The organism is Streptomyces sp. NPDC057253, from assembly GCF_042669125.1.
In the GTDB taxonomy this organism is placed as follows: Bacteria; Actinomycetota; Actinomycetes; order Streptomycetales; family Streptomycetaceae; genus Streptomyces.
Genome location: NZ_JBHUXV010000045.1, coordinates 1 through 56081 on the forward strand (window position 1 = coordinate 1; position 56081 = coordinate 56081).

Genomic DNA, 56081 nt, shown 5'->3' on the forward strand with positions numbered 1-56081 from the left:
GCATCGGTGCCGGGCCCCTTCGGGCGGCGGGTCAGCGTCGCTGTCGCAACCCTACATGAAAATGGTTCCCATTTGCCAGCGGGAGTCCGTCAGAGCGCCAGCCCCGTCAGCACCAGCACCCGCTCGTACGTGTAGTCGTCCATCGCGAACTTCACGCCCTCGCGGCCCACACCGGACTGCTTGGCACCGCCGTACGGCATCTGGTCGGCCCGGTAGGAGGGGACGTCACCGATCACGACGCCGCCGACCTCGAGCGCCCGGTGGGCACGGAAGGCGGCCTGGAGGTCGTGGGTGAACACGCCCGCCTGGAGGCCGTACTTGGAGGCGTTGACGGCCGCGAAGGCCGCGTCCTCGCCGTCCACCTTCTGCACGGTGAGGACCGGTCCGAAGACCTCCTCGCAGGAGATCGTGGTGTCGGCCGGGACGTCGGTGAGGACCGTCGGCGCGTAGGAGGCGCCGTCGCGGTCGCCGCCCGTGAGCAGGGTGGCGCCGGCCTCGACGGCCTCCTTGACCCACGACTCGACGCGCTTGGCGGCGTCCTCGCTGACCAGCGGGCCGACGTCGGTCTTGTCGTCGGAGGGGTCACCGGTCACCTGGGCCTCGACGGCGGCGACGATCCGCGGCAGCAGCCGGTCGTACACCGACGCGTCGGCGATGACCCGCTGCACCGAGATGCAGGACTGGCCGCCCTGGTAGTTGGAGAAGGTCGCGATGCGGGTCGCGGCCCAGTCCAGGTCCTCGTCGGAGGCGTAGTCGCCGAGCACGACCGCGGCGCCGTTGCCGCCCAGCTCCAGCGTGCAGTGCTTGCGCGGCACCGAGTCCATGATCGCGTAACCGACCTTCTCGGAACCGGTGAAGGAGATCACCGGCAGGCGCTCGTCCTGGACAAGGGCGGCCATCCGGTCGTTCGGGACCGGGAGGATGCTCCAGGAACCGGCGGGCAGCTCGGTCTCGGCCAGCAGTTCGCCGATGACGAGGCCCGAGAGCGGGGTGGCCGGGGCGGGCTTCAGGATGATCGGCACTCCGGCCGCGATCGCGGGGGCGATCTTGTGGGCGCAGAGGTTGAGCGGGAAGTTGAAGGGCGCGATCCCGAGCACGACCCCCTTCGGGAAGCGCCGGGTCAGCGCGAGGCGGCCCTGACCACCGAGGTCGGTGTCGAGGCGCTGCGCCTCACCGCCGTTGAAGCGCCGGGCCTCCTCGGCCGCGAACCGGAACACCGACACCGCGCGGCCTACCTCGCCGCGGGCCCACTTGACCGGCTTGCCGTTCTCGGCGGAGATCAGCCGCGCGATCTCCTCGGTGCGCTCGACGAGCCGACGGCTCACATGGTCCAGGGCGGCGGCGCGCACGTGCGCGGGGGTGGCGGCGAACGTGTCCCGTACGGCGTACGCGGCGGCCACGGCCTCCTCGGTCTGCGCGTCGGTCGGCAGGGCGGCCCGGCCGACGAGCCGGCCGTCCCACGGGGAGGTGACGTCGAAGGTGTCCTCGCCGGTGACCTGGCGGCCGGCGAGCCAGAAGGCGTGGGTGGAAGTCATGCCCCCCACGGTAGGTGCGGGAGGCCGGGATCGAATTTGTCCGGGGTGTAGCAGTCCGGTGAACCGGCACTCCAGCCCGGCCAACGGCTACGGCCGACGGCTATTCCGTCGCGGTCGCCTTCAGGGCCAGCCACAGCTCCATCCGTACGTCCGGATCGTCCAGGGAGCGGCCCAGGATCTCCTCGACCCGGCGCATCCGGTAGCGCAGGGTGTGCCGGTGGACGCCGAGGTCGGCGGCGGCCGCGTCCCACTGGCCGTGCCGGGAGAGCCAGGCCCGCAGGGAGGCGACCAGGTCGCCGCGGCCGGTCGCGTCGTGTTCGTACAGGGGCCGCAGCAGGCTGTCCGCGAACGCCTTGACCGCGTCGTCGGAGAGCAGCGGCAGCACGGACCCGGAGGCCAGCTGTTCGTGCTCGCAGTACAGCCGGCCCCGGCGCCGGGCGACCGACAGGGACTGCTCGGCCTGCTTGTATCCCGCCGCGGCGGCGATCGGCCCGACCGGGGCGGAGACCCCGATCACCAGCTCGTCCTCCTCGTGCACCGCGACCGGCCGCCCCTGGGGCCCCGCACCGTTGCGCGATGTCGCCTCGCGTGCGGCGCCGGCCCGCGAGGCCTCCAGTGCCGTCGCGTGGTCCGCGCACGCGGCCACCGCGGCCCCGCCGTCCGCGGCCAGCACCACCAGCCGCTGCCCCTCCCCGTCCCCCTCGGGCACGACCAGCACGGCCTCCCCGGCCCGCGCGGCGGCCGACTCGACGATCTCGGTGAGCGCGGCGAGCGGATCGCCGGGCCCGCCGACGGCCGCGGGGCCCGCCGTGGCGGCCTTCGCGTCCAGGTGCGCGTGCGAGTCGACGGACATCCGCACCGCCGCCGGTTCGGCGACGATCAGCCGGAAGGGCGCGTCCAGGAGCCCGCCGTAGAGGTCGCCCGCGACCGTGCGCGCGTGCTCCGGCTCCCCGGCCAGCAGCATCTTCAGTACGGCGGCGCCGATCCGCTGCTCCGCGGCGTGCAGGGAGCGCGAGCGCTCGGTGGTCAGGGTGAGCAGCGCGATCGCCGAGTGCACCGCGTACCGCTCGGCGGTGCCGAGGGCGGCGGCCGTGCCGACCGCGAGCGCGGCGCGCGGCCGGCGTCCGGTGCCCAGGCTGTGCAGTTCGACCCGGTCGTCGTCCTCGGGGCCCCCGACCACCGAGGAGGCGGGTGCGGGCCGCTCCCGCAGCCGTTCCACGTCGGCGGTGATCCGCGCCGCCCGGCGGCCGGCCCACTCCGGGGCGGTGGCGACGACGGCGCCCGAGGCGTCGTAGAGCGCCGTCCAGCCGTCCACCTGGGAGGCGAGCGCGGCGAGCAGCCCCTCCGGGCCGTCGGTCAGGGCCTGTCGGGTGAGCTCGCGCTGGGCGGCGAAGCCCGCGGTGACGGAACGGTACTGGTCGGCCGCGATCGCCGCGGAGACCGCCTTGCTGATGGCGAGGAAGGGGGTGCGGCGCGGCACTTCGAGCAGCGGCAGCCCCTCGTCGCGGGCGGCGTCGACGAGGGCCGCGGGGATGTCCTCGTAGTTCACGCCGACGGCGAACCCGAGCCCGACGACCCCCGCCCCGGCCAGCCGCTTCACATACCGCCGCATGGCCTCGGGGTCCTCCGCGTCCAGCTTCAGCGCGGTGATCAGCAGCAGCTCGCCGCCCTCCATGTAGGGCACGGGATCGGCGAGTTCGCTGACGTGCGCCCAGCGGACGGGGACGTCCAGCCGGTCCTCGCCCGCGCGCACGGTCAGCTTGAGCGCGGAGTGGTGGACGAGCGAGGCGAGGGTGGGAGGCATGGGGCCTGGGACCTTCGGAGAGGTGGATCTCGGGTGCTCGGGTGCTCGTGCTCGGATGTGAGCGGTGTGATCTTTTGGCCGCCGTGTATGAACGGCCTGTGAGGATTCTGCCTCACTGTACGGTCCTCAGGTCACCTCAACCCCGCAGATCCACCAGCAGCGGCGGCGCGTGCTCCCCCTTCACGCTGGTCAGGGACAGCACCGCGTGCCCCGGCGGCACCCCGTGCGCGAGCTCGGAGGCGGACCAGCGCTCCCGCTCGACCTGCCGCACGGTCACCGCCCGGGCGGTCGGCGCCTTGCCGGTGATGACCTGGCGCACGGCGTGCAGCACCTTGCCGGCCGGGGTCTCCGCGATGATCTGCCGGTCGGTGACGTCCCGGGCCTCGATCCACTCCTTGCCCCACACCTCGGCGAAGTCCTGCCCGTCCCACGGGGTGAGCCCCGACAGCGCCATCCGGCAGCCGGTGGCGCCGAGGAGGGGTCCGCGCAGGGGCCTGGGCACGTCGTCCAGGGTCCGCAGGGTCAGCACGACGCCGGCGTTGCCGGACCGCAGCCGCTGGATGCCCCGCACGGCCTCCGGTGTCACGACCCCCGTGGCGTCGTCGAGGACCAGGCAGGCGAACAGCGACCGGTCCTCGCGCACCGCGACACTCGCCGTGAACTGCGCGAGCACCAGCCGCGCCAGCATCCGGGAGGCGTCGGCGTGCCCGCGCTGGGGCAGGTCGATGCGCACCCGCACCGGATGGTCGAGGGCCTTCAGCGAGAACGGCCGGGACTGCCCGGACGTGTCGAAGAACCCGGCAAAGGCGGGCCGGTCGAGCAGCGCGACCCGGTCCGCGAGGATGCCCCCCACGTCTCCCGGATTCCCCATCTGCCGCTCCCGCGCGTCGAGTTCGCGCAGCAGTGCGTCCTGCCCGGAGTCCTCCAGGCCCTTGCGCAGCGCGGCCAGCGGCGCGGGCGCGCCGTCGAGCAGCTGCCGCAGCTCCGGTACGGAGGGGAAGCGGCCGTGCACCGACCGGAACGGTCCGAGCAGCTGGGCGAGCACGGTGGTGGAGCGCCGGGTGTCGCCCCCCTGGTGCGGCTCGGCGAGATCCCCGACGAGCGCCTCCGCGAGCACGGCGGCGGCCTCGTCGGGGTCGGTGGTGCCGCCGTAGAGGTCGAGGTCGTACACCGACTCCGGATTCCCGATCTGTACGACGACGTCGTAGGCGTCGGCCGGTCCGAGCCCCGCGCCCGCCGCGCCGACCACCACGACGGCGGCCCGGCCGGCGAGGGCGTGCAGGCACAGGGACTCGGCGAGCGGCCTGACGACGGTCCCGGTCTTCCCGGACCCGGCCGGTCCGACGGCGAGCAGCGAGGTCCCGAGCAGTTCGGGGGCGAGCCCCAGCCCGGTGCCCCGGTAGGCGTACGGATTGCGGGCGTCGTCGGCGGTGGTGCCGAGCCGCACCTGCCCGGTCACCAGGTCGTGCCGGGCGAGCCGGCCGGGGAGGTCGCGGGCGCCGGAGGGGTGCAGACAGGCGGCGGCGCCGTCCTTCAGGACGGTGCTGGTGAACGTGGCGAGACTGAACCGCCCACTGCGCACGCCCTGCCACGCCCGGAGGATCCGAGCATGATCCACATCCCGCATCACCCCGGCCCTGACCTCCCCGGCAAGCCGCTCCGCGGCCTCGACGGCACCGGCGGCGCGGAGCTGGGGGTACTCGGCGGGGTCCTCGGCCGGAGCGGGGGCGGGCTGGTGCTGCGGTGGCCTGCGGTGCAGGCGGGGAGTGACGAAGCGGCGCCACACCTCGCCCCAGCGCCCGAGCTTGCCCACCGCGGCCATGATGACCAGGGCGACCAGCAGCTCGTATCCCTTGTAGACGACGAAATTCCAGGTCTCGTCGCTGGTGTAGCGCCAGGAGTCGGGCACCAGCAGCTTGAACGGCAGCGCCCACCAGCCTCCCAGATAGCCGTTCTGGAGAAGCGACCACACGAGCCAGCCGACCAGGAACGCGATCAGTGCTCCGCTCAGCAGCTGCCGGCTGGGCACCTGGTCGGGCTCCTCGGCCGGGCGGGGCCGGTACCCGAAGCGCCACACCCCCGGCACCGCCTCCGGCCGGGGCGTCCGCAGCCAGGTCAGGAAGGCGGAGCCGTCCGGCGGCGGCACCGAGGGCGCCTCCGTGGGCCTCGGTGGCACGGCGGAGCGTGCTCGTGGCACAGGATTCGCATGCGTACCCCGCGCGTCCTGCGTCCCGTCGCTGTCCATCGCCTCTGCTCCCTGACCAGCCGTTCCGTCCACCGTCAGCGGTCAATCTAACGCGCCCGCAAGGGGAGTTCACCGATTGCGCGGCCGAGGCGTCACACCGCCGCGGAAACCGGCTATGTCCACCACGGACAACCGGCCGCTCGGACAACGCCCACATGGAGCATGCCCACCCCACCCGCCCCGTCCTAGCCTGCGAGAAAAGACTGGACAGAGTCCGCGAAATCTCCGCCCGCAACACCCCAGGAGCCCCTCATGACCGCACTTCCGCAGGAGCGCCGCCTCGTCACCCCCATCCCCGGCCCCAAGTCGCAGGAGCTCCAGGCCCGCCGCCTCGCCGCGGTCGCGCAGGGTGTGGGGTCCGTGCTGCCCGTGTTCACGGCGCGCGCGGGCGGCGGGATCATCGAGGACGTCGACGGGAACCGGCTCATCGACTTCGGTTCGGGCATCGCCGTGACCTCCGTCGGCGCCTCCGCCGAGGCCGTCGTACGCCGGGCCTCCGCCCAGCTCGCCGACTTCACCCACACCTGTTTCATGGTCACCCCCTACGAGGGCTACGTGGAGGTCGCGGAGGCGCTGGCCGAGCTGACCCCGGGCGACCACGCCAAGAAGTCCGCCCTGTTCAACTCCGGCGCCGAGGCCGTCGAGAACGCCGTCAAGATCGCCCGGGCGTACACCAAGCGCCAGGCCGTCGTCGTCTTCGACCACGGCTACCACGGCCGCACCAACCTCACCATGGCGCTGACCGCGAAGAACATGCCGTACAAGCACGGCTTCGGTCCGTTCGCGCCCGAGGTGTACCGCGTCCCCGTCGCCTACGGCTACCGCTGGCCGACCGGTCCCGAGAACGCCGGCCCCGAGGCCGCCGCGCAGGCCATCGACCAGATCACCAAGCAGGTCGGCCCGGAGAACGTCGCCGCGATCATCATCGAGCCGGTCCTCGGCGAGGGCGGCTTCATCGAGCCCGCCAAGGGCTTCCTGCCCGCGATCAGCGAGTTCGCCAAGGCCAACGGCATCGTCTTCGTCGCCGACGAGATCCAGTCCGGCTTCTGCCGCACCGGCCAGTGGTTCGCCTGCGAGGACGAGGGCATCGTCCCGGACCTGATCACCACCGCCAAGGGCATCGCCGGCGGCCTCCCGCTCGCCGCCGTCACCGGCCGCGCCGAGATCATGGACGCGGCCCACGCGGGCGGCCTGGGCGGCACCTACGGCGGCAACCCGGTCGCCTGCGCCGGTGCGCTCGGCGCCATCGAGACGATGAAGGAGCTCGACCTCAACGGGAAGGCGAAGGCGATCGAGGCGACCATGAAGGCCCGCCTCACCGCCATGGCCGAGAAGTTCGACGTGATCGGGGACATCCGCGGCCGCGGCGCCATGATCGCCATCGAGCTGGTCAAGGACCGTACGACCAAGGAGCCGAACCCGGAGGCGACCGCCGCGCTCGCCAAGGCCTGCCACCAGGAGGGGCTGCTGGTCCTGACCTGTGGCACCTACGGCAACGTCCTGCGCTTCCTGCCGCCGCTCGTCATCGGCGAGGACCTGCTGAACGAGGGCCTCGACATCATCGAGCAGGCCTTCACCCGCATCTGACGTCACAGGCCCCTCATCCCTTGGGATTCCGGGGCTGCGGTGGCGAGCGGCAGAGGGTGTGAAGAAGGTGTGCGAGGTGGTGGTGAGGATGGGATTCTGGGTGTTGTACGCCGTCCCCCTGCCGTAGGTTCTAACCCAGATGAGAGATACACCCCGCCCACAGGGGACTGTGGGCGACACCAGGCCGGGGCCTCCCCAGCTTCGACCTGGTCGTGCCCTCGCGCACACAACCGGAGCTTCCGGCTCTGGATCTCCTCACCGATCGGACAGTCGCCCGCCCCAAACCCCCCGGGGCGGCCGACCAACCGATCTGATCGGCCGCCCCGGAACCACCCCCCCTGTTCCGGGGCGGCCGGCCTTCCTCATCCTCCTTCTCGGAATTCCGGCCCTCCTCTTCGCCCTGATCACCTGGCAGGTCGTCGAGGACGGGCCGCTTCTGCGTGTCGACCGCCGGGTCAGCCGGGCGCTGATCCACCCGGACCGCCTCTCGGCGGCTCTGTCCGACCTGGGCAATGTCGAGATCGCGGTCCCGGTCCTGGTGGTGGCGATCCTCTTCTCGGCCTGGCGGGGCCGCCGTGCCGGTACAGACCGGTGGTGGTTCCCGCCCCTCGCGGCGGCCGTCCTGATGGCCCTGGTCCCGGCCCTGATCGTGCCGCTCAAGGAACTCACCGACCGCCCGGGCCCCCCGCCCCTGCCGCCCGCGACCGGCTACTTCCCCTCCGGCCACACCGCCACGGCCGCCGTCGCCTACGGCACCGCCACCCTCCTCGTCCTCCCCTGGCTCCGCACACCCCGACTCCGCCGCACCCTCGTCATCGCCTACGGCCTCCTCGTCCTCGGCGTCTCCTTCGGCCTGGTCCGCCACGGCTGGCACTGGCCCCTGGACGTCCTCGCCAGCTGGCTCCTCTGCACGGACCTCCTCCTCGCCCTATGGCTCCTCCTGGCCCGACACAGCCGCCGCTGAAGCCCTGGGGACACCGGGACATACGCGCCGGCCAACTCCTCCACAGAGACCCCCTCCTCACCCCGCGACTCCTCCCGGCCCGACACAGCCCCCGCCAAAGCCCCGGGGACACCGGGACATACGCGCGCCCGACACTTCCACAGAGACCCCCTCCTCACCCCGCGACTCCCCCCGGCCCGACACAGCCCCCGCCAAAGCCCCGGGGACACCGGGACATACACGCCGACCGACACCTCCGCAGAAACCCCCTCCTCACCCCGCGACTCCCCCCGCCCCGACACAGCCGCCGCTGACCCCCTGGCCACACTGGGCATGGTCGCTGCCGGCGGGGGACGCCCGCAGCGCCGCACTCCCACTGTGCACAGGGCGGTCCGGTCCGTCGGCCGCACGGGCGGCCGACGACGGCGTCGTGGTGCGTCGGGTCAGCCGTCCGTCTCCGTCGCCAGGCCCGCCGCCGCCTCGTGCATCGCCAGTTCGAGCAGTGCCGGGTCGGTGAGCGTGCCCGAGCCGTCCGGGGGGACCAGCCAGCGCACCCCGCCGCCGGCCACCCGGCCCGGATACGGCACCACGATCCAGGTACCGGCCCCCGCCGTGCGGATCCCGGTGCCCAGCCAGCGGGCCGCCGTGCCCGGCGGCACGAAGAAGCCCATCCGCGCGTCGCCGAAGTCGACGAGCACCGGGCCGAGCTGGTCGAGGATGCGGGTGAGGACGTCGAGCGTCGGATAACCGAGCTCGCCCGGCAGGATCAGGACGTCCCAGGCCTTGCCCGCCGGCAGCAGCGCCACCCCGAGGGGGTTGCGTTCCCACTCCCAGCGGCAGGCCTCCGGATCCGGTGCGACGGATGCCAGCCACTCGACCGCCGTCTTCGCCCCACTCATGAGAAGACCTCCCTTTCTCTCGTCGACGCTGTTCGCGTCACGAGGGAGAGGAAGGTCCCCTGTCAGGCATTACGCGGGTTCCGACCACCCGTTGGAGTGAATCAGATCACATACGATCGTTCAGCTGTCGAATCCCAGACCGAGCTTGTCCATCGTCCTGAGCCACAGGTTGCGCCGCCCCCCGTGCGAGTCGGCGCGCGCCAACGACCACTTGGTCAGCGCGATGCCGGTCCAGGCGAACGGCTCCGGCGGGAAGGGCAGCGGCTTCTTGCGGACCATCTCCAGCGCGGTCCGCTCGGTCCGCTCCCCCGCCAGCAGGTCCAGCATCACGTCCGCGCCGAACCGGGTCGCGCCCACGCCGAGGCCCGTGTACCCGGCCGCGTAGGCGACCTTGCCCTGGTGGGCGGTGCCGTAGAACGCCGAGAAGCGCGAGCAGGTGTCGATCGCGCCGCCCCACGCGTGGGTGAAGCGGACGCCCTCCAGCTGCGGGAAGCAGGTGAAGAAGTGTCCGGCGAGCTTGGCGTAGGTCTCCGGCCGGTCGTCGTACTCGGCGCGCACCCGGCCGCCGTACGGGTAGACGGCGTCGTAACCGCCCCACAGGATCCGGTTGTCGGCGGAGAGCCGGAAGTAGTGGAACTGGTTCGCCGAGTCCCCGAGCCCCTGCCGGTTCTTCCAGCCGACCGACGCGAGCTGCTCCTCGCTCAGCGGCTCGGTCATCAGCGCGTAGTCGTAGACCGGCACGGTGTACGCCCGCACCCGCTTGACCAGGCTCGGGAAGATGTTGGTGCCGAGCGCGATCTGCCGGGCGCGGACGGAGCCGTACGGCGTGCGGACGGCCATGCCGGCGCCGTACGGCTTCAGGGTGAGCGCGGGGGTGTGCTCGTAGACGCGGACACCGAGCCGCAGGCAAGCCCGCTTCAGACCCCAGACCAGCTTGGCCGGGTTGAGCATGGCCACGCCTCTGCGGTCCCACAGTCCGGCCTCGAAGGTGGGCGAGGCGACCTGCTCGCGCACCGCGTCCGCGTCCAGGAAGTCGATGCCGTCGGCGAGGCCCTTGTCCTGGAGCTCCTCGTACCAGTCGCGCAGCTCCCACGCCTGGTACGTCTCCGTCGCCACGTCGATCTCGCCGGTGCGCTCGAACTCGCAGTCCAGGTCGTGCCGGGCGACCGCCTTCTCGATCTCGTCGAGGTTGCGGGCGCCCAGCTCCTGGAGTCTGTGGATCTCACCCGGCCAGCGGGTCAGCCCGTTGGGCAGGCCGTGGGTGAGGGAGGCGGCGCAGAAGCCGCCGTTGCGGCCGGAGGCGGCCCAGCCCACCTCGCGGCCTTCCAGCAGGACGACATCCCGCCCGGGATCGCGCTCCTTGGCGTTGAGCGCGGTCCACAGCCCGCTGTAGCCGCCTCCGACGACCAGCAGGTCGCAGGTCTCGGCGCCGGTGAGGGCGGGCTCGGGGCGGGGCCGACCGGGGTCGTCCAGCCAGTACGGAACCGGCTGTGCTTCGGAAAGTGCCTTGGTCCAACGGCTCATGGCGCTCGGGGCCATGATTTCAACTCCCTACAGGGGGTTCTTGAAACGGTCTTGAAGGGTTGTGGAAAAAGGCTTATGCCTTTTGCCTGTTACGGCGGTTGCCGATGACCATCGAGGCCAGGACCAGAAGGACCGCGACCAGGAACATGGCCGTACCGATGACATTGATCTGGACGGGCGTGCCGCGCTGTGCCGAACCCCAGACGAACATGGGGAAGGTGACGGTCGAGCCCGCGTTGAAATTGGTGATGATGAAATCGTCGAAGGAGAGCGCGAAGGCGAGCAGCGCGCCCGCCGCGATTCCGGGGGCCGCGATGGGCAGGGTCACCCGGAGGAAGGTCTGGACGGGACTCGCGTACAGATCCCGGGCCGCCTCCTCCAGGCGCGGGTCCATCGACATCACGCGCGCCTTGACGGCGACGACGACAAAGCTGAGGCAGAACATGATGTGGGCGATCAGGATCGTCCAGAAACCCAGCTGGGCACCCAGGTTGAGGAACAGGGTGAGCAGCGAGGCCGCCATGACGACCTCGGGCATCGCCATCGGGAGGAAGATCAGCGAGTTCACGGTGCCCCGCGCGCGGAACCGGTAACGGACCAGCGCGAAGGCGATCATGCTGCCGAGGACGGTCGCGCCGATCGTCGCCCAGAACGCGATCTGGAGGCTGATGGAGAGCGAGCCGCACATGTCGGCGACCCCGCAGGGGTCCTTCCAGGCGTCCGTGGAGAACTGCTGCCACTGGTAGTTGAAGCGGCCCTTGGGTTTGTTGAAGGAGAACACCGTGACGACGACGTTCGGAAGGAGAAGATATCCGAGCGTGATCAGTCCGGCGATGACGACGAGGTTGCGCTTGAGCCAGTTGACGAAGGTCATTTAAACCAGATCCTCCGTGCCGGACCTACGGATGTAGAGCGTGACCATGAAGAGAATCGCGGCCATCAGGATGAAGGAGAGGGCCGCGGCCGTCGGATAGTCCAGGATCCGCAGGAACTGCGTCTGGATGACGTTTCCGACCATGCGGGTGTCCGTGGAGCCGAGCAGGTCCGCGTTGACGTAGTCACCGGCCGCCGGGATGAAGGTCAGCAGCGTGCCGGAGACCACGCCCGGCATCGACAGCGGGAAGGTGACCTTGCGGAAGGTGGTGACCGGCTTGGCGTAGAGATCGCCCGCCGCCTCGTGCAGCCGGCCGTCGATGCGCTCCAGTGAGGTGTAGAGCGGCAGGATCATGAACGGCAGGAAGTTGTACGTCAGACCGCAGACCACCGCGAGCGGTGTGGCGAGGACGCGGTCGCCGGACGTCCAGCCGAGCCAGCTGGTGACGTCCAGGACGTGCAGGGCGTTGAGGGCGCCGACGACCGGGCCGCCGTCCGCGAGGATCGTCTTCCAGGCGAGGGTGCGGATCAGGAAGCTGGTGAAGAAGGGCGCGATCACCAGGACCATGATCAGGTTCCGCCAGCGTCCCGCGCGGAACGCGATCAGATACGCCAGCGGATATCCCAGCACCAGACAGAGGATCGTCGCGGCACCGGCGTACAGGATCGACCGCAGGAACTGCGGCCAGTACTCGGACAGCGCGTCCCAGTAGGTGGCGAAGTGCCAGGTGACCTTGTAGCCCGTCTCCAGGGAGCCCGTCTGCACGGACGTGGAGGCCTGGTAGATCATCGGCAGGGCGAAGAAGACCAGCAGCCAGAGGATGCCGGGCAGCAGCAGCCAGTACGGCGTGAAGCGGCCTCTCCTGCGTGGGGGCTTCTTCTCGGGCGCGGTCGGTGAGAGAGGCGGCGGCGCCTCGGTGAGCGTCGCCATCAGACCGTCGCCTCTTCCTGGATGCCGGCGTCGATGTCCTGGGCCGCGTCCAGACCGAAGGTGTGCGCCGGGTTCCAGTGCAGGACGACCTCGGCGCCGGGCACCAGCCGGGCGTCGCGGTCGATGTTCTGGGCGTAGACCTCGAACTCCGGACAGACGGGGCTGTCGATGACGTACTGCGTGGAGACGCCGATGAAGGAGGAGTCGGCGATCGTGCCGGTGATGCGGTTGCGGCCCTCGGGGATCTCCCCGGCCTGGTCCGCGTGCGTGAGCGAGATCTTCTCGGGACGCACACCGACGAGCACCTTGCCGCCGGTCGCCGTGGGCCCGGCGTACCGCGCCTCGGGCAGCACCAGCTTGCCGCCGCCCGCCTTCAGGACGATCTCGCCGCCGCTCTTCGAGTCGACCTCGGCCTCGATGAGGTTGGAGGTGCCGAGGAAGTTGGCGACGAAGGTGGTCTGCGGGTTCTCGTACAGGTCGGTCGGCGAACCGAGCTGCTCGACACGGCCCGCGTTCATCACGGCGACCGTGTCGGCCATGGTCATGGCCTCCTCCTGGTCGTGCGTGACGTGCACGAAGGTGATGCCGACCTCGGTCTGGATGCGCTTGAGCTCCAGCTGCATCTGGCGGCGCAGCTTGAGGTCGAGGGCGCCGAGCGGCTCGTCGAGCAGGAGCACCTTGGGCGTGTTGATCAGGGCTCTCGCCACCGCCACCCGCTGCTGCTGGCCGCCGGAGAGCTGGTGCGGTTTCTTGCGCGCCTGCTCCCCCAGCTGGACGAGCTCCAGCATGTCCTCGACCTGCTTCTTCACCGACTTGATGCCGCGCCGGCGCAGACCGAAGGCGACGTTCTCGAAGATGTCGAGGTGCGGGAAGAGGGCGTAGGACTGGAAGACGGTGTTCACCGGCCGCTTGTAGGGAGGCAGCCGGGTGACCTCCTGGTCGCCGAGGTGCACGGTGCCCGTGGTGGGCTCCTCCAGGCCGGCGATCATGCGCAGGGTGGTGGTCTTGCCGCAGCCGGAGGCGCCGAGCAGGGCGAAGAAGGAGCCCTGGGGCACGGTCAGGTCCAGCGGCTGTACGGCGGTGAAGCCGTTGTCGTACGTCTTGCTGATGCCGGAGAGGCGGACGTCTCCGCTGGTGTCGGTGTTCTTGTTCGTCACGGTGATCACGCCCCAGTCAGCTTCGCGAACTTCTCTTCAAAGGCCGTCTCTTCCTTCGAGCTCAGTGAGCGGAAGGCGTGCGACTTCGCGGCCATGGCCTTGTCGGGGATGATCAGCGGGTTGTTCGCCGCATCCTTGTCGATCTTCGCCAGCTCGGGCTTCACCCCGTCGACGGGAGAGACGTAGTTGATGTACGCGGCGAGCTCGGCGGCCGGCTTCGGCTCGTAGTAGAAGTCGATGAGCCGCTCGGCGTTCGTCTTGTGACGGGCCTTGTTGGGGATCAGCATGTTGTCGGTCGACGTCATGTATCCGCTCTCGGGGATGATGAAGTCGATGTCCGGGCTGTCCGCCTTCAGCTGGACGACGTCACCGGCCCAGGCGATACAGGCCGCGAAGTCGCCGCTGGTCAGGTCGGAGGTGTAGTCGTTGCCGGTGAAGCGGCGGATCTGCCCCTTGTCGACGGCCTTCTGGAGCCGTGCGATCGCCGCGTCGTAGTCGTCGGCGGTGAACTTCGCGGGGTCCTTGCCCATGTCGAGCAGGGTCATGCCGATGCTGTCGCGCATCTCCGACAGGAAGCCGACGCGGCCCTTGAGCTTGGGGTTGTCGAGCAGGTCGGAGACCGACTTGACCTCCTGGCCGTCGAGCGCCTTCTTGTTGTAGGCGATGACGGTCGAGATGCCCTGCCACACATAGGAGTACGCCCGTCCCGGGTCCCAGTCGGGCTCGCGGAACTGCTGGGACAGGTTGGCGTACGCGTGGGGCAGGTTGGAGGAGTCCAGTTTCTGGACCCACCCCAGCCGGATGAGCCGGGCGGCGAGCCAGTCGGTGAGCACGATGATGTCGCGCCCGGTGTCCTGCCCGGCCGCGAGCTGCGGCTTGATCTTGCCGAAGAACTCGACGTTGTCGTTGATGTCCTCGGTGTACTTGACCGAGATACCGGTCCGCTTCTTGAACTGGTCGAGCGTGGGGTGGTGCTTCTCGCTCTCGTCCACGTCGATGTACTCGGTCCAGTTGGAGAAGTTGACGACCTTCTCCTTGGCCGAGTGGTCCTCGGCGGAGACTCCGCCCTGGGTGTTGCCGGCCGCGGGGATGCCGCAGGCGCTCAGCGTGCCGAGGCCGCCGACCGCGAGCGCGCCGCCCGCGGAGGCGCGCAACAGGGACCGCCGGGTCATGGCGGCCCGGCCGCTTCGGAAACTGCGCCGCATGGCGGCCACTTGGGCCGGCGACAGGCGGTCGGGCTCGTACTGCTCCATGCGCTGGTGCCCTTTCGGGAAGTGGGCGGCCGCGGGTCGGGCGGCCTGAACAACGGCTATCGGTCCCCGAAGATCGTGCGGTGCCAGTCCTTCCTGGCGATCGCGGTGTTGTCGAACATGACGTGCTTGATCTGCGTGTACTCCTCGAACGAGTACGAGGACATGTCCTTGCCGAAGCCGGACGCCTGGTACCCGCCGTGGGGCATCTCGCTGATGATCGGGATGTGGTCGTTGACCCACACGCACCCGGCCTTGATCTCGCGGGTGGCCCGGTTGGCCCGGTAGACGTCCCGGCTCCAGGCGGAGGCGGCGAGCCCGTAGGGGGTGTCGTTGGCGAGCCGGATGCCCTCGTCGTCGCTGTCGAACGGCAGCACGACCAGCACCGGCCCGAAGATCTCGGACTGGACGATCTCACTGTCCTGCGCGGCGTCGGCGACGAGCGTGGGCTTGTAGTACGCCCCCTTGGCGAGCTCCCCGCCGGGCGCCTCCCCGCCCGCCACCACGCGCGCGTAGGCCCGCGCGCGGTCGACGAACCCGGCGACCCGGTCCCGCTGGACGTGCGAGATCAGCGGCCCGAGATCGGTACCGGCGGCGAACGGGTCGCCGAGCCGGACGGTCTCCATGAGGGCGGCGGTGCGCTCCACGAACGCCTCGTAGAGAGGCCGCTGCACGTACGCGCGCGTGGCGGCCGTGCAGTCCTGCCCGGTGTTGATGAGCGCCCCGGCGACGGCCCCGTTGACGGCGGCCTCCAGGTCGGCGTCGTCGAAGACGAGGAAGGGGGCCTTGCCGCCGAGCTCCAGGTGCAGTCGCTTGACGGTGGCGGTGGCGATCTCGGCGACCCGCTTGCCCACGGCCGTCGACCCGGTGAACGAGGTCATGGCCACGTCGGGATGCCCGACCAGCCGCTCCCCCGCCTCCTTCCCGGTCCCGGTGACGATGTTGATGACACCGGCGGGGATCCCGGCGTCGGTGGCGGCCTGGGCGAACAGCAGCGAGGTCAGGGGGGTGATCTCGGCGGGCTTCAGCACAATGGTGTTGCCCGCGGCGACGGCAGGAAGGATTTTCCAGGCGGCCATCTGGAGCGGATAGTTCCAGGGCGCGATGGACCCGACGACCCCGATCGGCTCCCGCCGGACGTACGACGTGTGATCGCCGGAGTACTCCCCGGCGGACTGCCCCTGAAGATGACGGGCGGCACCGGCGAAAAAGGACGTGTTGTCGATGGTCCCCGGGACGTCGAACTCCCGGGTCAGCTTCAGCGGCTTCCCGCACTGGAGCGACTCCGCGCGGGCGAAGTCCTCGGCACGGTCGGCGAGCACGGCCGCGAACCGGTGCAGGGCGTCGGACCGCTCGCCGGGAGTGGCGCCCGCCCAGCCGGGAAAGGCCTCGCGTGCCGCGGCGACGGCGGCGTCCACGTCCGCCGCGCCCGCCAGCTCATAGGTGAGGACCTCCTCCCCGCTCGCGGGGTCCACGACCGCGTGCGTACGCCCGGAGGTCCCCTTGGTGAGACGCCCTGCGATGAACTGCGCGCCGTCGGCGAACCGCTCCTGGGCCGCGAACCGGTCCGGGGTGGCACTGCCCGGGTTGTGCATGTCGCTCTCCTCCGCCGTGACCCCTCGGCTCCCGAGGGCGGGTGGCGTAGCTCCAGCTCGATTTGAGTGCCGATCCTGACAGAGCAATGGCACTCCTACAAGTGATTCCGTTGTTGCCTTTCGGTTACGCGACGGAATCTGTCGACCAGGTGTCGAGTCGTCCCCGAAAAGGAAGGACGGAGTGTCAGTGGTACCTGCCAGACTCGCGTGCATGGGGAAGATCGCGGGGAAGATCGATTCACAGGACGCCCTGGTCAAGCAGGTCCGGGCAGGCACACACATCAAGTATCTGCACTTCTGGGGACACCGGCCGCGTGCGGACGGCCGCGTCGGCGCCAGTTGTCTGAGCCAGTGGTGGCCGTCACCGTTCGTGGTCGACGCAGTGAGCTATGCGACCGCCGAGCACTGGATGATGGCGGGCAAGGCGCGTCTTTTCGAAGATCGGGAAGCGGAGGCCGCGGTGCTCTCCGCCGGACATCCGTCCCAGGCCAAGAAGGCGGGCCGGCTGGTCCGCGGCTTCGACGAGCGGACCTGGCAGCGGGAGCGCTTCGGGATCGTCGTGGAGGGCAGCGTCCACAAGTTCGCGGCCCATGACGACCTGCGCGAATTCCTCCTGAACACCGGCGACCGTGTGCTGGTGGAGGCCAGCCCGGTGGACCGGGTGTGGGGCATCGGCCTCGCCGCGGACGACGAGGCGGCGAGCGACCCGGAGCGCTGGCGGGGCCCGAACCTCCTGGGCTTCGCCCTGATGGAGGCCCGGGACCGCCTCAGAAACGCCTGACCGGCGGGCTAGCCCAGCGGGGCGGCGGCCACCACGGCGAGGGAGCCGTCGTAGTAGTCGGAGTCGTCCTCCGAGTTGATGGCGGCGGTGATGCCGATGGCGAGCAGCACGATCACCGCGATGCCGAGGATCGTCCCGATGATCCCCATGATGAAACCGGCCTGCGCCTGACCGTGGTTGGTGGCCTCACCGCGCTCGGCCCGCTTGCGCCCCTTGATCCCGAAGACGATCGCGAGGACACCGAGCACGAGGGAGAGGATGCCGTACATGCAGAACAGGGCGCAGGACAGGATGCCCAGCACCATCGCGGCGACACCCATGCCGTTCTGCGGAGGCATCGGCGGGGCCCAGCCGTATCCCTGCGGGGCCTGGGGGTAGCCCGGGTACCCGTATCCGGCCGGACCTCCGGGACCGCCGGGACCGCCGGGCGCGATGGGAGGCGGCGGCACGGAGCCGGGCCCTCCGGGTATACCGGGTGCGGGTGCGCCCTGCTCGGGGGCGGGGTACCCATAACCGGGCGTCGGAGCGCCGGCCGGGGGCGGGAAGCCGTACCCGTCACCGGGCACCGACGTCACGGTGGCCTGATCATGCACGGACGGCGGCGGCGCACTCTTCTCCAACGAAGGCCCACTCCCGGGCGCCGCCCACGGATCCTGCCCGGCGTCCCCGCTCGACTGCGTTCCGTCGGTCATGCCCATGTCCCCCTAGATCGTCCGTCCGACCATGTTACGGCGCCGGTCGCGTGAGAGGGTGCCGGGTCAGGTTGTCGGGCGGGTGCGGGTCCGTCGTGGCTTGTCGCGCAGTTCCCCGCGCCCCTAGGGGGTTGCAGTCACGCCCGCCCCCACCGGACCGTTGGCCGCGTACGGCGCGAAGGGGACGGGGTGGGGGTGTCCGCCCGCAGCGGCCGGCGTCCGTTGCAGGGCCCCTTTTTCGAGTGCGCTACAGGCGCCCCCACCGAACAGCGACGGGCCGCCGCAGGCCCCTCAGGGGCGCGGGGAACTGCGCAAAACGCCCGCCCCCACCCAGCCGCACCCGAACAACCACCCCGTCCTACGATGACCCCACCGATCAGCCGATCACCGCGCGCCGCCCCGCACGAACACCGCGCCGCGCCCTGCCAGGGGAGGCCCCCATGACGACGACACCCGACACCAACCCCGACACCACCCTGCACGCCTTCATCGCCGAACTGCCGAAGGCCGAACTACACGTCCACCACGTCGGCTCCGCCTCCCCCCGCATCGTCTCCGAACTCGCCGCCCGCCACCCCGACTCCAAGGTCCCCACCGACCCCGAAGCCCTCGTCGACTACTTCACCTTCACGGACTTCGCCCACTTCATCGACGTCTACCTCAGCGTCGTGGACCTGATCCGCACCCCCGAGGACGTCCGGCTCCTGACCTTCGAGGTCGCCCGGGACCTCGCCCGCCAGCAGGTCCGCTACGCCGAGCTCACCATCACCCCGTTCTCCTCCACCCGCCGCGGCATCGACGAACGCGCGTTCATGGAGGCCATCGAGGACGCCCGCAAGGCCGCGGAGTCCGAGTTCGGCACGGTCCTGCGCTGGTGCTTCGACATCCCCGGCGAGGCCGGTCTGGAGGCGGCCGAGGAGACGGCGAGGCTCGCCACCGACGACCGCCTCCGCCCGGAGGGCCTCGTGAGCTTCGGCCTCGGCGGCCCCGAGATCGGCGTCCCCCGCCCCCAGTTCAAGCCGTACTTCGACCGGGCCATCGCGGCGGGCCTGCACTCCGTCCCGCACGCCGGCGAGACGACCGGCCCGGAGACGGTGTGGGACGCCCTCACCCACCTCCGCGCCGAGCGCATCGGCCACGGCACCAGCTCCGCCCAGGACCCGAAGCTCCTCGCGCACCTCGCCGAGCACCGCATCCCGCTGGAGGTGTGCCCCACCTCCAACATCGCCACCCGGGCCGTCCGCACCCTCGACGAGCACCCGATCAAGGAGTTCGCGCAGGCGGGGATCGTCGTCACGATCAACTCCGACGACCCGCCGATGTTCGGCACCGACCTCAACAGCGAGTACGCGGTGGCGGCAAGGCTCCTGGACCTCGACGAACGCGGCCTGGCGGAGCTCGCGAAGAACGCCGTCGACGCGTCCTTCCTGGACGAAGCGGGCAAGACCAGGATCAAGAACGAGATCGACAGCCACACCACCGCCTGGCTCGCCCCCTGAACAACCGCCTCCCGAACCCACCGCCCCGATCCCACCGCCCCGATCCCACCGCACCGAACCCACCACAATGGGCGCATGCAGAAGCTGACGGCCGTGGCACACCGCGGCGCCCCCTACCGCGTCCGTGAGAACACGATCGACTCCCTGCGCACCGCGCTCGACCTGGGTGCGGACGCGGTGGAGGTCGACGTACGGCTCACCAGGGACGGCGTACCGGTGCTGCTCCACGACCACACGCTGAAGCGGCTGTGGGAGCACGACCGTCCGCTGCTGTCCCTGTCCGCGGACGAGGTGCGGGGGCTGACCGACGGCCAGGTGCCGACGCTCGCGGAGGCGCTGCGGGCCACCGAGGGCGAGCGCCTGATGCTCGACCTGCCCGGCACCCGCGAGGTACGGGTCGCCCGCCGCGTGGTCGACGTGGTGCGCGAGCAGGGCGCCCAGGACCGCGTCTACTACTGCGCCGACGCCACGGCCATGCTCGCCGTCCGCGAGGCCGACCCGTCGGCGGAGATCGCCCTCACCTGGACGAGCCTCGCACCCCCGCGCCCCGCCCTGCTGAACGCGGTCAAGCCCCGCTGGCTCAACTACCGCTTCGCCCTGATGGACCAGGACCTCGCCGACCGCATCCACAGGGACGGTTACCTGATCTCGGTCTGGACCCCCGACACCCGCCGCTCGATGCGCCGCCTCGCCGGGATGGGCGTCGACTCGATCACCACGAACCGGGTGGACCTGCTCTGCGCGCTACGGGAATCCGACCCGACGGGCTAGCACCCACAGGAGTGCCGCGGCGCTACACCCGGGACTTCTGGGCGACCGTCGCCGGATCGGCCGGAGTAGAGCGGGTGACGTACTGCGGGACCGGGGTGTCGTCCTTGCCGGCGTCGCGGACCAGGCCGTAGCGCTCGGCCCCTTGGGCGGGGCCGGTGGTGATGTCCTTCTCGACCGCGTCCCAGGTGGAGGGGAAGACGCTGAGGTTGTAGTCGGCGCCGCGTTCGTTGCAGGTGAGGGTGACGCTGCCGTCGAGGTAGAAGTACTCGTTCTGCCACATCTGCTGCGCGCCCGGGGGCAGGACGGTGTAGCCGGTGGCCGAGCTGCCCATGCCGGTGGCGCTGCTGTCGGTCGCGCTGACGGGGTCGTCCATCCGGCGGCCGCCGCCCGAGGCCACGTGGAACAGCCTGCCCTTGAGGCCGGTCCAGGACGGCATGACCAGGCCGCCGGGCCGGTACTGCGGCGCGATCTGCCAGCGGACGAGGACATAGCCCTCGCCGGTGAGCGTGACGGCGTCCCCGCGGTGGTTCATGACGGCGTGCGCGCCGCCGGTGCTGGTGAGCCCGGTCTCGGGCCGGTGGGGCAGGGCGGCGGGCGGGGTGTCCGGGTTCGGGGCCCGGTCGACGGCGTCGACGACACTGCCGTAGAGGACGGTCTTCGTGGGGGTCGCCGAGGGGGAGGGAGGGGAGGGAGACGGCGAGGGGGGCGGGGTGGGCGTCGGCGGGGGCGCCCGGTGGGTGCTCGCGGCCGTCGGTGAGGTCGCCACCCGCGGTGCGGGGGTGTCCGGGGGCCGGGTGACGACGTACGCGCCGCCCGCGACGATCGTGGCGCCCGCGGTGGCCGCGACGACGGGCTGGGTGAGGGCGCTCAGCACCTTGGCGGACCAGCTCACGGACGCGACCGTGGCGGCCGCGGCCGTCTTGCCGCCGAAGGCCAGGGAGAGCGTGAAGCCGACCGGGACGGGCACCAGCGCGATGCCGACCAGCAGCCGTTCCGCCGGTACGACGGTCTCGCGGGGGTCGCCGCAGTAGCCGCAGCCGCGGATGTGCCGGGCGAGCCGCTTGCGCCAGACCGAGTCGGGGCGGCCGTTCCAGCGGGCGGTCATCTCGCGCAGGTCCGGGCAGGCGCCTTCGAGCGCGCGGACGATGCCGCGGGAGGTCTCCAGGCGCTCCTTCATCCGCTGCACGCGCACGGCGGCGTGCTGCCGGCTGATGCCGACGGCGGCGGCCAGCTCGCGCCGGCTGAGCTCGCCCGCGACCTCCAGCCACCACAGCGAGAGCAGTTGCCGGTCCTCGTCGTCGAGCCACCGCACGGCCTCCGCGACCTCGCGCCGCTGCCCCTCCAACTGGAGCCTCAGTACGGTGAGTTCGGCGAAGTCGGCGGCGTCGCGGGCGGCCGACTCGTCCAGCGGGGCGGGGGTTCTGCGGCGGGCGCGGTCCCGTATCTGGCGCATGGTGATGGCGACCAGCCAGGACCGGAAGCTGTCCGGGTCGCGCAGACTGCCGAGGTTGTCGACGGCCCGCAGCATGGTCTCCTGGACGACGTCGTCCACGTCGGCGTGGCCGTTCAGGGCGCGGCCGACGATGTTGTACACCAGCGGCAGCCAGCCCTCGACGAGCTCGTCCAGCGCGCGTCGGTCGCCGGCCTGCGCCGCCGCGATGGTGTCGCGCCACTGCCGCGTGTCCACGTCGTCCTTTCCGGCCGGTGCCCCTTCGTGCCTGTTCGTGCGTGGAGACGGAGTGAAGGGCTCCGCGATAACAGTTTTTTCTCCCCTAGGGGGCTTCTCCGGGCAACTCCCGTGACAGAAGCGTGAGTTGCTCAGGGGTTCACCAGGGTCAGGGCCCTCCTCCGTGAGGATCCCGCCGCCTCGACGGCCCCGCAGGATGATCACACACATCCCACAGCCCCTGGAGTCGACCCGTGCGTGACCTCCGTCGCAGAAGCCTCCTGTCCGGCGCCCTCACCGCACCCCTGGCCGTCGCCCTGCCGGTGTCGCCGGCGCTCGCGCGCACCGCCTCCGGGCCGGACGCCAAGGCCTTGCGCGCCGCGCTCGCGGGGCTTCCGGACGCCGACGCCACCGCCGCCCTGGTGCGGGTCGGCGGCAGGGACGGCAGATGGCGGGGCAGTTCGGGCGTGCACGACCTGGAGAGCGGACGGTCCGCCGATCCCGACGGGCGCTTCCGGGCCGGGTCGACGACGAAGGTGGTGACGGCGGCGACCGTGCTGCGGCTGGTGGACGAGGGCCGGATCGACCTGGACACACCCGTCCAGCACTACCTGCCCGGCCTCCTCGGCAGCCGGTTCCGGCCGGTCACCGTCCGGCAGCTGCTGAACCACACGAGCGGCATCCCGGCGGGCGACGGTCTCGGCACCACCTTCGAGGAGGTGTACGCCCGCCGTTTCGAGACGCTCGACCCGGAGCGGGTGGCCGCGTCCGCGGGCGCGAAGGAGCCGGAGTTCTGCCCGGGGAAGCGGCAGCACTACCTCAACATCAACTACACGTTCCTCGGGCTGCTGATCGAGCGGGTGACAGGGCGGCCGTACGCGTCGGAGGCCGCCCGGCTGGTGCTGGCGCCGGCCGGGATGCGGGACACGTACTTCCCCGGCACCGACCCGCGCATCCGCGGCCCGCACAACCGGGGCTACCAGGCGGTGCGGAGGGCCGACGGGACCACGGAGTTCCTGGACGTCACGGAGTGGAACCAGGCGGACCGGTTCGCGGCCGGGGACATGATCTCCACGACCGCGGACCTGGAGCGCCTGCTCACCGGTCTCCTCCGGGGCCGGATCGTGCCGCGGCGGCTGATGAGGGAGGTCTTCTCGGTCCCGACGGGCATCACCGGCGCGAGTTACAGCGCGGGCGGCCTTCAGCGCTTCGAGACCGGCGGGACGGTGTACTGGGTCAAGTCCGGTGGCCGGTACGGCTACAACTCGGCGATCGCCGGCACCCGCGACCTGAGCCGCACACTCGTCTACTCGGTCAACTCCACCGACGCGAAGAGCGAGGACGCGAACCCGGTCGTCGGCCGGATCATCACGGCCGCGCTCAGGTAGCGGGCACGGCACGGGGGCCGGGCGTGGCGTCGGCCGCCGTGAGCGCCTCCAGCCGCTTGATCTTCTTCCGTACGACATACAGGGGGACCACTCCCACCACCCCGAACGACATGTCGATCACGCTCCACCAGAAGGGGATGCCGCGGATCGGTCCGCAGATCAGGGCCAGCGGGACGATCCCCGCGCAGGCGATCATCCCAAACTCGACGACCCAGATGTTGCGGACCGGGTCGCGGTAGGGGCCGTAGAAGGCGACCGCGATGACCAGGTGGGCGAAGGCCAGCCAGTCCGTGCCGTAGAGGAGGAAGGGGTAGTCGGCGTCGGCGGTGTCGAGCCCGCGCCGGACGCGCGTGATCCAGTGCATCAGGGCGTCCGGCGCGGGCAGGTGGCGCAGTGCTTCCTCGGTCCAGCGCAGTTCGTGGACGAGCGGGAAGGCGGTGGCCCCGCTGAGCACCAGGCAGACGACGAAGAGGGCCAGCCATGCGCGGATGCCCCTGAGTTGGGCGGCTCTGTCGCTCATGGCAGCAGCGTACGCCTGGAATTGAACATGTTCAAAAGGGTTGCTGGGACAGGGTGTCAGGAGGCCGCTGTCTCGGCCAGCTTCTGGAACTCGCCGAGGTCGTAGTTGGCGAGGGCCGAGTCCAGGTTGGTGAGGGCGCCGAGGTGCTCGATGAACCCCTGGGGGTCGTACTCGATCTGGAGGGTCACCCGGCTCGACGTGTCGCTGAGGCGGTGGAAGGTGACCACGCCCGCGTGGTGCACGCCCTCCACGGTGCGCCAGGCGATCCGGTCCTCCGGGACGACCTCGGTGAGCTCGGCGACGAAGTTCTTGTCGGCGCCGGGCAGTTGGAGCTGCCAGGCGAAACGGCGCTCGTCCAGCCGCTCGACCAGACGTACGTGACTCAGGAAGGACGGCCACCGGCTCACATCGCTCCACAGTGACCAGGCGACGGCGACGGGAGCCTCGATGTCGACCGTTTCCACGAGGGACGCGGACATGCGCTACCTCTCCTCCGATTGGCCGGGATCCGGCCCGACGGGTGCAGTGCGAAGCGGATACCCCCAGCACGGCGGCACACACGACGTGTCGGATGCCCTGACCGAACCCGAGGCCGGGTCACAACCCCACGATCGCGTTCCACCGCTTCGCGAACCCCACCCGCTCCTTCGACGTGATGTCCCGGGCGATCACCAGCCGCTCCCGCATCTCCGCGTCCGGGAAGATCAGGGGGTTCTCGGCGAGCGCCGCGGTGTCCTCGTCCTTCGACGCGGCCAGGACCTCGCGCGCGGCGGGGACGGGGCAGACGTAGTTGACCCAGGCGGCGAGTTCCGCGGCGACCTCGGGGTCGTAGTAGTAGTCGACGAGACGATCGGCGTTGGCCTTGTGCGGGGCGCGGTCGGGGATCATCAGGGAGTCCGACCAGAGTTCCGCGCCCTCCTCGGGGACGACGAAGCGGATGTCGGGGTTGTCGGCCTGGAGCTGGATCACGTCCCCGGAGTAGGCCTGACAGGCCAGGACGTCGCCGGTGACGAGGTCCTTGGTGTAGTCGTTGCCGGTGAAGCGGCGGATCTGGCCGCTCCGCACATGCTTCTCGACCTGGTCGCAGACCTCGTCGAAGTCGTCCGCCGTCCACTTCGTGATGTCGACGCCGTTGCCCTGCATGAGCAGCGCGAAGGCCTCGTCGAGCCCCGAGAGCAGGGTGACCCGGCCCTTGAGGTCGCTCGCCCAGAGGTCCTTGACGTGCCGGATCTCGCGGCCCAGCTTCCTGCGGTTGTACGCGATGCCGGTGATCCCCGACTGCCACGGCACGGTGTACCGGCGGCCCGGGTCGAAGGCCGGCGAACGCAGCAGCGGGTCAAGGTACTTCGTGACGTTCGGCTGCTTCGCCCGGTCCATCTCCTGGACCCAGCCCAGCCGCACGAACCGCGCGCACATCCAGTCGCTGATGACGATGAGGTCGCGTCCGGTCTGCTGATGGTTCATCAGCGCGGGGCTGATCTTGCCGAAGAACTCGTCGTTGTCGTTGATCTCCTCGACGTAGTCGACGGCGATACCGGTCCGCTTCTCGAAGGCGTCCAGCGTCGGCCGCCTGGTCGAGTCGTCGTCGTCCGTGTCGATGTACAGCGGCCAGTTCGCCCAGGTCAGCCGCTTGTCGGTGGCGGAGCGATCGGGGATGGCCCGGTCGCCCGCCGACACGTACGCGGCGGGCACCCCGCACCCGGCGAGCCCGCCCAGCACCACCCCACCACCGAGGGCGCGCAGCAAGGTCCGACGGGAGAGCGGCGAAGTCCGCGGTGTGAGGGGCATTGCCGCAGCATGGCGTGCCGACCTGCGGCCGGACAATCGACGCTGCGTCAAGTCGTGCACCAGCGGACGGACAACTTGTCGACCAACCTGCCGGCAACGCCTTAGGGGCGCGGGGAACTGCGCGACCAGCCCCCACGCACCCGCAGACGACCCACGGCCTCAGACCTACGCGTCCAAGGACGTCATCACATGCTTGATCCGCGTGTAGTCCTCGAACCCGTACCCCGAAAGGTCCTTGCCGTAGCCCGACTTCTTGAACCCGCCGTGCGGCATCTCCGCGACCAGCGGAATGTGCGTGTTGATCCACACGCACCCGAAGTCCAGCTTCTTCGACATCCGCATCGCACGCCCGTGGTCCTTGGTCCACACCGAGGACGCGAGCGCGTACTCGACCCCGTTGGCCCAGGACACGGCCTGCTCCTCGTCGGAGAAGGACTGCACGGTGATGACCGGCCCGAACACCTCGTTCTGGATGATCTCGTCGTCCTGCTTCAGCCCGGACACGACGGTCGGCGCGTAGAAGTACCCCTTGTCGCCGACCTGGTGACCGCCGGCCTCGACCTTGGCGTGCGCGGGCAGCCGGTCGATGAACCCGGAGACCTGCTTGAGCTGGTTCGGGTTGTTGAGCGGGCCGAACAGCACGTCCTCGTCGTCCGGCTGCCCGGTCTTCGTCTCGGCGGCGGCCTTCGCCAGCGCTGCCACGAACTCGTCGTGGATGGAGGACTGCACCAGCACGCGCGTGGCCGCCGTACAGTCCTGACCGGCGTTGAAGAAGCCCGCGACGGAGATGTCCTCGACGGCCTTGGCGATGTCGGTGTCCTCGAAGACGACGACCGGGGCCTTGCCGCCCAGCTCCAGGTGCACCCGCTTCAGGTCCCTGGACGCGGACTCGGCGACCGACATGCCGGCGCGCACGGACCCGGTGATGGAGGCCATCGCCGGCGTCGGGTGCTCGACCATCAGCCGGCCGGTGTCCCGGTCACCGGTGATGACGTTGAAGACGCCCTTCGGCAGGATCGAGCCGATGATCTCGGCGATGAGCACGGTCGACGCGGGGGTCGTGTCCGACGGCTTGAGCACCACGGTGTTGCCCGCGGCGATGGCCGGCGCGAACTTCCACACGGCCATCATCATCGGGTAGTTCCAGGGCGCGACCTGCGCGCAGACACCGACCGGCTCACGGCGGACGATCGAGGTCAGGCCCTCCATGTACTCGCCGGCCGAGCGCCCCTCCAGCATCCGCGCCGCACCGGCGAAGAAGCGGATCTGGTCGACCATCGGCGGGATCTCCTCGGACCGGGTGAGCCCGATCGGCTTGCCGGTGTTCTCCACCTCGGCCGCGATGAGCTCCTCGGCCCGCTCCTCGAACGCGTCCGCGATCTTCAGCAGGGCCTTCTGCCGCTCGGCGGGGGTGACGTCACGCCAGCCCGGGAAGGCCGCGGCCGCGGCGGCCATCGCCGCGTCCACTTCCGCCTGCCCGGAGAGCGGAGCGGTGGCGTACGCCTCACCGGTCGCGGGGTTGACCACGTCCGTGGTCCGTCCATCGGCGGCGTCCCGGAACTCACCGTCGATGTAGTTGCGCAGACGACGCAGCTCGGTGCTCACTGCCGGCCTCCTGAGGGGGTTGGAACTGTCCACTGACTGAGACACCCACCCTAATCGTCAGACCCACGTTTTCAACACCCCCGATCGCGCCAAGGCTGCGAAATCCGCAGGTCTCCGTATCGTAAACAACGGATTTCATCGCCTCGACCTTGCGGAAGTGTCGAGACGTCGTGCACAGTGACGTCGTGGCCAGTCGAAGCGCAGACCCCAGGGACTCCCGTGAGTCCAGGAACGGCACTCCTCATCTGGATGCCGTCTCCCTCGCCATCATCGAGCAGCTCCAGGAGGACGGCCGCCGTCCGTACGCCGCGATTGGCAAGGCCGTGGGCCTGTCCGAGGCGGCCGTGCGCCAGCGCGTCCAGAAGCTGCTCGACCAGGGCGTGATGCAGATCGTCGCCGTCACGGACCCGCTCACCGTGGGTTTCCGGCGCCAGGCGATGGTCGGCATCCACGTCGAGGGTGATGTCGAGTCCGTGGCCGACGCGCTGACCTCGATGTCGGAGTGCGAGTACGTGGTGATGACGGCCGGCTCCTTCGACCTCATGGTGGAGATCGTCTGCGAGGACGACGACCACCTGCTGGAGGTCATCAACCGCCGTATCCGAGCCATCCCCGGAGTGCGCTCCACCGAGAGCTTCGTCTATCTGAAGCTAAAGAAGCAGACCTACATGTGGGGAACCCGATAACCGTGAGGACCCGATAACCGTGAGCTCCAAGGACCTCAGCCGCACCGCGTACGACCACCTGTGGATGCACTTCACCCGCATGTCCTCGTACGAGAACTCCCCGGTCCCGACCATCGTCCGGGGCGAGGGCACCTACATCTACGACGACAAGGGCAGGCGCTACCTCGACGGCCTCGCGGGCCTGTTCGTGGTCCAGGCCGGCCACGGACGCGTCGAACTCGCCGAGGCGGCGTTCAAGCAGGCGCAGGAACTGGCGTTCTTCCCGGTGTGGTCCTACGCCCACCCGAAGGCCGTCGAACTCGCGGAGCGCCTCGCGCAGCACGCGCCCGGCGACCTGAACAAGGTCTTCTTCACCACCGGTGGCGGTGAGGCGGTGGAGACCGCCTGGAAGCTCGCCAAGCAGTACTTCAAGCTCACCGGCAAGCCGACCAAGCACAAGGTGATCTCCCGCGCGGTCGCCTACCACGGCACCCCGCAGGGCGCCCTGTCCATCACCGGTCTGCCGGCCCTGAAGGCCCCGTTCGAGCCGCTGGTCCCGGGCGCCCACAAGGTCCCGAACACCAACATCTACCGCGCCCCGCTGTTCGGCGACGATCCCGAGGCCTTCGGCCGCTGGGCCGCCGACCAGATCGAGCAGCAGATCCTCTTCGAGGGCCCGGACACCGTCGCGGCCGTGTTCCTGGAGCCGGTCCAGAACGCGGGCGGCTGCTTCCCGCCCCCGCCCGGCTACTTCCAGCGCGTCCGCGAGATCTGCGACCAGTACGACGTGCTGCTGGTCTCCGACGAGGTCATCTGCGCCTTCGGCCGCCTGGGCACCATGTTCGCCTGCGACAAGTTCGACTACGTCCCGGACATGATCACCTGCGCCAAGGGCATGACCTCGGGCTACTCCCCGATCGGCGCCTGCATCATCTCCGACCGCCTGGCCGAGCCGTTCTACAAGGGCGACAACACCTTCCTGCACGGCTACACCTTCGGCGGCCACCCCGTGTCGGCCGCGGTGGGCCTCGCCAACCTCGACCTGTTCGAGCGCGAGAACCTCAACCAGCACGTCCTGGACAACGAGGGCGCGTTCCGCTCGACCCTGGAGAAGCTGCACGACCTGCCGATCGTCGGCGACGTCCGCGGCAACGGCTTCTTCTACGGCATCGAGCTGGTCAAGGACAAGACGACCAAGGAGTCCTTCAACGACGAGGAGACCGAGCGCGTCCTGTACGGCTTCCTCTCCAAGGCCCTCTTCGACAACGGCCTGTACTGCCGGGCCGACGACCGCGGCGACCCGGTCGTCCAGCTCGCCCCGCCGCTGATCTCGAACCAGGAGACCTTCGACGAGATCGAGCAGATCCTGCGCGCGACCCTCACCGAGGCCTGGACGAAGCTCTAGCCTTCGACGCCTTCGGCGATTCAGCCGCTTGTACGACCCGGGGCGCACCCGTCCGAGTGACAGGGATGCGCCCCGGGCCGCGTGCTGTCCGGGGTCGCGCCCCCGTTTCCCTAGCGTGCCTGGTAACCGATCGGCCCTGTCTTCGTTCCCCCGCACGGGGGATCAGCACGGCACATACGGATCTGATACGAGGTGTACGCCCATGGAGGCCCCGCCCGACAACGACGTGCTCTGGGCACGCTCCCTGCACTTCACGCACCGCGACGGCTCGCCCGCGCTCCAGGGCGTCTCCCTGGGGGTGCGCGAGGGCGAGATCCTCGCCGTGAGCGGTCCGCGCGGCAGCGGCAAGACCGCACTGCTCAGATGCCTGTCGGGGCTCACCCCGGCCCAGCGCGGCGAGGTCTGGTTCAACAGCGCGCCCGTGCACACCATGGGTCCGATGACCCGTGAGCGGCTGCGCCGGGACCGCTTCGGCTGGATCGACCCGGCCCCGGTGCTCGTCCCGGAGCTCAACGCCTGGGAGAACGCCGCCCTCCCCCTCATGCTGCGCGGCACCGGCCGTCGTAGGGCCAAGGTCGCCGCGCTGGAGTGGCTGGAGCGCCTGGACATCGGCGACCGCACCCGCAGGCGCCCGCACGAGATGACCCAGTCCGAGCGCCAGCGCGTCTGCATCGCCCGCGCCCTGGCCCCGGCCCCGTCGGTGCTGTTCGCGGACGAGCCGACGGCTCCGCTGCACCGCGCGGACCGCGGGCACGTCCTGCGCACGCTCACCACCGCCGCCCGCTCCCACGGAATCACCGTGGTCCTCGCGACGCACGACACCGACACCGCGGCACTGGCGGACCGTACCGTCACGCTCCTGGACGGCCGCCGGGTGAAGACCGTGCACCTGCCCCCGATGGCCGACCCGGAAGGCCGTACCGCGTGCTCGCTCTCCGTCTGACCCGGGGCGCCCGGCCCGCCGTACAGCTGCGCCGCCTCCTGGTGGCCCTGGCCTCGGCGGGCACGGGCTTCCTCCTCCTGTGCACTCTCGGCCACGCGATCAGTCACCCCGAGGACGCCTCAGGCGCCGTGCTCCGGCTGGCCTGGTGCCTGACCCCCCTGGCGGCCACGGTCCACCTCGCCCTGGCGGTCGCCCGCACCGACCCGGGCACCCGGCCGCGTCCGGGCCTCGCGGCGATCGGCCTCGGCCCGGCCCGTCTGATGGCCGTGTCGGCCGCCACCACGGCCCTGTCCTGTCTGCTCGGCTCGATGCTGGCCCTGCTGTTCTTCCTCCACCTGCGCGGCGACCTGACGGGCATGCCCTTCGACGGAGCGGCGGCGGACTTCCTGGCCGCGGGCTCCCCGCTGCCCCTGCCGGCCGCCCTGACCCTGCTGGCCCTGGTCCCGGTGATCGCGTCGGTGACGGTGGCGTGCGTCCTGCGCCCCCGGGACGACCGCCCGGCAGCGGCGCGGAGGGAAGCACGGTCGTACGGCCGCTTCGGGGCGTACGGCAGGACGGCGGCGCGCGAGCCCTTCGGGGCGTACGGCCGTTTCCGCGTACGTCAGAGCGCGGGCGAGGCCACCGCCCCGAGGAAGGACGCGCCCGCCGCCGCGGACGAGGACCGGCGCCCGGCCCGTGACCTCAGCGCGGGTCCCGGCCAGGACAGCGCCCTCGTCGTGGATCCGGCCCCGGGGAGCACCCTCGCTGTGGCTCCCGGCCAGGAGAGCGCCCTTCCCCCGGCTCCCCGAGAAGCGCCCAAGGGCCTCCCCTGGGGCATCGCGGTCCTCGCCGCCGGCCTGGCCGTGGAGGCCTACGCCAACCGCCAGGGCGCCGCCCCTGCCACGCCCCTCCCCGCCGGCCTCACCGGCGCCCCCTCCGTCCTGGTCGGCTGGCTCCTCACCGCAGTGGGCCTCGCGGTGGCCGGCCCGGGCCTGACCCATCTGTGCGGCCGGCTCCTCCAGTCCAGCCGGCCCGGCGCCCTGCGTCTCCTCGCGGGCCGGGTGCTCATGGCGGAGGCCACTCGCATCGGCCGCCCCCTCGGTGTCGTCTGCGCGGTCGCCTCCGGCACCTACGCGATGGTCATGCTGTACGACCCCACAGGCCCCGAAGTCGGCCCGCTCACCACCCTCGGGCTGCTGATCGTGACGAGCTGCGCGCTCGCCACGCTGCTCACGGCCGCCGTGGAGGCGAAGCAGGCGAGGTCGGACACGACCGCCGCCCTGCTGCGACTCGGCGCCCCCGCCACGACGCTCCGCAGCGCGGCGGCCCTGCGCGCCGGCGCCCTGCTGGCCCTCTTCGGCCCGCTCACCCTGGTCGTGGCCGAGCTGGCGGCGCTCCCCCTGACGTCCTGAAGCCCTGGAAGAAATCTCTCCTCCACCGATGAGTTCCGCCGCACCCGCCCGTCTACCCCCCGTATCGCACACACCCGATGGGAGAGACTCCGATGACTGCGCCGGCCTACCAGCAGATGATCTTCGTCAACCTGCCCGTGAACGACCTCGACGCCTCGAAGAAGTTCTACACGGAGCTCGGTTACCCGCTGAACGAACAGTTCAGCGACGACAAGGCGGCCTCCGTCGTGATCAGCGAGACCATCGTCGCGATGCTGCTCACGAAGCCGTTCTACGCGACCTTCACCAAGAAGGAGATCGCGGACGCCACCAAGACCAGCCAGGTGCTGCTCTGTCTGAGCGCCGAGAGCCGCGCGAAGGTGGACGAGCTGGTCGAGAAGGCCGTCGCCGCGGGGGGCACCGCCAACGACGACGTGCAGGACCAGGGCTTCATGTACGGCCGTTCCTTCAACGACCTCGACGGTCACGGCTGGGAGGTCGTGTGGATGGACCCGGCGGCGATCCAGGGCTGAACCCCGGGCCGGAATCCGGCGTGCGAGCATGGGCGGGTGCAGACGAGCCCCGCCCACGCGGCACACCACGACGACCGTGAGATCGAGACGCTGGAGGAGTTCGACGCGGTCGTCCCGGCCCGCGGCACGCTCGCCGGATTCCGGATCCAGGCCGTCGATCTGACGGACCGGACACGGGAGTTGCTGACCACCGACACCGCGGGGGCGGTCTTCCTCGGCTGCCCGATGCGGGAGACCGCGGCGGAGAAGCTCCGCGCGGACGGCGCCCTGGTCTTCCCGCCCGTCCCCCACCTGCCCTTCGATCCGTACCGCGGACTGCTGTACTCACCCGACGAGTTGTTCGACGGTCTGGAGAAGGGGTACGAGCAGACCCCCGACGCCGTCGCCTACGCCTGGTTCCAGCGCACCAAGGCCGACGGCGACATATACGCGTCGATGCTGCGCTCCGTCCACGACGACGCCGTCTCCGACGCCCTCGACGAACTCCTGCGCGGGGCGCGGGTGGTGGGGGTGATGGGCGGCCACGCGATGGCCCGCGGCACACGGGAGTACGCCGGTGCCGCCCGCCTCGGCCGCGAACTGGCCCGCGCCGGCTTCACCGTGGCGACCGGCGGCGGCCCCGGCGCGATGGAGGCGGCGAACCTCGGCGCCTACGCCGCCCCCTTCGAGGACTCCATGCTCGACGAGGCGTGCGAACTCCTCGCCGCGGCGCCCTCGTTCACGCCGTCGATCACCGACTGGGCGCGCGCCGCCTTCGAGATCCGCGCGCGCTGGCCCCGGGGCGGGCACTCCGTCGGCATCCCCACCTGGTTCTACGGCCACGAGCCGCCGAACGCCTTCGCCTCGCACATCGCCAAGTACTTCGCCAACGCCCTCCGCGAGGACGGCCTGCTCGCCCGCTCCAACGCCGGTGTGGTCTTCCTGCCCGGCGCCGCCGGGACCGTGCAGGAGATCTTCGACAACGCGACGCCCAACTACTACGAGTCGCGCGGCGAACCGACGCCCATGGTCCTTGTGAACCGCGTGCACTGGACGGAGAAGCTGCCGACCTGGCCGCTGCTCCAGGCGCTCGCGCGGGAGCGGTCGATGGAGGCCCGAATCGCCCTGGTTGACCGGATCGAGGAGGCTCCGGCGGCGCTGAAACGTCTCCTACTGTAATAAGCAGGTAAAGCCAACGGTTGTAGGGGGCCTACACGTTGACACTGCTTATGCAGCGCTTATAGACCTGTGAGACTCCTGGGGATGGTGATGTCACATCACCATCCCTTCAACCCCCCGCATTTGCGCACCCCGTGAAGGATGAACGTGGCATTCACGCCCATATCCCGCCGCACCTCCCGCGCCGCGCGCTTCCTCGGCGTCGCCGCCGCCTCGACCGCGATCGTGCTCGGCGCCTCCAGCAACGCCCTTGCCTGCAACATCAAGGAGTTCTCCGCCGAGGCCAAGTGTGACGGTGAGAAGGGTGTCATCACCGTCACCGACGTGGACAAGTCCGGCGTCGAGGCCACCGTCTCCGTGTACCTCCAGAACAACGGCGCCGACGCGAAGAAGGTCGGCGAGCAGACGGTAAAGGGCTCGAAGGCCGGCACCACCATCACCTTCGAGGAGGACTGGGCGCCCAACGCCGAGTACCGCATCCACGTCGAGGCCCTGCCCTACATCAAGGGCGAGGACATCAAGCCCAACCTGACCACCCCGGCGACCGCCTGCAAGACCGAGGACACGCCGACCCCGACGCCCACGCCCACCCCGTCGGAGTCCGCCAGCACCCCGGCGGAGGAGTCCCCGACCCCGACCCCGTCGGCCTCGGAGGGCACCACCGCTCCGGCCACCGTCGAGAGCAACGCCCCGTCGGCCGCGGCCGGCGACTCCAACCTCGCCGAGACCGGTGCGAACTCCAACACCGGTCTGATCGCCGGCATCGCGATCGCGCTCGTGGCGATCGGTGGCGGTGCGGTCTTCTTCGGCCTGCGCCGCCGTGGGGCGAGCAGCTCCCGCTGACGCCCACAGCAGTTCGACGGCCCGTCCCCGTGCACCGGGGGCGGGCCGTCGCCGTATCCGCCGGGCCTTGTGGTGGCCGTGGGCTCCCACAAGTGCGGGTCACCCGAAGCTCGCCCGCTCCAGCCAGAACTCCAGCAGCTTCCGCTCGCCGAGCACCTCCAACTCGGGGCTGTCCAGGGGAAGTCGACGGTAGAAGGCGAGCATGACGGAGGTCAGCGGGCCGCGCAGCGCGACGGTCGCCTTCTCGTGTCCGCGCCGCCAGGCGATGACGTCCTCGGTGAACCCGATCAGCCACTCCGCGTTGAGCTCGGCGCTTGTGTCGGTGGCGTGCAGATGGATGCTGCGACCCGGCCCCCGCAGCTCCCGTGCCTCGTCGTGCGGCATGGTCCGCTGCACGAACTCCACGATCTGGAGCCACTCGTCGATCGCGTCGGCGGCGATCTCCGGGGCGACCTCGTAGGGCAGTCCGGCGGCGAGCGTGGCGTCGGCGCGGTGGACGGTCAGCTCGTGGGCCATCCGCCGGGCCCAGAACCCGGACGTGGGCACCCCGGCCCAGGACCACACCGCGGCGTCGGGCCCGGCTTCCCGCAGGGCGGCGACGAGCAGCTCACCGGTCTCCGCCAGCCACGCGTCCAGCGCCCCGGCGTCCTCGGGCCCCTCCCTCAACGGCACTTGCTCCTCGGGCACTTCCTCCTGAGCCCGGGTCCGCACGATCAACTCGACCCAGCGCAGAGCCCCACCGGTGTGCCGCACCAGCCGCTCAAGGGACCAGTCGGGACAGGTCGGCACGGTCACCGCCAGATCCACCCCGGATCCCACCACACCCCGCAACTGACCCACCTGGCGGGCGATCTCATCGCAGTACCGCTCATGTGCGAGCAACGTCATGCCGCGCACCCTATGCCCACCCGCACAAGTCCAACGCACCATTTTCCGGGCCCCCGCCCCGACTTGGCGCTCTCGCCCCACCACCCCGGCGACGTCATGCCGGCCGACCTGCCCCAGCACCCTCGGCCACGGCCACGGCCACGGCATCGACCTCAACCTCGACCTCGACAACCTGACCTGCGGCCTCGGCCCGTGGCACCGACCTGCGACCTCAGCCCTCCGACTCGACCAGCGGCCTCTGGCCGCCGCCCCGCCCAGGGACCCAAGCCACCTCAGCCCGACCCGGCGGCCTCAGCCCGGCCGACCTGCCCCAGCGACCTCGACCCCGCCGACCCGACCTGGCAAGCTCCCCCACCTCAGCCCAGCACCACGATCTCCGCCGCGTCGAACTCCACCCCGACCATGTCCCCGACCTCCGGTGCCTCCCGCAGTGCGCACGCGGCCTCCAGGCGGGGGCCGTCGTCGGCGGGTTGCAGGTGTACGGCGACGTGGGTGCCCTTGAAGGCGCGCGCGGCGACCGTGCAGCGCAGTCCCTCGTCGGCCGACACCAGCCGCACGCCCGCGGGACGCACCAGTACGCTCCGGACTCCCTGCGCGGCCCCTGACGGCACCGGAACCTTGCCCCAGACCGTGTCCGCCGCCTCGCCCGTCACCGTCCCCTCCACCACGTTCTCGAAGCCGAGGAAACGGGCCACGAACTCGTCCACCGGCCGCTGCCACACCTCAAGCGGCGTACCGGACTGGGCGATCCGCCCGTCCCGCATCACCACGACCCGGTCGGCGAGCGCGAAGGCCTCCCCCTGGTCGTGGGTGACCGCGAGCACGGTGGTGCCCAACCGCCCGAACAGCTCCCGCAGTTCGACGACCAGCCGCTCCCGCAGCGAACGGTCCAGCTGCCCGAGCGGCTCGTCGAGCATCAGCAGCCGCGGCCGGGGAGCGAGCGCCCGGGCCAGCGCGACCCGCTGCTGCTCACCGCCGGAGAGCGAGGCGACGGCCCGGCGGCCGGCCCCCGGCAGTCCGACGAGGTCGAGCAACTCCCTTACCCGCTCGCTCTGTTGCGCCTTCGGCACGTCATGCATCCGGAGTCCGAAGGCCACGTTGGCGCCCACGTCCCGCTGCGGGAACAGCTGATGGTCCTGGAACATCAGCCCGACCCCGCGCCGGTGCGCGGGCACCCCGGCCTGGTCCCGGCCGTCGAGCGACACCCGCCCCGCGTCGAGCGGCTGAAGCCCGGCGACAGCCCGCAGCAGCGTGGACTTGCCGCTGCCGCTCGGCCCGAGCACGCACACGATCTCGTGCTCGGCGACATCGAGCCCGACCCCGTCGAGCACGGCCCGCCCCCCGAACCGTACCGTCGCGTCCGCAAGGCTCAGCAGCATCAGAACTCCCCGGTCCGGTCGGTCCGCAGCCGCTCAAGAACCAGCAGCGCCACCGCGCACACGATCATCAGGACGGTCGAAAGGGCCATCGCCTGGCCGTAGTTGAGATCACCTGCGCGCCCGAGCAGCCGGGCCACGGCGACCGGCAGGGTCGGATTGTCGGGCCGTGCGATGAACACGGTCGCCCCGAACTCGCCCAGCGACACGGCGAACGCGAAGCCCGCCGCGATCAGCAGCGCCCGCCGCACCAGCGGCAGATCGACCTCCCGCCACACCCGCCACGGCGAGGCCCCGAGCACGGCCGCGGCCTCCCGCAGCCGGTGGTCCACGGCCCGCAGCACGGGCAGCATGGTCCGCACGACGAACGGCACCCCGACCAGCGCCTGCGCGAGCGGCACCAGGATCCAGGACTGCCTCAGGTCCAGCGGCGGTTCGTCCAGGGAGATCAGGAACCCGAAGCCGACGGTCACCGCGGACACCCCGAGCGGCAGCATCAGCAGCGCGTCGAAGCCCCGTACGAACCGCCCCGCGTCCCGTCGCGTCAGCGCGGCCGCGGCGAGCCCGCCGATCACCACCGCGATGGCGGTCGCCGCGAGGGCGTACTCCAGCGAGTTCCCGATCGCCTCGATCGGCGCGACGAGGAAGACCCCGCCGTCGCTGTGCGTCAGCGCCCGGTAGTAGCCGAAGTCGGGGGCGTCCAGGGACCGTTGTACCAGCACCGCGAGCGGCAGGACCAGGAGTACGGCGATCACCGCGAGGACCCCGGCCAGCAGCCCCCACTCCCCCGCGCCGCGCGGCCGGCGGGCGGTGACGGACGCGTCCACGAGCCGGAGCGCGGTCTCCCTGCGCCGTACGGTCCACGCGTGCAGGGCGAGGACCGCGCCCACCGCCACGAACTGGATGATCGTCAGCACGGCGGCCGTGGACAGGTCGAAGATCTCGGAGGTCTGGCGGTAGATCTCCACTTCGAGCGTGGAGAAGGTCGGTCCGCCGAGGATCTGGACCACGCCGAAGGAGGTGAAGGTGAACAGGAAGACCATCAGCGCGGCGGCGGCCACCGCGGGCCCGAGCGCGGGGAGGGTGACCGTGCGCCAGGCCGTGAGCCGGGACGCGCCCAGCATCCTCGCGGCCTCCTCCTGCCGGGGGTCCAGCTGCGCCCACAGCCCGCCGACGGTCCGTACGACGACCGCGTAGTTGAAGAAGACGTGCGCGAGCAGGATCGCCCACACCGTGGTGTCCAGCCGTACGCCCCACCACTCGTCCAGCAGACCGCCGCGGCCGACGAGCGCCAGGAAGGCCGTACCGACCACGACCGTCGGCAGCACGAAGGGCACGGTGACGACGGCCCGCAGGATCTGCTTGCCGGGGAAGTCGAAGCGCGCGAAGACGTACGCGCCGGGGAGCGCGACCAGCAGCGTGAGCGCGGTGGAGACGAGCGCCTGCCAGGTGGTGAACCACAGGACGTGCCGGATGTCCGACTGGGTGAGGACGTCGGTGATCCGGCCCAGCTGCCAGGTCCCGTCCGTGTCGAGGCCGCGCTTGACGATCGCGGCGACGGGCCAGGCGAAGAAGACAGCGAAGAACGCGACGGGCACGGCCATCAGGCCGAGCCGTGCCGCCGCGCCCCTCCGGCTCACCTGAGGACGAGCGAGGTCCACGACTTGACCCAGTCGTCACGGTGTTCGGCGATCTTCGCCGGGTCCATGGTCTCGGGATCCTTGGCCTGCGGACCGTACTCGGTGAACTCGGCCGGCACCGAGGCACCCTCGACCACCGGGTAGACGAACATGTTGAGCGGCATGTCCTGCTGGAACTCCTTGGTGAGCAGGAAGTCCAGGAACGCCTTGCCGCCCTCGGCGTTCTTCGCGTTGCTCAGCAGCCCCGCGTACTCGATCTGCCGGAAGCAGGTGCCGTCGGCGACCCCGGTGGGCGCGGTCTTCGGCTTGGGGTCGGCGTAGATCACCTCGGCGGGCGGCGAGGAGGCGTAGGAGACGACGAGCGGCCGGTCGGCCTTGGCCTTCTTGCCGCCGGCCGAGCCGGAGAACTCCTCGTTGTAGGCCTGCTCCCAGCCGTCGACGACCTTGACGCCGTTGGCCTTGAGCTTCTTCCAGTAGCCCTGCCAGCCGTCGTCCCCGTACTTCGCGGCGGAGCCGAGGAGGAAGCCGAGACCCGGCGAGGAGGTGGAGGCGTTCTCGGTGACGAGGAGGTTCTTGTAGGCGGGCTTGATCAGATCGTCGTACGACGTCGGCGGCTGGAGCTTGTGCTCGGTGAAGTACGCCTTGTCGTAGTTGACGCAGATGTCACCGGTGTCGATGGGCGTGACCTTGTCCCCGTCGACGCGGTACCCGGCCTTGACGGTGTCGGCGCCCTTCGCCTCGTACGACTGGAAGAGGCCGTTGTCGAGCGCCCGGGAGAGCAGGGTGTTGTCGACGCCGAAGAAGACGTCTCCCTGCGGGTTGTCCTTGGTGAGGATGGCCTTGTTGACGGCCTGCCCGGCGTCGCCGTCCTCCAGGACCCTGACCTTGTAGCCGGACTTCTTCTCGAAGTCGGCGAGGACGCCCTTGGAGACGGCCCAGGAGTCATGGCTGACGAGGGTGACGGTCTTGGCGCCGGAGCCGGAGCCGGAGCCCGACCCGGAGCCGTCGTCGGAGGATCCGCACGCGGACAGCGTGACGAGACCGAGGCCGACGACGGCAGCGAAAAGCTTCTTGTTGTTCACGGTGATGACCGAACTTCCTACCCAGAATGACCTGGGCGAGGTTCAGAGGGTCTGCGGCCCGATTGCCGCACTCTCAGCGCTGTGGCGCTCCCCTGTCGGATATGAAGGTGTACGTACGGTCGCCAGACTACCGCTCGGTGGCCGCGAGCTGGCCACAGGCCCCGTCGATCTCCTGGCCACGGGTGTCCCGGACGGTGACGGGCACTCCGTGCGCGGCGATCGCCTCGACGAAGGCCTTCTCGTCCTCGGGCCGCGAGGCGGTCCACTTCGAACCCGGGGTGGGGTTCAGCGGGATGAGATTGACGTGTACGGGCTTGCCCCGGAGCAGCCGTCCGAGCCGGTCACCGCGCCAGGCCTGGTCGTTGATGTCCCGGATGAGGGCGTACTCGATGGAGAGCCGCCGCCCGGACCGCTCGACGTACTCGAACCCGGCGTCGAGGACCTCGCGCACCTTCCACCGCGTGTTCACCGGGACGAGGGTGTCGCGCAGCTCGTCATCGGGGGCGTGCAGGGAGATCGCGAGCCGGCACTTGAAGCCCTCGTCGGCGAACCGGTGAATGGCGGGCACGAGTCCGACGGTCGAGACGGTGATGCCGCGCTGGGACAGCCCGAGGCCGTCCGGGGCGGGGTCGGTGAGCGCGCGAATGGCGGTGACGACCCGCTTGTAGTTGGCGAGCGGCTCGCCCATCCCCATGAAGACGATGTTGGAGAGCCGCGCGGGCCCGCCCGGCACCTCCCCGTCCCGGAGCGCCCGCATCCCGTCGACGATCTGGTGCACGATCTCGGCGGTGGACAGATTGCGATCGAGCCCCGCCTGCCCGGTGGCGCAGAAGGGACAGTTCATCCCGCACCCGGCCTGGGAACTGATGCACATGGTCACCCGGTCCGGGTACCGCATCAGCACCGACTCCACGAGCGTCCCGTCGAACAGCCGCCACAGCGTCTTGCGCGTGGTCCCCTGGTCGGTCGACAGATGCCGTACGACGGTCATGAGCTCGGGAAGCAGCGCCTCCTGGAGCTTGCCGCGCGCACCGGCGGGGATGTCGGTCCACTCCGCCGGGTCGTGCGCGTACCGCGCGAAGTAGTGCTGCGAGAGCTGCTTGGCCCGAAACGGCTTCTCCCCGATCCCGGCCACTACCTCCTTGCGCTCGGCAGGAGTGAGATCAGCGAGATGCCGCGGCGGCTTCTTGGCTCCGCGGGGGGCGACGAAAGTGAGTTCTCCGGGCTTCGGCATAACCCATCCAGTGTCGCAGATCCTCGCCCGGTACCCAGGCCACAGCGGGGTGGGGGTGGTCACCTGTGGGTGCAGACTGCCGGCGTTGATCGGCCTCGGACGGCCCAAGGGCTTGCCAAAGCGGTGGGATGATCGCTCCGGAGGGGTGCGAGTGGACATGCTTGAGCTGATGGAGTGGCTGGCCGAGCACGGCGTCACGACCGTCGTCAAGGTCGACGGTGACCGCATGGTTGAGCGACGGGCAGCATGGATGGTCATCGTCAGCGGTGGGGCACTCGGCAAGGACTCGTTCTTTCGTGCCGATCTGGCCACCCCGGAAGCATGCCTTGACTCTTTGCTCGCCCACCTGGAGGGCAAGGGGCTACTCCCGTTCGCATGATCAGCATGTCCTACAAGCGACAACAGGATCCCTGCGAGCACCGGGATCGGCGCAGGCCGGACGTCCGCCTGACCGGGTGCGCTCCCCGGCGCGGACTACGGGTGCGCCGGGGAGCGGCCGGACGCTGAGGCCGGCCCGCCGGGTTCAGGAACGGATGAACGCAAGGATGTCCGGGTTGAGGACCTCTGGGTGCGTGGACAGCATCCCGTGCGGATAGCCCTCGTAGGACTTGAGGGTCCCGTTCTTCAGAAGCTTGACCGTCAGGGGTGCCGAGTCGTCGTACGGGACGACCTGGTCGTCGGTGCCGTGGCAGACGAGGACGGGCACCTCGATCTGCTTGAGGTCCTCGGTGAAGTCGGTCTCGGAGAACGCCTTGACGCATTCGTAGTGGGCGTTCGCCGCGCCCATCATTCCCTGGCGCCACCAGTTGTCGATCAAACCCTGTGACACCTGCGCTCCGGGACGGTTGAAGCCGTAGAAAGGCCCCGAGGGAATATCGATGAACGTCTGAGCCCGGTTGCCGGCAACGCCCTCCCGGAAGCCGTCGAAGACCTCCATCGGCAAGCCGCCCGGGTTGGCCTCCGTCTTCAGCATCAGCGGTGGCACCGCGCCCACCAGGACCGCCTTTGAGACACGGCCGGGTTTGACGTGGGCGACATAGCGGGCGACCTCGCCACCGCCGGTGGAGTGGCCGATGTGCACGGCGCCCCGCAGATCGAGGGCGTCGGTCAGAGCGGTCACGTCCGCGGCGTAGGTGTCCATGTCGTGGCCGGTCGCCGTCTGGGTGGAGCGTCCGTGGCCACGGCGGTCGTGGGCGATGACTCGGTAGCCCTGCGCCAGGAAGAACAACATCTGGTTGTCCCAGTCGTCGGCGCTCAGGGGCCATCCGTGGTGGAGGACGATCGGCTCGCCGTCGCGTGGACCCCAGTCCTTGTAGAAGATCGTGGTGCCGTCGTCGGTGGTGACTGTACCCATTGCAGATCCTCCGCTGGTCCAGGCGCACCCCAGCCACGGATCAATGAGTGGGGGGTACGCGGGACTTCACGCCCAGCGGGCGCGGCCCGGATGTACGGCCCACAGTACGCCCTGTCCCTGCGGGCCACATCCGCAGCTTGTCGACCATCGCCAAGTCCCGGAGATCGTCTCAACTGGCTTGATCGTCAGGCTGGCGGCCGTAATGCTGCCACTGCGGCATCCATCCTCCTCAACCCATCCCTGCCCCAGCTCCCCTCCCGTCCAGGTGGAGCGCGCCACTGTACGACCGACCTGGACGTCACGGGCCGCGTCTGCTCGGCTCCGCCTGGGGCGATGGCTCCGTGACCGGGAAGTCTGGAAAGCCCCTCCCCTGCTCGCGCTCCACTGGCTCCCACAATCCCGGCGAGGCACCCTAGGGAGCCCACTACAGCGTCAGCGTGCGCCTCGCACTCGATCCTGCCAACTGCGCCTGCGGCGGTACCGGTTGGTGGGATGGCGGACAGCGGACGAGCGGTGAGCGTCGTGCCTGTAGTACGTAGGTCGGGGGGAGCCCAATCTCCTTCCTGGTGTGACCACGGAGTGCGAGATCCCCCGGAACGACTTCTACCGTCTCGTGGTGCTCTTCGTTGATGGGGTGCCGGATCCCCTGGGAACCTGGCAAGCAGGTCAAGGCTGTGCGGCGTGTATACGAGAGGTCTTCACACGACGAGATGCCGCCTGTCGTGCCCGTCTGCTGTGTCCAACCTGGTTGGTGTCAGGTACTGGTGTCAGCGAAAAGGGGCGTTCTTGGCAAGCCCAACACAGTGGACTGTTTCGAGCGTCGTGCCGGTCCAATAGCCTTGGGTCGGCGGCGCGCAGAATGGTGCAATGACGGAACACAGCGCTGACTACACGCGTGCTCTGAAAAACGCCGAGAAGATCCTTGGTTTCAGCCTGGCGCCATATGTCGATCCAAGGCCGACGGAACCTGACAACGCCTACGACTTCACACGGATCGCGACCGAACACGCCTTCAATGACGCATGGACTCGCAGCGAGCATATCGACCTCCGCACCCGCGCACTCATCTCGGTCACCATCACGGCGAGCCTGGGCATCCTCGAGCCCCTCCGAGGCCAGCTGCGTATCGCTCTGCACAATGGCGTGACCAAAGAGGAGATCGTCGAAGCGTTCATCCAGATGGCCGTCTACGCCGGTGTGGCTCGCGCGTTCGACAGCTACGCCGTGGCACGCGAGGTCTTTGCCGAACACGCCGAAGCGGACTCGTCCGAGAACTGAAGCGCCGACGTCAGCCGCGACCGCTGAACCACACCCCTCCCCGGCTCACATCCCGTCCGCCGTCGCCCCACACACCGTGGAGCGGGCGTGATTCATGGCGTCCCGGCGACCTCCACCACGGTGCGAGAGGCCGTGCAGGTCGTCCGATGCAGCTCGACAACGGGTTCCCCCGGCGGCAGCTGCAAGAGCTTCACCTCGTCGGCCGTGGCGGCTCTGGCGAAGACCTCCTCTGTCCTGTGATCGATCTCGTAGCCCGCGTCGTACAGCACCCAGAATCCTTCACCGCGGCCGGCCGGTCCCGGGCTCGGGTCCACCAGCCGGGTCCCCTCTACATTCAGCAATCGCGTCCAGAAGATCCACACGTCCAAGGCCCCGGTACCTGTGCCGACGGTCGCGAAGGCGCGCGTCTGTGCGACGTCAGCCCGCGTCCCGCAGGACTCGACGGAGGCATGGGGTTCGGCAGCGGTCAGAAGAGTCCCACGACCACGCCGACGACCCAACCGACCTAGGTCTTCGTGCGGTGCCAGGGGCCGCAGTAGCGGCGCGGCCTGCGGCGGCCGTCCTGGCTCAGCAGCACCTCGCACCACCGGCACGGCAGGTCGCCGTGGAACCTGCCGTCGTCCCCCAGGCGCGCTTGTCCCATGGACCGGACCATAACGGCCCGGCCCCGTCCTGGACAGGACGGGGCCGGGGACGTCGTACAGCTGAAGTCAGCTCGATCCCACGAACAGCACCATCAGCAGCCACACCACAGGTGCCGTCGGCAGCAGGGAGTCGAGGCGGTCCATGATGCCGCCATGGCCCGGAAGCAGGGTGCCCATGTCCTTGATGCCGAGGTCCCGTTTGATCATCGACTCGCCGAGGTCACCCAGCGTCGCGCTGGCCGCGACCGCGAGGCCGAGGAGCAGGCCCTGCCACCAGCGGCCGTCGTCGATCAGGAACTGCATGCACAGCGCGCCCGCCACCATGGCGAACGCCACCGCTCCGACCAGGCCCTCCCGGGTCTTGCCGGGGCTGATGCGCGGCGCGAGCTTGTGCGTGCCGAAGCGCCAGCCGACCGCGTACGCGCCCGTGTCGCTGACCACGGTCAGGAGCAGGAAGGTCAGGACCCGCACCGCCCCGTCCTCGGCCGTCAGCATCATCGCGACGAACGTGGCCAGGAACGGGACGTAGAAGGCCGCGAAGACACCCGCCGTGACGTCCCTGAGGTAGCCCTCCGGCGGTTCCGTCATCCGCCAGACGAGGACGGCGAGCGCCGTGAGCGCCATGGCCACCCACGCGCCCTCCGCGCCCCGGACGTACCCGGCGACGACCATCGCGGCCCCGCCGAGCGCCAGCGGCACCAGCGGCGCCTTGATGCCCTTGCGCTCCTGGAGCCTGCTGGTCAGCTCCCACAGACCCACCACGACGGCGACCGCGATCACGCCGACGAACACGGCCTTGACGAAGAACAGCGACGCGATGATCACCGCACCGAGCCCGACCCCGACCCCTATGGCCGCGCCCAGATCCCGGCCCGCACTCTTCTTCTGCGGCGCGGGCGCCGGCTGCGAGGCGTCGGGCATGGGCTCCGGATCCTGCTTCTGGGGCGCCGCGTGGGGCTGCGCCGGCGTGGTCTCGTCGCGGACAGTGGCGTTCCGGAACGTCTCGTCCCGGAACAAGGGACCGCTCAGCCGAGCGGCCCCCCTGTCGTCATCCTGGTCTCCGCCGTACGCGGGTCCGTCGGGCACGATGGGCATGGGGCGAGTGTGCTGCGCGTCATGCGCATCGTACGCGGGACCCGCCGGGGCAGCCCCCTGGACAGGCCCCTGGTCGGACGGCCCCCAGTACCCGGCGTGGGGCGGAGTCGCCCAGGAAGAGTCGTTCATCAGACCTCGAGCAGCTCCGCTTCCTTGTGCTTCAGGAGCTCGTCCACCTGAGCGACGTACTTGTGCGTCGCGTCGTCGAGCTCCTTCTCCGCACGGCGGCCCTCGTCCTCGCCGACCTCGCCGTCCTTGACGAGCTTGTCGATCGCGTCCTTGGCCTTGCGGCGGACCGAGCGGATGGACACGCGCGAGTCCTCGGCCTTGCCCTTGGCGACCTTGATGTAGTCGCGGCGGCGCTCCTCGGTCAGCTCGGGGAACACCACTCGGATGATGTTGCCGTCGTTGCTCGGGTTGACGCCCAGGTCGGAGTCGCGGATGGCCTGCTCGATGTTGCGCAGGGCCGTCTTGTCGAACGGGGTCACTACCGCCATGCGCGGCTCCGGCACGGAGAACGAAGCCAGCTGGTTGATCGGCGTCGGCGCGCCGTAGTAGTCGGCCACGATCTTGTTGAACATCGCCGGGTGCGCACGACCGGTGCGGATCGCGGCGAAGTCCTCCTTGGCGACCACGACGGCCTTCTCCATCTTCTCCTCGGCCTCGAGGAGGGTCTCTTCGATCACCACTTGCTCCTGCGTGTCTTGAGTAGGCCCGGCTGCTGTTCCATGTGCGTGGGGGCGGCGGCCGGCTGCGTCGCGTCTTCTTCCTGCACGGTTCCCGACCGGCAGGACATTGTCCATCCCCCGGTCAGGGACCGGGTCCAACTCGGGTCAGTCCCGGCTGCCCTGGTCGCCCACCAGCGTGCCGATCTTCTCACCCTTGACGGCGCGGGCGATATTGCCCTCGGCCAGGAGCTCGAACACCAGGATCGGGAGCTTGTTGTCGCGGCACAGCGTGACGGCGGTGGCGTCGGCGACCTTGAGGTCGCGGGTGATGACCTCGCCGTAGCCGAGGGCGTCGAACTTGACCGCGTCGGGGTTGGTCTTCGGGTCGGAGTCGTAGACCCCGTCCACGCCGTTCTTGCCCATGAGGAGCGCCTCGGCGTCGATCTCCAGGGCGCGCTGGGCGGCGGTGGTGTCGGTGGAGAAGTACGGCATGCCCATACCGGCGCCGAAGATGACCACACGGCCCTTCTCCAGGTGGCGCACGGCCCGCAGCGGGATGTACGGCTCGGCGACCTGGCCCATGGTGATGGCGGTCTGCACCCGGCTGTCGATGCCCTCCTTCTCCAGGAAGTCCTGGAGGGCCAGGCAGTTCATCACGGTGCCGAGCATGCCCATGTAGTCGGAGCGGGCCCGGTCCATGCCTCGCTGCTGGAGTTCGGCGCCGCGGAAGAAGTTGCCGCCGCCGATGACGACGGCGATCTCGGCGCCGTCCCGGACGACGGCGGCGATCTCACGGGCGATCTTGTGCACCACGTCGGGGTCCACACCCAGGCCGCCGCCACCGGCGAACGCCTCTCCGGACAGCTTCAGCAGAAACCGGCCGCGTACTTTGCCGTCGTCGCTCTTCTGGGCCTTGGTGGTCATGGGGATCCCGCCTCTTTCACCTGTTGCACATACGAAGAAGGCCATTGCCGGTTGGGAACTGGTTCGTATCCCATGCGCGGCAATGGCCTCCTCGTCAGATCTGCTGTCGTCCGCCACGCGCGTGCGTGGCGGCGTACCGGACGACTGCTGACGACCCTATCGGGCCCGCGCGTCGCTCGCGGTACGGACTCAGATGCCGACCTTGATACGCGTGAAGCGCTTCAGGGTGACACCGGCCTCGTCCAGGACCTTCTGGACCGACTTCTTGTTGTCGAGCGCGTACGGCTGGCCGAGCAGCGTGGCGTCCTTGAAGAAGCCGTTGAGGCGACCCTCGACGATCTTCGGCAGGGCGGCCTCGGGCTTGCCCTCGGCGCGGGTGGTCTCCTCGGCGACGCGGCGCTCGGACTCGACGACCTCGGCCGGCACGTCCTCCTTGGAGAGGTACTTCGGCGCGAAGGCGGCGATGTGCTGGGCGACACCGCGGGCGACCTCGGCGTTCGGCTTGTCCAGCTCGACGAGGACACCGATCTGCGGGGGCAGGTCGGGCATCGTGCGGTGCATGTACGCGGTCACGAAGCCGTCGGCGAACTGCGCGAAGCGGTCCAGGACGATCTTCTCGCCGAGGTTGGCGTTGGCCTCGTCCACGAACGCCTGGACGGTCTTGCCGGCCTCGATCTCGGAGGCGAGCAGGGCCTCCAGGTCGGCCGGGGAGGTGGCCGCGACGTGCTCGGCGATCTGGTTGGCGACGGCCTGGAACTTCTCGCCCTTGGCGACGAAGTCCGTCTCGCACTTCAGCTCGACGAGGACGCCGGAGGAGTTGTCGTCGGCGATGATGGAGACCACGGCGCCGTTCTCGGCGGAGCGGCCCTCGCGCTTGGCGACGCCCTTCTGGCCCTTGATCCGGAGCGCCTCGACAGCCTTCTCGACGTCGCCCTCGGCCTCGTCCAGCGCCTTCTTGCAGTCCATCATGCCGGCGCCCGTGAGCTCACGGAGCTTCTTGACGTCGGCGGCGGTGTAGTTCGCCATGAGTCTGTGAATCTTTCTCGAAGTCTGGAAGATCGAAGATCTACGGGGTCTACGGCCCCCATCTAGCCCGGGGCCGCCGACTCTCCGCTGACCTACGGGTGAACGGCGGGAGCGGAGTTCACCGCGCCGGAGGCGCTGATGAATGCAGTACCGCTCCCGCCGTCACCGCTGACGCTGACGGGTCAGGCCTGCTCGGCGTCCGCGGCCGGAGCGGCCTCGGCGGCGGGAGCCTCAGCCGCGGGGGCCTCGGCGGCCGGGGCCTCAGCGGCGGGAGCCTCGGCGGCCTCCGCGGCGGGAGCCTCCTCGGCCTTCTTCTCGCCACCCTCGAGCAGGTCGCGCTCCCACTCGGCGAGCGGCTCGCCGGCGACCTTCTCGCCCTTGTCACCGGTGGCGACGCGCGAGCGGCTGATGAGGCCCTCGGCGACGGCGTCGGCGATCACGCGGGTGAGCAGGGTGACGGAGCGGATCGCGTCGTCGTTGCCCGGGATCTTGTAGTCGACCTCGTCGGGGTCGCAGTTGGTGTCGAGGATCGCGACGACCGGGATGTTGAGCTTCCGGGCCTCGCCGACCGCGATGTGCTCCTTCTTGGTGTCCACGATCCAGACGGCGCTGGGCACCTTCTGCATCTCGCGGATACCACCGAGGGTCTTCTCCAGCTTGGCCTTCTCGCGCGAGAGGACCAGGAGCTCCTTCTTGGTCAGACCCGAAGCGGCGACGTCCTCGAAGTCGATCTGCTCGAGCTCCTTGAGGCGCTGCAGACGCTTGTAGACGGTCGAGAAGTTGGTGAGCATGCCGCCCAGCCAGCGCTGGTTGACGTAGGGCATGCCGACGCGGGTGGCCTGCTCGGCGATGGCCTCCTGCGCCTGCTTCTTCGTGCCGACGAACATGACCGTGCCGCCGTGGGCGACGGTCTCCTTGACGAACTCGTAGGCGCGGTCGATGTACGACAGCGACTGGAGCAGGTCGATGATGTAGATGCCGTTGCGCTCCGTGAAGATGAAGCGCTTCATCTTCGGGTTCCAACGACGGGTCTGGTGACCGAAGTGGACGCCGCTCTCCAGCAGCTCCCGCATCGTGACGACGGCCATGGCCGTTCTCCTTGGTGTTCTCGGTTGTACCGCGGGTGCCGGAGGGCACTCGCGCCTGACGCCCGCGACGCGCCTTGCCACAAAGGACCGAGAGGCGCTGACACCGACCGCGTGGCGGCCTGATGTCGGGGCGTGCGAAGTCGACCCGGTGACCCGGATCGCCAGAAGAAGTGTACGGGACCCGCGGGGTACCGGGTGACGCCGCTGTCCACAACCGGGGAGTAGTCCACAGGTCCAGGCTCGGACCGGTCCGGGTACGGGACGGTTTCCGCATGCGAGCGAAGCGACATGGGCGATGCGGACGATGGTGGGGCACGTGGCTGGTGCTGGGCTTTCTGCTGTTCCTGACGGCGCCGGTGGCCGCGCCGGAGCGGGTCCCCCTCGCACCGACGGCCACGGACACCTCGGTACCGGCTCTGGCCCGCGCCTGGCCGGTGGGCACACGTCCGGCGGTCCTGCGCGGCTGGGAGCCCCCGGCGACGGTGTACGGCCGCGGCCACCGGGGCGTGGACCTGGCGGCGCCTCCGGGAGCTCCGGTGCGGGCGGTGGCGGCCGGCCGGGTCTCCTTCGCGGGCGGGGTGGCCGGAAAGGGTGTGGTGTCCGTGGAACTGACGGGCACAGACCTTCGAACGACCTACGAACCGGTGACGGCGTCGGTGAAGAAGGGCGAGGAGGTGACGGCGGGCGAGGTGATCGCGACCGTGGCTGCGACGGGCTCCCACTGCACGACCACCTGCGTGCACTGGGGCTTACGGAGAGGCGAGACCTACCTGGACCCGCTGTCCCTGCTCCCGCCGTGGCTACTGCACAGGGGCCCTTCCAGGCTGCTGCCGGTGCTGGGGGTGCCCTTGCCCGCACAGGCTCCGGGCGCGCATCAAGAAGGCTCAGCGGCAGGCAACTGAGGGGCGCGGGACTGCATCCGTTTGCGGCTCCGCCGCGGGGCGCGACCAGCCACGACGGACGCGCACCCGGCAGCCCTCCTCAGCCCCGCACTCCCCGCAGCGCCATCGAGACCGCGGCCTCGGTGATCACCGAAGGCTCCTCCGCCGCCCCCAGCTCGATCCTCCGCACCGCCGCGTCCACAACCCCCTGCACCAGCATCGCCGCGAGCCGCGGCTGCGCATGCCCCATCTCCCCGAGCGCCGAGACGATCATCGCCACCAGCCCCCCGTGCGCCGCCCGGATCTTCTCCCGCGCCCCCGCGTCCAGCTCACTCGCGGAGATGGCGACGACGGCCCGGTGCCGCCGGTCCCCCACCAGCGTCAGCTGCTGCCGCACATACGCCTCGACCTTGCCCTCGGGCGAGGGCGCCCGCTCCATCGCCGCCGAGACCTCCGCGGCCCACACGGGGAAGTCGACCTCGCACAGCTCCTCGACCACGGCGGCCCGCGACCGGAAGTACTCGTACACCGACGACCGCGCGAGCCCGGTCCGCTCGGCGAGGGCCGGGAAGGTCAGCGCTTCCGTCCCGCCCTCGGACAGCAGAGAACGAGCCGCGTCCAGCAGGGCGGCTCGCTGCATCGACCGGTGCTCGGCCACGGAGGCCGCTCGAATCCTTGGCACGTCAACCACTGTACGGACGCGCCACCGCGGACGGGAGTCACTCCACCCCACCGGCTCGCACGGGAAGGCCGTACGGCCAGGTCAGCGACCGAAACTGGCCAGCTTCGCCCGCAGCTGGAGCACGGACTTGGTGTGGATCTGGCTGACCCGGCTCTCGGTCACGCCCAGCACATTGCCGATCTCCGCGAGCGTGAGGCCCTCGTAGTAGTACAGGGTCACCACGGTCTTCTCCCGCTCGGGCAGGGTGTTGATCGCCCGGGCGAGGAACCGCCGGAGCTCCCGGTCCTCGGCGACCTCCACGGGGTTGTCCGCGGCGGTGTCCTCCAGGGTGTCCATGAGGCTCAGCCGGTCGCCGCCCTCGCCCCCGACGTGCAGCAGTTCCTCCAGCGCCACCACGTTGGCCAGCGACAACTGGCTGAAGACCGCGTGCAGATCATCCACCGCGATGCCCAGCTCGCCGGCGACCTCGCCCTCCGTCGGCGTCCGCCGCAGCCGCGCCTCCAGCGTGGCGTAGGCCCGCTCGACGTTGCGCGCCTTCTGCCGCACGGACCGCGGGATCCAGTCCAGCGCCCGCAGCTCGTCGATCATGGCGCCCCGGATCCGGGTGATCGCGTAGGTCTCGAACTTGATCTCGCGGTCGATGTCGAACTTCTCGATCGCGTCGATGAGCCCGAAGACCCCCGAGGACACGAAGTCCGCCTGCTCGACGTTGGGCGGCAGGCCCACGCTCACCCGCCCGGCGACGTACTTCACGAGCGGTGAGTAGTGCAGGATCAGCTGCTCGCGCAGCCGCTCGTCTCCCGACGCCTTGTACGACCGCCACAGCTCGTCGAGTGTCGAGGGAGCGGGCGGCCGCACGCTGCCACCGTCACGGGCGGCTGGGGGGATCGCCGCCCGGTCGGATCCGGAAGTGTGCTGGGGCATTCGTCGCCTTGTGCCGTTCTGCCGTGAAGTACGCGATGTACGTGAAGTGCGTCGGAATCCCCGTGAGCGTAGCGTGACTGAAGTGTCGCAGTGCGCAAACACCATGGCGCACTGACGGCGCGGACGCGTTCCCCGGACCACTCCCCAGAGGGATGATCGTCGCTCTGTGTGATCACCAGAACACCCCAACTGCGGTAATTCCCAAGGTTGTCGGGGTTCCCCCGGACGGCCGAACACGCTCGGTCAGCACGGGCTCCGGCCACCGCGGACCGAGATCATCGCCTGGCGTGTCAACTTCCAGCCGTCGCCGTGTCGTTCGACGTAACCAAGTGCACGGAGTTCGTACAGTCTCGCGATCGCGTCGTCCCGGGTCGTCTGCGCACCCCGGGCGATCTCGTCCACGCCGGCCTCCCGGTGCCCGGGCAGCGCGGACAGCACTCTGCGCGCCGCCGGGGCCAGGAGGTCCCGCGGCAGTACGGGACCACGCCGGTCCGGGGCCAGCTCCCCCATGTCGCCGACCAGCTCCACGACTTCCGCTGCGTCCGTGACCAGCGTGGCGTCCCCGCGCAGCAGTTCGTGCACCCCGGCGGACAGGCTGCTGGTGGCGGGCCCGGGCACCCCCATCGTGTGCCGGCCGAGCCGCTGCGCCGCCCGCGCGGTGACCAGGGAGCCGCTGCGGTGGGCGGCCTCGACGACCACGGTGCCGCGGGTGAGGGCGGCGATCACCCGGTTCCGCAGCACGAATCTGCTGGGCGTCGGATGCTCTCCGGGCGGCAACTCCCCGATCACCAGGCCCTGTTCCGCGATCCTGGTGATCAACTGGGTGTGTCCGCGCGGGTAGGGCCGGTCGACCCCGCAGGCCAGGACGGCCGCGGTGGCGCCGCCCGCACCGAGGGCACCGCGGTGGGCGGCTCCGTCGACTCCGTAGGCGCCGCCGGACACGACCACCCAGCCCCGCTCGGCGAGCCCGGTGCCGAGGGTGGCGGCCATGTGGGCGCCGTACTCGGTACAGGCCCGGGCCCCCACGACGGCGACCGACCTCAGCGCCCACATCCGCAGGCTTGCCCGTCCCCGCACCCACAGGCCGATGGGCCGCGCGTCCCCGAGGTCGTCCAGCTGGCCGGGCCACTCGGCGTCCCCGGGAACGACGAACCGCGCGCCGGCCTCGTACGCCAGCGCGAGATCCCGCTCCGCGTCGGCGACCTTGGCCCGGCCCAGCAACCCGCCCCACCGCTTATCGCTCACCCCGGGCAGCGCCGCCCCACCGCCCCGCAACCGCGAGGCCACCTCACCCACCCCCCACTCCCGGACCCACCGCCCCGCGACCTCGTCCCCCGGCTCGATGGCCCGAGCAAGAAACACCCGCTCGACCAGCTCACGGTCGTTCACGTCAGTGCCCCGATGGCCATGGGCACACCCCGCGGCACTCCGGTGCGCAGTTGCAGGGCCAGGGCGACGTCCGTCGCGTCCGGGCGGTCGTGTCCGACGAGATCCGCGACCGTCCAGGCGACCCGCAGGACGCGGTCGAGCCCCCGGGCGGTCAGGACGCCCCGCTCCAGGTTGCGCTCGGCCTCGTCCATCGCCCCCGACACGGCGTGCCAGCGACTTCGCAGCTCACGCCCGGGCACCTCGCTGTTGGTCCGCCACGGGGTGCCGGCGAAGCGCATCGCCGCCCTCTCCCTGGCAGCCCGCACCCGGTCGGCGACCACCTCGGTCGACTCGCCCCTGGCACCCCGCCCGCCGAGCTGGTCACGCGTGACCCGGTCCACCTGAACCCGCAGGTCGACCCGGTCGAGCAGCGGGCCGGAGAGCCGGGCCTGGTAGCGCCGGATCGCCGAGGGCGGGCACTCGCAGAAGTCGTCGGTCTGCGAGAAACGACCGCAGGGGCACGGGTTGGCCGCGAGCACCATCAGGAATTTCGCGGGGAACCTCACCACACCCGCGCTGCGCGCGATGACCACGTGCCCCGACTCCAGGGGCTGCCGCAGCGCGTCCAGGGCTTGGGTGTTGAACTCGGGCGTCTCGTCGAGGAAGAGCACCCCTCGATGGGAGAGCGAGACGGCGCCCGGGCGGGCGATGCCGGGTCCGCCGCCGACGAGGGCCTGCATGGTGGCGGAGTGGTGCGGGGCGCAGTAGGGGGCCACGTCGATCAGGGGCTTGCCCGGCGGCAGCAGACCCGCCACCGAGTGGACCGCCGTCACTTCGAGGGACTCCTCCCTCGCCAGTCGGGGCAGGACCGCAGGCAGGCGCTCCGCGAGCATCGTCTTGCCGGCGCCCGGCGGTCCCTCCAGGAACAGGTGATGGCCGCCAGCCGCCGCAACCTCCACCGCCGTCCGCGCCGAGATCTGACCGACGACGTCGGCCAGGTCGTGCCCGTGGTCCTGCTGCGCCGCTCCCGCGCTGTGCATCCCGGTGGCGGCTCCGGTGCCCGGCACGCGCAGGCCGGCCAGCAGCGGGTCGGGGCGGCCCGGCTCGTCCGGTTCCTCCTCGGGCACCGGCTCGTCGGCCAGGACCGCGATCAGCTGCCGCAGGCTGCGCACACCGAGGACGGAGACGCCGGGCACCAGCGAAGCCTCGGCGGCGGCGCACTCCGGCACCACGACCTGCACATAGCCGGCGTCCGCCGCCGCGAGCACCGCCGGCAGGATGCCCCGGACGGGACGCACCCGGCCGTCCAGCCCCAGCTCTCCGATCATCACGATGTCGGCGAGCACCCGCGGATCGATCCGCTCGGAGGCGCCCAGCACCGCGCAGGCGACGGCGAGGTCGAACCCCGAACCCGCTTTCGGCACCGATGCCGGACTGAGGCCCACCGTCAGCTTCTTCTGCGGCCACTCACCGCCCGAGTTCACGACGGCCGCCCGCACCCGATCCCGGCTCTCCGTCAAACTCTTGTCCGGCAACCCCACCAACGTGAACGCCGCCACCCCCGGCTCCAGGTCCGCCTGGACCTCGACCACGACCCCCTCGACGCCCACCAGCGCCACCGAGCACGTACGAGCGAACCCCATCTCAGGCCACCCCCCGCGCATGCTCGACCACGGGCGCGCCGCGCTGCGGCAGGACCACGCCCACCAGGTCGATACGAACGCCTCCCGGCGGTGCCCCTCCATGGGCGTGGATCCAGCACGCGGCGAGCCCCCGCAGCCGCTCCGCCTTCTCGGGGGTCACCGCGGCCATGGGGTGCTCGAAGGCCCCCGACCGCCGTGTCTTGACCTCGCAGACGACCAGAACCTCACCGTCCCGCGCCACGATGTCGATCTCACCGGTCCTGCCACAGCGCCAGTTGCGCTCCAGGACCGTCATCCCGGCCTCGGTCAGCCGCCTCGCGGCCAGACTCTCGCCGTACTTGCCGAGTGCACTGCGTGCGTTCATGTCGGCACCACCTCCGGCACCGACGATCACGCAATCGCGCCCACCGAGTTGATCTTGGTGGACTACTCAGCGGTTGTGGAGAACCCCGTCACCCGAACAGGTGACCGCTCCCGAATGTCACCCACCCGGCATCTCCAGGTCGCTCTTGTTCAACTCCTCGATGTTCACGTCCTTGAACGTCAACACCCGGACCTGTTTCACGAAGCGAGCCGGCCGATACATGTCCCACACCCACGCATCCGCCATGGACACCTCGAAGAACACCTCACCCTGGACCGAGTGCACCTGCATCTCGTAGTCGTTGGTCAGGTAGAAGCGTCGCTCGGTCTCGATCACGTATTTGAACAGACCGACGACATCGCGGTACTCCCGGTAGAGCTTCAGCTCCATCTCGGTCTCGTACTTCTCGAGGTCCTCGGCGCTCATGGCATGTTCCCCTTCAGCCGTGCGATCCCACTATTGTGCGCCAGTCCCGTCAGCCTCTAGACGATTTCGGTGTCGAGGGTCACGGGCCCGGCCGGGGGACCTTCGTCGAGCAGCCTGCGCAGCAGCTCGGCGAGTCTGGTCGGATACACCGTCTCATGTGCCCGGGTCAGTTCCTGACACGTCCACCAGCGCGCTCCGGCGACACTGCGCCGCTCCAGCTCGGTGAGGCCTCTCGCCTCGGTGGCCGTCTGGGTCGTACGGGCCAGGTAGTACCACTCGTCCTGGTCCCAGCGACGGCCCGCGAACGGGAACGAGCACATCCGCCGCCAGAGCACCGGCCCGAGCTCCACCTCGGTGATGCCGGTCTCCTCGGCGAGTTCCCTCAGTGCGGCCTCTTCACGGCTCTCGTCGCCCTCCAGTCCACCGCCGGGCGTGAACCACCAGTCGTCGGCCGGGTCGTCCGGTTCGTGTCCGTGCAGCAGCAGAATCCGGTCCTCGGGATCAAGCAGCACCACCCGAGCGACCTTCCGCAGCCCACCCTCGTACGTTCCCTCGACCCCACCCGGGAACCCAGCCGAGGCTCCAGTCGGGGATCCAACCGAGGCTCCAGTCGGGGATCCAGCCGAGAACGCACCCGAGTCTCCCCCAGAGGCCCCACCGGAGGACCCCGCCGACGCCGCACCCGAGGACGCCCCGCCCCCCACCTCAGCCGGCACCCACAGGCTCCGTCCGCACCCGCCGCCGGCTGCCGAAGAACTTGGCGACCGGCCCGTACGCCCCGCCCCCCAGCACCAGCACCGCGCCGACGACGATCAGGGCGAGGATCGTGTTCAGCGGCCCCGGCGTGGAGAGCCCGCCGAGCTTCCCGAAGCCGGTCGGACGCTCCAGCATGCCCTTCCAGGGCCAGACGACGGCGTCCACCCGGGCCTCCACGGCGCTGCGCGCCACCGTGCCCTGGGCGGCGTCGGTGAGGTGCGCGGAGGAGTCCAGGGAGCCCTGGCGCTCGTCACCGAGGAGGAACAGCCGGCCCTCGGGCACCTTCACGGTCGGGATGGCCTTGTCCTCGACCACACCGCCCTTGAGGTACGGCTCGTCGATCTCCTTGCCATTGACCGTCAGCCTGCCGTTCGTGCAGCAGGCGACCGTGTCCCCGCCGACCGCGACGACCCGCTTGACCACGAGGGCACCGGTCACCCACTGCTTGTCGTTGAAGACGACGACGTCACCCCGGCGGATCTCGTCCGCGTCGACGCGCTGTCCGAGCACCCGGTCACCGGCCGCGATCGTGGGCGACATGGAACTGGTGGGCACGGTGAACGGCCGGTACTGCAGCGCTCCCCAGGCGAAACCGCCCAGGAACAGCACGATGCCCAGCGCGACGGCCAGACCGGACAGTCGCTGTCCGGTCCGGCTGCCCACCGGGCTCGTGCTGGTGCCGCCGCTCCGCGGGGCCGTACGTATTGCGCTCTCGCCACCCATGGGTCCGCACCCTACCCGGCGGTACCTGACGGGGTCAGCCCTTCCCG

The 56081-nt window shown here is 70.5% G+C and carries 52 protein-coding genes, 1 pseudogene and 1 riboswitch; of the genes and pseudogenes, 16 read left to right on the top strand and 37 right to left on the bottom strand.

All coding sequences use genetic code 11. The features are described 5' to 3' along the window. Positions 1-89: 89 nt before the first annotated feature. From ACFULQ_RS24155 to ACFULQ_RS24165, 3 genes are all read right to left on the bottom strand, one after another. Positions 90-1535: an aldehyde dehydrogenase family protein gene (locus tag ACFULQ_RS24155; protein ID WP_383547067.1), complete on the bottom strand. Its 1446-nt coding sequence runs from the start codon at positions 1533-1535 to the stop codon at positions 90-92. 100 nt (positions 1536-1635) lie between these two features. After that, a complete protein-coding gene (locus ACFULQ_RS24160; protein WP_383547069.1) occupies positions 1636-3339 on the bottom strand; it encodes a PucR family transcriptional regulator in 1704 nt (567 codons plus the stop codon). A 136-nt stretch (positions 3340-3475) separates the two neighbouring features. Beyond that, complete coding sequence (locus ACFULQ_RS24165; protein ID WP_383547071.1) at positions 3476-5584, bottom strand: ATP-binding protein; 2109 nt, start codon at positions 5582-5584, stop codon at positions 3476-3478. A gap of 252 nt (positions 5585-5836) precedes the next feature. Between ACFULQ_RS24165 and gabT the strand changes: the two genes are divergently transcribed. Together gabT and ACFULQ_RS24175 are read left to right on the top strand one after the other, a co-directional pair. Next, positions 5837-7171: a 4-aminobutyrate--2-oxoglutarate transaminase gene (gene gabT / locus ACFULQ_RS24170; protein ID WP_383547073.1), complete on the top strand. Its 1335-nt coding sequence runs from the start codon at positions 5837-5839 to the stop codon at positions 7169-7171. Positions 7172-7340: 169 nt separating this feature from the next. Further along, positions 7341-8135: a phosphatase PAP2 family protein gene (locus ACFULQ_RS24175; protein WP_383547075.1), complete on the top strand. Its 795-nt coding sequence runs from the start codon at positions 7341-7343 to the stop codon at positions 8133-8135. Positions 8136-8557: 422 nt separating this feature from the next. Here ACFULQ_RS24175 and ACFULQ_RS24180 read toward each other — a convergent pair whose 3' ends face one another. The 7 genes from ACFULQ_RS24180 to ACFULQ_RS24210 form a co-directional block, all read right to left on the bottom strand. Then, entirely contained in the window at positions 8558-9013 is a 456-nt protein-coding gene (locus ACFULQ_RS24180) for a hypothetical protein (RefSeq protein WP_383547077.1), read from the bottom strand. Positions 9014-9133: 120 nt separating this feature from the next. Beyond that, positions 9134-10552, bottom strand: coding sequence for an NAD(P)/FAD-dependent oxidoreductase (locus ACFULQ_RS24185; RefSeq protein WP_383547078.1), 1419 nt, complete (start codon positions 10550-10552; stop codon positions 9134-9136). Between the two features lie 58 nt (positions 10553-10610). Continuing rightward, on the bottom strand, positions 10611-11411 hold the full coding sequence (locus ACFULQ_RS24190; RefSeq protein WP_383547080.1) for an ABC transporter permease: 801 nt from the start codon (positions 11409-11411) through the stop codon (positions 10611-10613). Next, positions 11412-12341 (bottom strand): ABC transporter permease, encoded by a 930-nt coding sequence (locus ACFULQ_RS24195; RefSeq protein WP_383547082.1) that lies wholly within the window; start codon positions 12339-12341, stop codon positions 11412-11414. It abuts the gene before it with no gap. After that, the gene (locus ACFULQ_RS24200; protein WP_383547084.1) at positions 12341-13507 is read right to left on the bottom strand and encodes an ABC transporter ATP-binding protein; all 1167 of its coding nucleotides are present in this window, start codon (positions 13505-13507) and stop codon (positions 12341-12343) included. Before ACFULQ_RS24200 ends, ACFULQ_RS24195 begins: the two co-directional genes overlap by 1 nt. Continuing rightward, entirely contained in the window at positions 13504-14751 is a 1248-nt protein-coding gene (locus ACFULQ_RS24205) for a PotD/PotF family extracellular solute-binding protein (protein ID WP_383547086.1), read from the bottom strand. Before ACFULQ_RS24205 ends, ACFULQ_RS24200 begins: the two co-directional genes overlap by 4 nt. 56 nt (positions 14752-14807) lie before the next feature. Then, complete coding sequence (locus ACFULQ_RS24210) at positions 14808-16343, bottom strand: gamma-aminobutyraldehyde dehydrogenase (RefSeq protein WP_383547088.1); 1536 nt, start codon at positions 16341-16343, stop codon at positions 14808-14810. 211 nt (positions 16344-16554) lie between these two features. Between ACFULQ_RS24210 and ACFULQ_RS24215 the strand changes: the two genes are divergently transcribed. Then, positions 16555-17124 (top strand): NADAR family protein, encoded by a 570-nt coding sequence (locus ACFULQ_RS24215; RefSeq protein WP_383547090.1) that lies wholly within the window; start codon positions 16555-16557, stop codon positions 17122-17124. A gap of 8 nt (positions 17125-17132) precedes the next feature. Here the strand turns inward: ACFULQ_RS24215 and ACFULQ_RS24220 are convergent, their stop codons facing one another. Beyond that, positions 17133-17816, bottom strand: coding sequence for a DUF4190 domain-containing protein (locus ACFULQ_RS24220; protein WP_383547092.1), 684 nt, complete (start codon positions 17814-17816; stop codon positions 17133-17135). Positions 17817-18256: 440 nt separating this feature from the next. On the opposite strand from ACFULQ_RS24220, the gene ACFULQ_RS24225 reads away from it, so the two are divergent. Both ACFULQ_RS24225 and ACFULQ_RS24230 read left to right on the top strand, forming a co-directional pair. Beyond that, positions 18257-19315 carry an adenosine deaminase gene (locus ACFULQ_RS24225; RefSeq protein WP_383547094.1) on the top strand — a complete coding sequence of 353 codons (1059 nt, stop codon included), beginning with the start codon at positions 18257-18259 and terminating at the stop codon, positions 19313-19315. 75 nt (positions 19316-19390) lie between these two features. Further along, a complete protein-coding gene (locus ACFULQ_RS24230; protein WP_383547096.1) occupies positions 19391-20086 on the top strand; it encodes a glycerophosphodiester phosphodiesterase in 696 nt (231 codons plus the stop codon). Between the two features lie 22 nt (positions 20087-20108). Here the strand turns inward: ACFULQ_RS24230 and ACFULQ_RS24235 are convergent, their stop codons facing one another. Further along, the gene (locus ACFULQ_RS24235; RefSeq protein WP_383547098.1) at positions 20109-21773 is read right to left on the bottom strand and encodes an RNA polymerase sigma factor; all 1665 of its coding nucleotides are present in this window, start codon (positions 21771-21773) and stop codon (positions 20109-20111) included. Between the two features lie 233 nt (positions 21774-22006). On the opposite strand from ACFULQ_RS24235, the gene ACFULQ_RS24240 reads away from it, so the two are divergent. After that, positions 22007-23140, top strand: a complete 1134-nt coding sequence (locus ACFULQ_RS24240) for a serine hydrolase domain-containing protein (RefSeq protein WP_383547100.1) — start codon at positions 22007-22009, stop codon at positions 23138-23140. Here the strand turns inward: ACFULQ_RS24240 and ACFULQ_RS24245 are convergent. From ACFULQ_RS24245 to ACFULQ_RS24260, 4 genes are all read right to left on the bottom strand, one after another. Continuing rightward, positions 23133-23660, bottom strand: coding sequence for a hypothetical protein (locus ACFULQ_RS24245; RefSeq protein WP_383547102.1), 528 nt, complete (start codon positions 23658-23660; stop codon positions 23133-23135). The two genes, ACFULQ_RS24240 and ACFULQ_RS24245, sit on opposite strands and share 8 nt — an antisense overlap. A 56-nt stretch (positions 23661-23716) precedes the next feature. Beyond that, entirely contained in the window at positions 23717-24139 is a 423-nt protein-coding gene (locus ACFULQ_RS24250; RefSeq protein WP_383547104.1) for an SRPBCC family protein, read from the bottom strand. 118 nt (positions 24140-24257) lie between these two features. Further along, complete coding sequence (locus ACFULQ_RS24255; RefSeq protein ID WP_383547106.1) at positions 24258-25448, bottom strand: spermidine/putrescine ABC transporter substrate-binding protein; 1191 nt, start codon at positions 25446-25448, stop codon at positions 24258-24260. Positions 25449-25613: 165 nt separating this feature from the next. After that, entirely contained in the window at positions 25614-27053 is a 1440-nt protein-coding gene (locus ACFULQ_RS24260) for a gamma-aminobutyraldehyde dehydrogenase (protein ID WP_383547108.1), read from the bottom strand. Between the two features lie 170 nt (positions 27054-27223). Between ACFULQ_RS24260 and ACFULQ_RS24265 the strand changes: the two genes are divergently transcribed. The 7 genes from ACFULQ_RS24265 to ACFULQ_RS24295 all read left to right on the top strand — a co-directional run bounded on the left by ACFULQ_RS24265 (position 27224) and on the right by ACFULQ_RS24295 (position 33970). Further along, positions 27224-27739 (top strand): Lrp/AsnC family transcriptional regulator, encoded by a 516-nt coding sequence (locus ACFULQ_RS24265; protein WP_383547110.1) that lies wholly within the window; start codon positions 27224-27226, stop codon positions 27737-27739. 19 nt (positions 27740-27758) lie between these two features. Then, positions 27759-29123 carry an aspartate aminotransferase family protein gene (locus tag ACFULQ_RS24270; protein WP_383547112.1) on the top strand — a complete coding sequence of 455 codons (1365 nt, stop codon included), beginning with the start codon at positions 27759-27761 and terminating at the stop codon, positions 29121-29123. Between the two features lie 202 nt (positions 29124-29325). Next, positions 29326-30066, top strand: a complete 741-nt coding sequence (locus ACFULQ_RS24275; RefSeq protein WP_383547114.1) for an ABC transporter ATP-binding protein — start codon at positions 29326-29328, stop codon at positions 30064-30066. Then, the gene (locus tag ACFULQ_RS24280) at positions 30048-31457 is read left to right on the top strand and encodes a hypothetical protein (RefSeq protein ID WP_383547116.1); all 1410 of its coding nucleotides are present in this window, start codon (positions 30048-30050) and stop codon (positions 31455-31457) included. The genes ACFULQ_RS24275 and ACFULQ_RS24280 overlap by 19 nt, the downstream gene beginning before the upstream one ends. A 92-nt stretch (positions 31458-31549) precedes the next feature. Beyond that, complete coding sequence (locus ACFULQ_RS24285; RefSeq protein ID WP_329294118.1) at positions 31550-31969, top strand: VOC family protein; 420 nt, start codon at positions 31550-31552, stop codon at positions 31967-31969. A 36-nt stretch (positions 31970-32005) separates the two neighbouring features. Then, positions 32006-33127 (top strand): LOG family protein, encoded by a 1122-nt coding sequence (locus ACFULQ_RS24290; protein ID WP_383547118.1) that lies wholly within the window; start codon positions 32006-32008, stop codon positions 33125-33127. A 141-nt stretch (positions 33128-33268) separates the two neighbouring features. Next, the gene (locus ACFULQ_RS24295) at positions 33269-33970 is read left to right on the top strand and encodes an LAETG motif-containing sortase-dependent surface protein (RefSeq protein ID WP_383547120.1); all 702 of its coding nucleotides are present in this window, start codon (positions 33269-33271) and stop codon (positions 33968-33970) included. 99 nt (positions 33971-34069) lie between these two features. Here the strand turns inward: ACFULQ_RS24295 and ACFULQ_RS24300 are convergent, their stop codons facing one another. The 5 genes from ACFULQ_RS24300 to rlmN form a co-directional block, all read right to left on the bottom strand. Next, a complete protein-coding gene (locus ACFULQ_RS24300; RefSeq protein ID WP_383547121.1) occupies positions 34070-34858 on the bottom strand; it encodes a maleylpyruvate isomerase family mycothiol-dependent enzyme in 789 nt (262 codons plus the stop codon). A gap of 356 nt (positions 34859-35214) precedes the next feature. Next, positions 35215-36237, bottom strand: coding sequence for an ABC transporter ATP-binding protein (locus tag ACFULQ_RS24305; protein ID WP_383547123.1), 1023 nt, complete (start codon positions 36235-36237; stop codon positions 35215-35217). Next, complete coding sequence (locus tag ACFULQ_RS24310) at positions 36237-37838, bottom strand: ABC transporter permease (protein WP_383547164.1); 1602 nt, start codon at positions 37836-37838, stop codon at positions 36237-36239. The genes ACFULQ_RS24305 and ACFULQ_RS24310 overlap by 1 nt, the downstream gene beginning before the upstream one ends. A gap of 32 nt (positions 37839-37870) precedes the next feature. Next, positions 37871-38956, bottom strand: coding sequence for a thiamine ABC transporter substrate binding subunit (locus tag ACFULQ_RS24315; RefSeq protein WP_383547124.1), 1086 nt, complete (start codon positions 38954-38956; stop codon positions 37871-37873). Then, positions 38953-39060, bottom strand: a riboswitch (TPP riboswitch). It overlaps the preceding gene by 4 nt. Before the next feature lie 23 nt (positions 39061-39083). Further along, a complete protein-coding gene (gene rlmN / locus ACFULQ_RS24320) occupies positions 39084-40190 on the bottom strand; it encodes a 23S rRNA (adenine(2503)-C(2))-methyltransferase RlmN (RefSeq protein WP_383547126.1) in 1107 nt (368 codons plus the stop codon). Positions 40191-40347: 157 nt separating this feature from the next. On the opposite strand from rlmN, the gene ACFULQ_RS24325 reads away from it, so the two are divergent. Then, a complete protein-coding gene (locus ACFULQ_RS24325; RefSeq protein WP_383547128.1) occupies positions 40348-40569 on the top strand; it encodes a hypothetical protein in 222 nt (73 codons plus the stop codon). Between the two features lie 144 nt (positions 40570-40713). On the opposite strand, the gene ACFULQ_RS24330 is transcribed toward ACFULQ_RS24325, so the two are convergent. After that, positions 40714-41544: an alpha/beta fold hydrolase gene (locus tag ACFULQ_RS24330; protein WP_383547130.1), complete on the bottom strand. Its 831-nt coding sequence runs from the start codon at positions 41542-41544 to the stop codon at positions 40714-40716. Positions 41545-42411: 867 nt separating this feature from the next. Here ACFULQ_RS24330 and ACFULQ_RS24335 point away from each other — a divergent pair. Further along, positions 42412-42822, top strand: a complete 411-nt coding sequence (locus ACFULQ_RS24335; RefSeq protein WP_383547132.1) for a carboxymuconolactone decarboxylase family protein — start codon at positions 42412-42414, stop codon at positions 42820-42822. Between the two features lie 104 nt (positions 42823-42926). Here ACFULQ_RS24335 and ACFULQ_RS24340 read toward each other — a convergent pair. The 7 genes and pseudogenes from ACFULQ_RS24340 to rpsB form a co-directional block, all read right to left on the bottom strand. Continuing rightward, a pseudogene (locus ACFULQ_RS24340) lies at positions 42927-43157 on the bottom strand (UTRA domain-containing protein); the annotation flags it as partial. A gap of 170 nt (positions 43158-43327) precedes the next feature. Next, positions 43328-43465 carry a hypothetical protein gene (locus ACFULQ_RS24345; RefSeq protein WP_383547134.1) on the bottom strand — a complete coding sequence of 46 codons (138 nt, stop codon included), beginning with the start codon at positions 43463-43465 and terminating at the stop codon, positions 43328-43330. A gap of 67 nt (positions 43466-43532) precedes the next feature. Further along, entirely contained in the window at positions 43533-44690 is a 1158-nt protein-coding gene (locus ACFULQ_RS24350) for a phosphatidate cytidylyltransferase (RefSeq protein ID WP_383547136.1), read from the bottom strand. Continuing rightward, positions 44690-45247, bottom strand: a complete 558-nt coding sequence (frr, locus tag ACFULQ_RS24355; protein ID WP_046261972.1) for a ribosome recycling factor — start codon at positions 45245-45247, stop codon at positions 44690-44692. Before frr ends, ACFULQ_RS24350 begins: the two co-directional genes overlap by 1 nt. 147 nt (positions 45248-45394) lie before the next feature. After that, positions 45395-46153 carry a UMP kinase gene (gene pyrH / locus ACFULQ_RS24360; RefSeq protein WP_030315804.1) on the bottom strand — a complete coding sequence of 253 codons (759 nt, stop codon included), beginning with the start codon at positions 46151-46153 and terminating at the stop codon, positions 45395-45397. A gap of 189 nt (positions 46154-46342) precedes the next feature. Beyond that, a complete protein-coding gene (gene tsf, locus ACFULQ_RS24365) occupies positions 46343-47179 on the bottom strand; it encodes a translation elongation factor Ts (protein WP_020138769.1) in 837 nt (278 codons plus the stop codon). Positions 47180-47361: 182 nt separating this feature from the next. Then, positions 47362-48267 (bottom strand): 30S ribosomal protein S2, encoded by a 906-nt coding sequence (gene rpsB, locus ACFULQ_RS24370; RefSeq protein WP_383547137.1) that lies wholly within the window; start codon positions 48265-48267, stop codon positions 47362-47364. A gap of 272 nt (positions 48268-48539) precedes the next feature. Here rpsB and ACFULQ_RS24375 point away from each other — a divergent pair, with 272 nt between their 5' ends. Beyond that, entirely contained in the window at positions 48540-49169 is a 630-nt protein-coding gene (locus tag ACFULQ_RS24375) for a murein hydrolase activator EnvC family protein (protein ID WP_383547138.1), read from the top strand. 79 nt (positions 49170-49248) lie between these two features. On the opposite strand, the gene ACFULQ_RS24380 is transcribed toward ACFULQ_RS24375, so the two are convergent. The 8 genes from ACFULQ_RS24380 to lepB all read right to left on the bottom strand — a co-directional run bounded on the left by ACFULQ_RS24380 (position 49249) and on the right by lepB (position 56034). After that, on the bottom strand, positions 49249-49806 hold the full coding sequence (locus ACFULQ_RS24380; RefSeq protein ID WP_383547166.1) for a TetR/AcrR family transcriptional regulator: 558 nt from the start codon (positions 49804-49806) through the stop codon (positions 49249-49251). A 105-nt stretch (positions 49807-49911) separates the two neighbouring features. Beyond that, positions 49912-50754, bottom strand: coding sequence for an RNA polymerase sigma factor WhiG (gene whiG, locus ACFULQ_RS24385; protein WP_123763347.1), 843 nt, complete (start codon positions 50752-50754; stop codon positions 49912-49914). 243 nt (positions 50755-50997) lie between these two features. Then, entirely contained in the window at positions 50998-52143 is a 1146-nt protein-coding gene (gene dprA, locus ACFULQ_RS24390; RefSeq protein WP_383547140.1) for a DNA-processing protein DprA, read from the bottom strand. Beyond that, positions 52140-53765 (bottom strand): YifB family Mg chelatase-like AAA ATPase, encoded by a 1626-nt coding sequence (locus tag ACFULQ_RS24395; protein WP_383547142.1) that lies wholly within the window; start codon positions 53763-53765, stop codon positions 52140-52142. The genes dprA and ACFULQ_RS24395 overlap by 4 nt, the downstream gene beginning before the upstream one ends. A gap of 1 nt (position 53766) precedes the next feature. Beyond that, positions 53767-54129, bottom strand: coding sequence for a YraN family protein (locus ACFULQ_RS24400; protein ID WP_383547143.1), 363 nt, complete (start codon positions 54127-54129; stop codon positions 53767-53769). Positions 54130-54246: 117 nt separating this feature from the next. After that, on the bottom strand, positions 54247-54555 hold the full coding sequence (locus tag ACFULQ_RS24405) for a DUF2469 domain-containing protein (RefSeq protein ID WP_123991871.1): 309 nt from the start codon (positions 54553-54555) through the stop codon (positions 54247-54249). 56 nt (positions 54556-54611) lie between these two features. After that, entirely contained in the window at positions 54612-55088 is a 477-nt protein-coding gene (locus tag ACFULQ_RS24410) for an NUDIX hydrolase (RefSeq protein ID WP_383547168.1), read from the bottom strand. A gap of 172 nt (positions 55089-55260) precedes the next feature. Then, complete coding sequence (gene lepB, locus ACFULQ_RS24415; protein ID WP_383547145.1) at positions 55261-56034, bottom strand: signal peptidase I; 774 nt, start codon at positions 56032-56034, stop codon at positions 55261-55263. Positions 56035-56081 lie beyond the last annotated feature (47 nt).

What these genes read in the sequence shown, in the direction of transcription:
- ACFULQ_RS24155 (WP_383547067.1), bottom strand. Translation starts at nt 1,535, where the DNA reads ATGACTTCCACCCACGCCTTCTGGCTCGCCGGCCGCCAGGTCACCGGC.
- ACFULQ_RS24160 (WP_383547069.1), bottom strand. Translation starts at nt 3,339, where the DNA reads ATGCCTCCCACCCTCGCCTCGCTCGTCCACCACTCCGCGCTCAAGCTG.
- ACFULQ_RS24165 (WP_383547071.1), bottom strand. Translation starts at nt 5,584, where the DNA reads ATGGACAGCGACGGGACGCAGGACGCGCGGGGTACGCATGCGAATCCT.
- gabT (WP_383547073.1), top strand. Translation starts at nt 5,837, where the DNA reads ATGACCGCACTTCCGCAGGAGCGCCGCCTCGTCACCCCCATCCCCGGC.
- ACFULQ_RS24180 (WP_383547077.1), bottom strand. Translation starts at nt 9,013, where the DNA reads ATGAGTGGGGCGAAGACGGCGGTCGAGTGGCTGGCATCCGTCGCACCG.
- ACFULQ_RS24185 (WP_383547078.1), bottom strand. Translation starts at nt 10,552, where the DNA reads ATGGCCCCGAGCGCCATGAGCCGTTGGACCAAGGCACTTTCCGAAGCA.
- ACFULQ_RS24190 (WP_383547080.1), bottom strand. Translation starts at nt 11,411, where the DNA reads ATGACCTTCGTCAACTGGCTCAAGCGCAACCTCGTCGTCATCGCCGGA.
- ACFULQ_RS24195 (WP_383547082.1), bottom strand. Translation starts at nt 12,341, where the DNA reads ATGGCGACGCTCACCGAGGCGCCGCCGCCTCTCTCACCGACCGCGCCC.
- ACFULQ_RS24205 (WP_383547086.1), bottom strand. Translation starts at nt 14,751, where the DNA reads ATGGAGCAGTACGAGCCCGACCGCCTGTCGCCGGCCCAAGTGGCCGCC.
- ACFULQ_RS24210 (WP_383547088.1), bottom strand. Translation starts at nt 16,343, where the DNA reads ATGCACAACCCGGGCAGTGCCACCCCGGACCGGTTCGCGGCCCAGGAG.
- ACFULQ_RS24215 (WP_383547090.1), top strand. Translation starts at nt 16,555, where the DNA reads ATGGGGAAGATCGCGGGGAAGATCGATTCACAGGACGCCCTGGTCAAG.
- ACFULQ_RS24220 (WP_383547092.1), bottom strand. Translation starts at nt 17,816, where the DNA reads ATGACCGACGGAACGCAGTCGAGCGGGGACGCCGGGCAGGATCCGTGG.
- ACFULQ_RS24225 (WP_383547094.1), top strand. Translation starts at nt 18,257, where the DNA reads ATGACGACGACACCCGACACCAACCCCGACACCACCCTGCACGCCTTC.
- ACFULQ_RS24230 (WP_383547096.1), top strand. Translation starts at nt 19,391, where the DNA reads ATGCAGAAGCTGACGGCCGTGGCACACCGCGGCGCCCCCTACCGCGTC.
- ACFULQ_RS24245 (WP_383547102.1), bottom strand. Translation starts at nt 23,660, where the DNA reads ATGAGCGACAGAGCCGCCCAACTCAGGGGCATCCGCGCATGGCTGGCC.
- ACFULQ_RS24250 (WP_383547104.1), bottom strand. Translation starts at nt 24,139, where the DNA reads ATGTCCGCGTCCCTCGTGGAAACGGTCGACATCGAGGCTCCCGTCGCC.
- ACFULQ_RS24255 (WP_383547106.1), bottom strand. Translation starts at nt 25,448, where the DNA reads ATGCCCCTCACACCGCGGACTTCGCCGCTCTCCCGTCGGACCTTGCTG.
- ACFULQ_RS24275 (WP_383547114.1), top strand. Translation starts at nt 29,326, where the DNA reads ATGGAGGCCCCGCCCGACAACGACGTGCTCTGGGCACGCTCCCTGCAC.
- ACFULQ_RS24285 (WP_329294118.1), top strand. Translation starts at nt 31,550, where the DNA reads ATGACTGCGCCGGCCTACCAGCAGATGATCTTCGTCAACCTGCCCGTG.
- ACFULQ_RS24295 (WP_383547120.1), top strand. Translation starts at nt 33,269, where the DNA reads ATGAACGTGGCATTCACGCCCATATCCCGCCGCACCTCCCGCGCCGCG.
- ACFULQ_RS24300 (WP_383547121.1), bottom strand. Translation starts at nt 34,858, where the DNA reads ATGACGTTGCTCGCACATGAGCGGTACTGCGATGAGATCGCCCGCCAG.
- ACFULQ_RS24305 (WP_383547123.1), bottom strand. Translation starts at nt 36,237, where the DNA reads ATGCTGCTGAGCCTTGCGGACGCGACGGTACGGTTCGGGGGGCGGGCC.
- ACFULQ_RS24310 (WP_383547164.1), bottom strand. Translation starts at nt 37,838, where the DNA reads ATGGCCGTGCCCGTCGCGTTCTTCGCTGTCTTCTTCGCCTGGCCCGTC.
- rlmN (WP_383547126.1), bottom strand. Translation starts at nt 40,190, where the DNA reads ATGCCGAAGCCCGGAGAACTCACTTTCGTCGCCCCCCGCGGAGCCAAG.
- ACFULQ_RS24325 (WP_383547128.1), top strand. Translation starts at nt 40,348, where the DNA reads ATGCTTGAGCTGATGGAGTGGCTGGCCGAGCACGGCGTCACGACCGTC.
- ACFULQ_RS24330 (WP_383547130.1), bottom strand. Translation starts at nt 41,544, where the DNA reads ATGGGTACAGTCACCACCGACGACGGCACCACGATCTTCTACAAGGAC.
- ACFULQ_RS24335 (WP_383547132.1), top strand. Translation starts at nt 42,412, where the DNA reads ATGACGGAACACAGCGCTGACTACACGCGTGCTCTGAAAAACGCCGAG.
- ACFULQ_RS24345 (WP_383547134.1), bottom strand. Translation starts at nt 43,465, where the DNA reads ATGGGACAAGCGCGCCTGGGGGACGACGGCAGGTTCCACGGCGACCTG.
- ACFULQ_RS24350 (WP_383547136.1), bottom strand. Translation starts at nt 44,690, where the DNA reads ATGAACGACTCTTCCTGGGCGACTCCGCCCCACGCCGGGTACTGGGGG.
- pyrH (WP_030315804.1), bottom strand. Translation starts at nt 46,153, where the DNA reads ATGACCACCAAGGCCCAGAAGAGCGACGACGGCAAAGTACGCGGCCGG.
- tsf (WP_020138769.1), bottom strand. Translation starts at nt 47,179, where the DNA reads ATGGCGAACTACACCGCCGCCGACGTCAAGAAGCTCCGTGAGCTCACG.
- rpsB (WP_383547137.1), bottom strand. Translation starts at nt 48,267, where the DNA reads ATGGCCGTCGTCACGATGCGGGAGCTGCTGGAGAGCGGCGTCCACTTC.
- ACFULQ_RS24375 (WP_383547138.1), top strand. Translation starts at nt 48,540, where the DNA reads ATGCGAGCGAAGCGACATGGGCGATGCGGACGATGGTGGGGCACGTGG.
- whiG (WP_123763347.1), bottom strand. Translation starts at nt 50,754, where the DNA reads ATGCCCCAGCACACTTCCGGATCCGACCGGGCGGCGATCCCCCCAGCC.
- ACFULQ_RS24395 (WP_383547142.1), bottom strand. Translation starts at nt 53,765, where the DNA reads ATGGGGTTCGCTCGTACGTGCTCGGTGGCGCTGGTGGGCGTCGAGGGG.
- ACFULQ_RS24400 (WP_383547143.1), bottom strand. Translation starts at nt 54,129, where the DNA reads ATGAACGCACGCAGTGCACTCGGCAAGTACGGCGAGAGTCTGGCCGCG.
- ACFULQ_RS24405 (WP_123991871.1), bottom strand. Translation starts at nt 54,555, where the DNA reads ATGAGCGCCGAGGACCTCGAGAAGTACGAGACCGAGATGGAGCTGAAG.
- lepB (WP_383547145.1), bottom strand. Translation starts at nt 56,034, where the DNA reads ATGGGTGGCGAGAGCGCAATACGTACGGCCCCGCGGAGCGGCGGCACC.